Genomic DNA, 57671 nt, shown 5'->3' with positions numbered 1-57671 from the left:
GAGGAATTCATGCTGTTCTTGATTACGAATACGAACTCGGTTGGCGGCTTCGAGAAGCTGGCGCCTGAGGCGCGAATTGATGACGGCTTATTCGATGTCATTATGCTGAAACGCTGCAATCTTGTGGAGTTCGTTCGGGTAGCTAGTATGGCTCTTCGGGGAGAGCATATTAATGATCCGCTCGTCATTCACAAGCAGACGAATCGAGTTACGGTTACATCGCCGGATGCAGTTCAGCTTAATCTAGACGGCGAATTCGGCGGTTTATTGCCAGCGACGTTCAGGGTGCTGCCGTCCCATTTGCGTATTTTCGCGGATGATCCAGAGGCTTTGTAAGCTGGAGAGAAGTGCGTATGTACCGAGCTGTTATGGCAATGGAAAATAGAATGATATCGTTCCACGATCAGATGGTGGACGTTCGGCTTGACTAGCTGCTGTAGAGGGCACGGGTCAAGCCGTTTTATTGTTGTTGACGTGGTGAGGGGAACAGCGATAATTAGGGGCAGAAGGCAGAAGGCAGAAGGCAGAAGGCAGAAGGCAGAAGGCAGAAGGCAGAAGGCAGAAGGCAGAAGGCTAAATGCTAAACTGAAATGCAGATAAGATAAATGTATAATGCTAAAATGCTGTTTGATCGGATAATGGGATTCTTTGTCGTTAGGAAAAAGGTAATTAGAGCTTGTGCAGGCGTGAAGGCGCCGGGTCTTCTTGTTGGCGGGTGGATTATGGTATGATGATGCCATGCTCAACATGCGGAACAGCTGGATACCATGAGGATGACGTTTTCGAGGCTACGTATGGATGCAGAGTCGAGCGTAGTTATTTGTATATTTTCGGGCTATTATCGATTTTTGAGAAAGATATCGTGTACTGTATCTTTGGGTTTCCGGCAGAAGAGTGAGTATGAACATGAGCTAGACAAGCAATGCGAGAGCATTCAAAATAGATGGATTCGTTAACACATAAATAGGAGGGCATCAGGGTGAAAGGAAACAAGCAAAGCAAGCGGCCGGGGCGTCGAAATGGAGGACAGTCTGCATCTGCGACGCGTTCACAAGAAGCGGTAGGTGGACGCGCGGCACATGCACGCGTGCATAATGCCCCGGTACAGAAAAACGATGAGGTTGTAATGGATATTATTGGTTTGACGCATGATGGAGAAGGAGTCGGTCGTACAGACGGCTTCACGCTGTTTGTACAAGGGGCATTGCCGGGTGAGCAGGTCCGTGCGCTTGTGCTGAAGGTGAAGAAACAGTACGGATATGCAAAGGTGCTGGAGCGTCTTGTAGACAGCCCACATCGCGTGAAGTTGGAGCATCCGGTAAATGCATACGGCGGCTGTCAGTTGCAGCATATGGCGTACAGTGAGCAGCTGGTATGGAAGCGGCAGCATGTCGTGGACGTACTAGAGCGGATTGGGAAGTTCCAAGTGGAGCAAGCATATGGCGAAGCAGCTGCACCTGAAAATGCTGCGCAGGAGCAGCCGATCAAGGTATGGCCCACGATCGGAATGGAGCAGCCATGGCGCTATCGGAACAAGAGCCAAATGCCAATCGGCAAAAATGAGCGCACAGGCGAGTTAATCGGCGGTTACTTTGCGAAGGCGAGCCATCGGATCGTTGATACGGATACGAGCCTGATCCAGCACGAAGTGAATGACGACGCGATGCGTGCCGTGAAGCAGGTTGTACGGAAATACGGCATTGTGCCGTATAATGAAGAGCAGCATACAGGCCTACTTCGTCATGTGATGATGCGTGTTGGCTTCCGCACGAACGAGCTGATGATCACGTTCGTGACGAACGGGGACAAGCTGCCGCATCAGGAGAAGATCGTAGCGGAGCTTGCTGAGGCTTTGCCGCAGTTGAAGAGCGTCTGCCAGAGCATGAATACGAAGCGCACGAACGTTATTATGGGAGATAAGACCCGCGTATTGTGGGGTTCAGAATATATTACAGATTATATCGGAGATATCGCGTTCAAAATCTCCGCGCGTTCCTTCTACCAAGTAAATCCGGTGCAGACGGAAGTGCTGTATGAAAAGGCTGTAGAATATGCTGGCCTGACAGGGGAAGAGACGGTCATTGACGCGTATTGCGGCATCGGGACAATCTCGCTGTTCCTGGCACAACGCGCGAAGCGGGTACTCGGCGTCGAGATCGTCGAGGAAGCGATCGCCGATGCGCGCCGCAATGCCGAGCTGAATGGCGTGACCAATGCAGAATTCGCCGTTGGCGCAGCAGAAGACGTTATTCCTCGCTGGAAGGAGCAGGGTGTGACGCCAGACGTCATCGTCGTCGATCCGCCGCGCAAGGGTTGCGATCCTGCATTGCTCGACACGATGCTCGCCATGCAACCAGAGCGCATCGTATACGTGTCCTGCAATCCGTCGACGCTGGCTCGCGATTTGCAAGTGCTGGCGGGTGGAGGCTACCGCGTCGTTGAGGTACAGCCGGTGGACATGTTCCCGCAGACTACGCATGTGGAGTGTGTTTCACTGCTAGTTTTAGAAGAAGGTTGAGTGGATTATAACCCCTCAACCATGGAGTCTCTGTAGTCAAAGTATCGAAAGCCACTGCTTTTTTAAATTGTTCTTTGATGGAGAAAAGTTTACTCGCTGAGTAGCTTTCCTCCATCTTTTTTGAAGTTGGCTTTTTTCGAAAATGCAGCAACTTGTCTTCAATATCTGTAACCAAACAGTCATAGTCGTCCTTGGTAATAGCATCACTGACAAACTTCTGTAAAGCATTTTTCTTTATATCCATTTGCTTTTGTATTTGTTTATCAATGGCTTGTAGCTGTTTTGTTATTTTTTTTTGGTTAGCGTTTATTCTTTGTTTGACCTTGGCATCCAGATCAGGTAGGTTCAGTTTGTCGTACATCGCTTTTAAGTCGCTTAGAATGACTTCTGTGAGGTTTTGTTCCTTAACTGCGTGATTGGTACAAGCGATGTTCCCATGCCTTGCATAGGTGCCACAAATGTATCCTTTTCGGTTTGAGCGATACCCCATACCCTTTCCACAATCAGAGCAATAAGCAATATTAGTAAAAAAGGTGTTTTTGCGCTTTAGTTCCGCCATGCCCCCTTCTTGCTCTCATTGCAAGTAGGTGTTTTGCTTCCTCAAATATTTTTCTCAAAATAATTGATTCATGGGTATTTTGGACAACAACCCAATCCTCTTCTTTTAAAAACACCCTTTTTTTTATTTGTGACATTCAAAGTTGCCTCTCTACCTTGAACCAGATCACCAACATAGTGTGGGTTTTGTAAAATCTTCTTAACTGATGTACCTTGCCAATACAGACTAGCATTTGACTTGCCGATGACTTGAGAGGGGGTGGGCAGTCGCGGAAGCGTGCACTTTTTTGCACGGCTAATGTTGTGCTTTCTTTTTGCATTTTTGCTATTGACTTCGCATAGTTAGTCTTATACTGTACGATGCACTATTCAAATTGTTAGCTTTATAATCCGAGTCTGGCACCTACTTCTGCATACTCTATATCTTTTCTTTCTGCATTCCAATTACCCCCTGTTTGTCCGTCCCATATCGCTCCTGTTTCAACGAAACCGACAGACGCAAACAACTTCCGGACGGCTTCGTTTACCATCCAATATGATGTAGCAACTGCATCGGCTTTTCCTTGTGGAAACGACTTTATGTAATCAATAACTTTCATCATTGCTTGTTTGCCAAATCCTTTGCCTTGATGCTTTTTATCAATCATAAAGCGATTAAGTCCATAAGTAGATTTATCTCCATATTTTTCACATAAAAATGCACTTTCCGCCAGTTCGAAAAATCCAATATCGACATATCCTATGACTTCATCATTGTTGCATATAGCGAAGATCATAGGAGGTTTTTCGTCGTTGAGTATCTTTACATAGGCTTTAGCCAAACAATATATGCTGGAATCCACATTTCCTTTCTGCTCGTCTGTTATGCTTAACTTCAACACTGCCTCAAAATTATCGTGGGTAATTTTTCTTAATTCAATCATTTTTCTTCCCTACTTCCGAAAATATAAATTCGCTGCATCTGCCCGTAACGCCGTTCCCGTCCCCAAGGCAAGGGCGAAGCGCAGCGCCGACAGGCGGCGCGTCCTGTCCGGCTGCTGCCCGCCCGATGCCATGCGGAACGCTAGGCGATGGGGCGGCTGCCGGACAGCGTTCCCCGTCCTCCGTGCCTTAACGACACCAGTATAGTATAAAAACCCGGATATTTCCACATTATGATGATATAATCATACTGCTTGGTACAGGACTTCGTATTTCCGAGTTGTGCGGATTGACAGATGCAGATATAGATTTAGAAAACAGAATTATTGATGTAAACCATCAGTTGTTATACTGCACAGGAACTGGATACTACATTGATGAACCAAAAACAAAGAGTGGTTTCCGACGAATTAAGATGACAGAGGAAGTCTATCAAGCCTTTAGACGTATAATGGATAGGCGCAGATTTACAAAGACTGTCACCATAGATGGCTACAGCAACTTCATTTTCTGATAGATTGTCCGAAGGTAAATTTTATTTATACCATTGTGGAATATAGAGCTTTACTTTCTGTTGCCTTTCCCGCCCGTGGGGTGGTTATTTATTTCTTGCCCTGTGCTTCGCTTGGTCAAGGCTTCGCTTCGCTCAGAGGGTTCACTCCGCTCCGTTGTGCTCGCGGGGCTACATTGACTGGTGAAAGCCGAGCCAGTTTTTAACGTGTTCTCCTGTAGCCACGGTCAAAGCCGATTATGTTTTCTGAATATGTATAACCGCCGACTTCTCGGCGGCTTAAACTAATGGTATTTAACTTTTTAAAGTCCTCAACCCTCTCATAATTAAAAAATTGTAGTAAATCATGTTCGTTAATCCGATACCCGTATTTAGATGAGTGGCTTTGCTGGTGAGGAATGGCACAGATAGCTGAGAATGCAGTAGTGGAGTGGTTTTGGAGAGTATTACAGATGAGAAAATCCCTGAGTTGATTGAAGTGGTAAGTCGATTAGTCGTTGCTGTGTTCATCAAGGGAAAAACTCCCTTTACAACCACTACCAGTACGTTATAATTCAATTATCAGACAGCATGATCGACTTATCAAAAGATAGATATTGGAGGTATGGTCATGGTCAATCGCAAAAGAAAAATGATTTCCGCAGCCCTCAGCACAGCTCTAGTCGTGACTATGTTGCTTACAGCCAGCACAGTCGATGCCCAAGGTACTCAGCCGGCGAAGACAGCAGGGGAAAAAAAGGTTGAAGTTATTAAATAGTGATTGTTAATGACATACTATCTACGAAGACAGCATGGAGTCTTACAATTGTGATGCGATCCAGTAAAGGCTGTTCATTTGAATGACAAATAACCAAAAGAGAAACGGCTGTTGTCCTTGTAAAAAAGGGTTTCAGCCGTTTCTGTTACTGTCGACTCCACATGTGGAGTCGGTTGCTTTGCTACGAAGACAGTAAAGCTGGAAATCCTTGATTTCAAGTACTAGTGTGGGAACGCAAATAGAATAATGATTTAAAAAGGTGCTATTAAAAATAGTACCTTTTTAATTTTTGACGTTGAAGGAAATGAAGAGAACCGAAATCTATCTCCCCGTTATCGTTGCGCTATGCGTTCACTCAGCTATAGAGGGGGAATCGTTTCGGAACACTGTCTTGAAAGTTAAATGTCGGATATTGTTGGTTTCCTATTAGCGAAGTAAGGAGGTATTCCGAAATAAAACGAGAAAAACATCTAAGAGGCTTTTAGAAACTAAGGAGGTAATGTTATGGAGAAAGACTTGTTGGAACAGCTAAACCTCTGGCATGAAGAGGATGAATTTGAAAAAATAGTAGGCAAGATTGCAGAAATTCCCGAACAGGACAGAGATTATGATATAGTTAGCCATTTGGCGAGAGTATTAAACAATCTAGAACGTTACGATGAAGCATTACAGCAACTTTGGACGATCAAAACGCAAGGCGAGAACGACCCTCTTTGGCATTTTCGTGTAGGTTATGCCTATTACTACCTATCGCAATATGAGGAGGCAGTAACAGCATTCGAAATGGCGAATAAACTTGATCCAGAGGATGAAGATACTTTGCTGTTATTGACGTGGAGCCGTCACGAGATTGGCCTAACAGACCATCAAGAGGGGCAGCCAATTGCTTCGGTGAAGAACGATATTGAGGCGAATGAAATGCTTGAACAGGAAAAGGACTTTGGTTTTGCCCGGGTGTACGCTGTGGAGTTAAAATACAAGCAGCCGCCGAAGCTGGATCGAAACATGCTGTACGAGAAGATGGAGCTTTACACGGGTAAGGTTGATCGCGGAGAACATCATCCGGATGCCGCAGGACTTGCTGTGTGGGAAGCGAACAGTCAGGAAGATCAGAATTTGCTGCAATTTTTCCATTTGAATTATATGGTTGAATATTCTCAAGGCGAAATGCCGGCACAAACCAGCCTGATGGATACAGAAAGCCGCCCGGTTACGGACTACGATTCCGCCATACAGCAGTCCTGGCATTGGCGGGAAGCCGCTCAAGTCGTGAGTGATTGCGAGCACTCGCTGCTGTTGATCGACATGATGGCATCGGGACTTGATCCCAAATCGCGGCTGCAGCTGTTCACCGGCTCGCTGCGGGCGGTGCTGGAAACGGCTCCTTGCGACGCCATCTATTTCCGGGAAAGCGACAAGCTCGTCGAACCCAGCGCTTATCTGGCGGCGATTGAAGAAGGGGAACTGTTATATGGTGCACTGAACATTCGTTTTTATAATGTTGAAGGCACAGGTAGCGGCCGCCCTGAAGGTCTGATGGATTCATTGGGACTCGCCGCGCTTGGCATTCCGGATGTCCAGTGCCATTATTACGATCTGGAGCCTGATGAAGTAGCTGGAAATTTGCTTAATATCGCCTATTATTTATTCGACCGCGGGGACGTTATTGTCGACGGGGAAACAGTTGGTTTCACCGAAGAGATGCGCTGGCGCTGCGAGCACCAATATGGGCTGGCCGCACCGCACCGGGTTGTTATCGATATAGATCCGGGAGAACCTTATTATGCGGGCAGTCAAGGCGCAGAGCAGTCGTAAACAGCAGTTACCTATCCGCGATGGTGCCTAATCCAATTTCCAGTCTGACGACTTCTACGCACCTACACCAATCATTCAAGGGCAAGTTACGCCAAAAGCTCCTGGAAATCCCGTTACAAACGTAAATCTCAGTGAAGTGACGAAAAATGATGACTTCGTTGTTCTTAGCGACATTTACTATCAATTTACGGGTTTAGGATCAAATAGTAGTATCTCGTCTAAGCAATCTGTAAAGACGACCAAGAAGAGTGATATATACATCACATTAACACAATGGTCTCCGTCATCCATTTACAATCCTAAAGTGGAGTATGCCCTGAGAAACAAAGATACGGGAAACGAGACTGACCGAGTTCCTGTAAATGGCGCATACACAAGTGAAAACTACACTATTGGCTGGACAAAAGTGCTTCCGGGAGATTATGAAATTGTAATATACAACGTTGGAAATCATGAACTAGCTGGGAATGGCTTTGCCAACGCCTATTACAACTACAACTGATCAAATGTAGGCTAAAAAAATCCCCCTGCTTTCCAGTAGGGGGAAATTCGCTTTTTGAGGTGAGTAATAATGAAAAAGAAATTATTAATCAGCGTATCCGCTGTGGTGCTTGTCGTTATGACTGCCTTGGCGATCCAAAGTTACGCTGGCTCCCAAATTCCTACTTACGTTTTCGGGAACCACAACGCAATTTACAAACCACTGAAGCAGCATGAACAGCGCGACGATCCGAATAATCCGTACTTCTACGCACCCGTAAAGCTGACACCGGAGGAGATAGAACATAACAAGTGGCTTGCTGGACGTATTGTTACTGAGCATGGCGAGTTTGAACGTGTGCGCGAGCAAGACACGTCGATTAGCGAAGATGAGACGGTATACAATCGTGATGATATAAATGAGAATACAAAACAAGTTGTCGATCATGGCGTTTTTATTAAGACGAAGTAATGTGAGGAAGAAAAGGCATTAGGCCAAAATTGACAGAGACAATAAACACATTTATATATGACGAATTGTCAAGCTAAGTGCGACAGTTCATCCATGAAAGCTTCGTGAGCAGACATCCAGCCTAGACATTTACGAGGACGATTGTTAATGAGGCAGATAGCCTTGGCCAAATTACCATAGGTGACCAAAGCAAAGTCGCGGCTCTAGGGGAGAATACCCGAAGAAGGCCATTCCCGTTCTCATTTGAGCCCCGAAGCCTGTTTCCATTCGAATGATTGGAAACAGGCTTTTATTTGTAGATCACTGTTATTTATTTAACCGTTATATTTCCGGAAGTTGTTTGGAGACTCACATTAAATGAGCCATTCCCCGTCTGTCCCTGTGTCTTTCTGTTATTTTGTTGAGAATGATTCAAAGGAATACCCATAGCTCGTCTGCCACTACCCGATTGCAAAAGCCAGTTTATGTTGGAGTCTTTGTCTTCCAGATTTAAAAGGATGCTGCCGCTTTTGACAGAAATATTGATGTCACTATTTATTCTTAAATAGTCAAGCGATACATTTCCACTACTTCCTTGGATATCGAGTTTCTGTGTGCTCAGATTGTTTATCTTTACATTACCGGAAGAACCGTCTAACGTTACTTTTCTCTCATAATTGTTTGGAATACGAACGGATAGCTGAGGCATTTTTCCGATATTTACGATGTTTCTAATATCACTCTTAAGCTGAATTTTGATGTTGTCTTTTTCCTTATCTATAACAATTTCAGGTCCATTACTAATTGCTTCAAGTGACTCTATATCTGCTGATTCTACTATTAATGTTGTGCTGCCGTGGTCAATATGGATGTTTTCTATCCCCTTTAATGACACAGCGTGTGCAGCATTTTCTTGGTAAGAACTACATGCACTAAGAAAAAGCATCCCCACCAAAAGTAAACCAATGCAATATTTTTTCATTTTCTCACCTCATCATTATTCTTCATGATTGTGAACTGATTATATAAGATTACGTTGCGTCAACATCAAGTTAACTTGTGCAATCAAAGAATTTTCTAATGAAAACACTTGAAAGTGACGTTGCGTCATTTTGTATAATCAAGCCAATGGGTAAGCTCTTCATCACTTATGATGTTAAGTCGGCTAAGGGGAAGAGGAGATTTATTATAAAAGGGGAGAGTAGATATGAAACAAGGAGACATCATTATTTATGCATGTGTAATTATAGGAGCAGGAATTGGACTTATGATTGATCAAGCATTTCCAGGCGTATTAGTCGGTCTAGGATTAGGATATTTAATCAAACATGGTTTATATAAAGATCAAGAAAATTGATCTTATCTGAATTGTCGGAGGTGTCTGTAATTGATACATATTAAAGAAGTTGCAAAAAAAACGAATATCACGGTCAGAACACTTCGGTACTATGATCAGATCGGATTATTGGCGGCACCGTCCAAAACAGAAGGGGGACATCGTCTGTATTCAGAAGAGGAACTGAAGAAGCTTCAATACATCCAATTTCTGAAGGGAATTGGTTACAAGTTGCAAGAGATTAAAAGTATGTTATACGACTCTAAATGGAATTGGACGAACAGTTTGAAAAACCAATTAGCCTATATCCTTGAAGAGCAAGAAAGATTAAGGAGTATAGAGTCGTCACTGCGGGAATTGATAACGGGGATTGCGGTTGAAGACGGGGATGAACGACTTGCGATACAGAAACTTATTCAGTTATCGAATCAGCATAAAAAAAGATTGCCGAACATTAAGGAAAACATGTTTAACGATAAGGAAATAGAGCTTTGGACAAAGCTCCCAAAAATGAGTGGAGAAGACCCTGATTCTATGGAGTGGATTGCTTTGCTAGGTCAGATAAAACGCTATACGAAAGATGATCCTGCTTCATCACGAGTGCAAAACATAATACGGCGTATGATAGAAAAACAACTGGAAGAATTCAAAGGAGAAGACGAGTTTGTGAATAAACTATGGGATCTGAGGAAATCCCCAGAGCAATCTGAGAGTCTCGGACTGTATCCTATAGACAAGGAAGTTCTTGATTTTATGGAGCGAGCCTATGACATTCATATTTCTTCCATACAGAACTCTTCCATAGAGCAAGGAGGAGAATCGTGACTCTTGAACTCCTTTCTATGATAGGGGGATTAGCCTTATTAGACACGCTTAGCCCTGCAACATTGGGAGTAACCGTATATTTGCTGTTGACTGAAAAAGAGCGATTAGGTTCACGCTTAATGATTTATTTATTGACGGTCGCAGTCATTTATTTTTCAGTAGGCGTTGCTTTCATGTTAGGTCTGGATGCGTTTCTGGCTAGTTTCTCTTCCATTTTTCAAAATCGGATTGTAAGTTGGGCTATGCTGATTATTGGGGGAATTCTGTTTATAGCCAGCTTCTACTACCCAAAGAGTAAAAAGTCGGAATTGCCAAGGCCGAAGTCAAAAAGCAAGACATCCATGGTTGCACTCGGTTTCACGACATCTTTGATTGAGGTAGGTGCAGCATTTCCGTATTTTGCTGCGATTGGTCTTATGAATACCTCAAATTTAACTGTTTTTCAGTGGCTCCCCATTATGGTAGGTTATAATTTTATAATGGTTCTACCGCCATTAATCCTGTTTACATTGCATTTATTATTAGGGCGAGTGATGAAAAGGCCATTAGAGAGGCTTCAAATCAAGCTTTCGAAGCATTCGGGATCGGCTGTTTCGTGGGTGATGTGTATCGTGGGGGCGATTATGATTTTTTATAGTTTGGATTATCTGTAGGGAGTGTTATAAACCTATGAGGGGCGATGGCCCCTCTTTTTCATGATTACCTGATTCCATACATAAGCATGCAGTTTCCATGACCCATCCTTCTCCAGATGGTAAATAAGCCAGTTGGTTCACTTTACTCTGCAATGATAAGCTTCGTTCGTATCGACGTAAACTGCGGCGGGTAATTGGGGTCGATATTCGCATCGGTAATAATGGCGTTTACGTTATCTAGTGGTGTAATGGCAATCTTAACGTCTTTTCCGAATTTGGTGCTGTCTGCCACGATATACACCTCTTTAGACAGTTCGATCATCTTCTTGCGTGTAATTGCTTCCTCCATATTGTAATCTGAGATCCCTCGTTCCATCGTAATGCCGCTGCAGCAGATAAACGCTTTTCGAATATTTAATTCATGAAAATTGAAAATATAATCGTACGCGACTACGGAATGTTCCTCTTTGCGGATTTTTCCTCCGATAATAATCAATTCAACATCGGTATTCATGAGCTCACTGATCACGGGAATGGAGTTGGTGACCACCGTGAGATTGTTCTTGCCTTTAATAAACTTGGCTATGTGATAGGTGGTGGAGCCACTGTCAATATAGATGCAATCCCCATCGTCGATCATCTCGCTGCATATTTTACCGATGTTTTCTTTTGCCTCAAATAAGGTAACCATTCGCTCATCCATGGAGGATTCTCCATACTTCGACTCCACGATTTTAATACCACCATATATCTTTTCGATCTTCCCTTGCTTGGTCAATAGATTCAGATCTCGTCGTAGTGTATCCACGGAGACCGCTAATTCGGTTGCCAGCTCAGGCAGTTTAAGCACCTTTTTGATGGTAAGCAATTCTATAATCTTCTGTTGTCTTTCAAGTGGCAGCATAAGTTCACCTATTATCGAATGATATTGTTACCTATAGTGTAACGACTGCACCGTTCACATTCAATTAAATTTGACTATATATTTCAACTGAACATGAAATATGGCGCACAATATATGCAAAATATATGAAGTATATATGCATGATTTACTCAACATTTACATAAAAGTGCATTTGATTTGATCATTGATTTATATAATGGGGGTGTGACTAAGGGAGGTGAGCCGTTTGCTTAAGCTGCAACATATCAGCAAACAATTTGACGGCAAAATGGTGCTCCAAGATATCAGCTTAGAGATAGATTCTGGCGAGATTGTATCGCTTCTCGGCCCTAGCGGGAGCGGGAAAACGACACTGCTTAATATTATTCTTGGCCTAACGAAGCTGGATCATGGCAGCATTATGTATAACGGCTTGGACATGACACATGTATCCATGAAAAAGCGCGGCTTTAATATCGTATTTCAGGATTATGCGTTATTTCCGAATCTGAATGCTTACGAGAATATCATCTATGGGTTGCGCAATAAGAAAGGAAGCGTGAGTGAGCGGGAGGTTCAAGACTATATTGAGTTTTTGGAACTGAAGCCGCATCTGAACAAGCGAATCAGTGAATTATCAGGCGGGCAGAAGCAGAGAGTGGCTTTAGCTAGAACTTTGGTTACGAAGCCGAAGATTCTGCTGCTAGACGAACCGCTCAGCGCATTGGATGGAGTCATTAAAGAATCGATCAAGCAACGGATCCAATCGATTGCCAGGGAGTTCAAGCTCACGACAATCATTGTTACTCATGACCCGGAGGAAGCATTAACCCTCTCCGATAAAATTTTGATTATCAATCAAGGCACAATCTCGCAATATGGTACGCCGAGCGAGATTATCGGGCAGCCGAACAATGAGTTTGTAAAACAGTTTATTATCAAGCAGTTGCAGATTAAGCGGCAGAATATATTCAATCTGTTTGGTGAGCGATATGCATAAAGTAAAGCCAGAAATGCGGGTTCTGCTCATCGCCATACTCCTTTTGTTAACCGTTATTTTGTTCTTGCCGCTGCTTGTCCTATTTATTCGATCATTCGAGACAGAGCAAGGCTTTTCATTGGCCAATTACAGCTCGATTTGGATGAATGATGAGATGATGATAGCTGCCTGGAACAGTATGAAGGTATCGACGGTGACCGCAATTCTAACAACGATATTGGCATTCATCCCGGCGTATACGATTCACTGTACGCGTGCTCATCGGATCTTCAAAAGCATACTGAAGACGACAATCGTTCTTCCCATGCTGCTTCCGACAATTACGTATGGATTTGCCATGATGTATTCCCTTGGCAATCAGGGATTGCTGACCAAGCTTGCAGGACAAAATTTGTTCGATATCTATGGCTTTAATGGATTGCTGATCGGTTACGTCATTTATACACTTCCGCCAGCCTTTTTATTGATTCATAACGCATTTAAATACATCGATAAAAAGTTTATTATCGTGTCTCACCTGATGGGCGACAGACCATTAAGAAGTTTTGCGAATACGATTGTTCGACCGTTGGCAGGGGCATTGGGTGGGGCATTTTTGCTGTCCTTTATCTTAAGCTTCACGGACTTTGGGATACCGGCATCGGTGGGAGGAACCTATTCCGTGGTGGCTAGCCAGCTGTATCAAGTCATGCTAGGCTCGATTCCTGATCTGAATCAGGGGGCTGTCATCGCGGTGCTCATGCTTGTGCCGGCGATATTCGCAATATGGCTGTTGCGGTCTCTAGAGAAGCTTAACTTTCACTATGATCAACTTGGAGAAATCGAGCTGCCCGCACATCGGGGGCGCGATATTAGCTTCGTGACCGTGTCTTCTGTCATCGTCTTTATGATGCTGTCGATATTCGCCATTATGTTTATTGCACCGTGGTTGAACCGATATCCTTATGACCTTTCGTTTACATGTAAACATGTCCTAAGCGTACTTCAATCGAGTGATTTAACGAAGGTATATCGGAACTCGATTTGGATTGCTGTGTTAACTTCTGTATTTGGTACGTTGATTGCTTATTGTGCTGCGCTTCTTAATGTACGGACTTCATTGAGGGCAAGATCACTCACCGATACGGCTTCCATGATTACAAATACGGTGCCTGGCATGGTTCTTGGTATCTCTTACTTGCTCTTGTTTAATGGAAGCAGCTTGAAAGGGACCGTGACGATCATCGTGCTGTGTAATATCGTGCATTTCTTTACAACACCGTATTTGATGGCGAAGAATTCGCTCTCCAAGATGAATCCTTCCTGGGAAACGACGGGAGAACTGCTCGGAGATAGCTGGTTCAAGACGGTCTATCGGGTAGTCCTGCCTAATTCGGCTGCGACGGTGATCGAGATGCTGGGATATTATTTTCTCAATGCGATGGTTACGATCAGTGGCATCATATTTCTCGTGTCCACTCATACCGCTGTCGTTGCTAGTAAAATCAAGGAGCTTCAGCATTTTGCCAAATTCAATGACATTTTCGTATTGTCGATGCTGATCTTCTTCACCAATCTGCTTGTGAAACTGCTATGTGATTATGGACAAAAGAGATTTTCGATTCATCGTTAAACAGGCTTAATGCTTATCTATGATAGGCCTAAATAATAGTAAAGCGAGGGATTACGATGGTTGGAATGTCAAAAAGGTTCAGGATGGTGCTCTTGTCATTACTGGCAATAAGCATGTTGGTGGTATTGGCAGGCTGTGGTGCTGGTAGTGCAAAGGAATCGAAGCAAGTGATTATCTACACTAACGCAGATGAAGAAGCAGTAACAGCGATGGAGTCTTCACTGAAATCCGCAGGCTATGAAGGGCAGTATCAATTCCAATCGATGGGGACGTCAGAACTAGGCGGCAAGCTGATGGCTGAAGGAGATAAGATTGAGGCTGATCTTGTGACCATGAGCTCGTATTTCCTAGACAGTTCACAGAGTCAATACAAGATGTATAAAGATTTAGCATTTGAGACAGGAGCTATGGATTCGTATCCGTCCTACTACACGCCGATCTTGGCAAATACAGGATCTATATTTGTGAATACAGAAGTATTGAAGCAAAAAGGGCTGCAGGCTCCCCAATCGATCAAAGATTTGACGAAGCCTGAATATAAGAATTTGGTGTCGATTCCAAATGTATTAGATTCCTCTACAGCTTGGCTGCTTATACAGGCTATCATCAGTGCTTATGGACCTGAGGAAGGGAAGATTGTACTCCATGATCTCATTGCCAATGCAGGCCAGCATATAGAAAAATCCGGTTCCGGACCGATTAAGAAAGTGGAAGCGGGAGAAGTAGCTGCTGGATTTGGACTTCGTCATCAGGCGGTACGTGCACATGAAAAAGGAGCTCCGATTGATTATATTGATCCCATCGAAGGGAATTATTCGTTGACAGAGTCCATTGCAGTAATCAATAAGAACAACGAAGTGACGGATCTTGCGATGAAAATGGCTGAGACGATTAGTAAGGATGCGAGAAAAAATTTGATTACGAACTATCCTGTTGCCTTGTACAAAGGGGAATCCACAGATGCGGTCAATAAGCCAGCGAAACCGATGAAGTTCGATCAGCCATTAACCGTGGAGTTATTGAAGGAACATCAGCAGTTTTTTAAAGATGCTAAATAATTCATAACAACGGGGAGTGAGATCATGATGAATAACTACAAATTATTGACCCCAGGGCCGTTGACAACGACCCGATCCGTTAAGCATGAAATGTTGCTAGATCGCTGCACGTGGGATGATGACTATAAATCGATTACGCAGAAAATAAGATCTCAGTTATTGACGATTGCAGGAGTGGATTCGGAACAGTATACAGTTGTATTGATGCAGGGCAGCGGAACCTTTGCCGTAGAATCGGTGATGACATCCGTGATTGCTCCAGAACATAAGGTTCTGATCATCTCCAACGGCGCTTATGGGGAACGCATGATACAGATGGCACAAGTGATAGGGCTGTCGTATGTCGAGCATAAGGTAGACTATGATAAGTATCCGGATATGGCGGAACTGGGGGTCATGCTTGAAGCTGATCCAGAAATTACTCATATTGCAATGGTTCACTGCGAGACAACGACAGGGATACTGAATCCGATTGATAGGGTCTCGAAGCTGGCCAAAGCTTATGGGAAATCGTTCATTGTGGATGCGATGAGCAGCTTTGGCGGTATTGAGATCGATGTTGCTGGTCTTCATATTGATTATGTAATCAGCAGTGCGAACAAATGCATTCAAGGTGTTCCTGGCTTTGGGTTTGTTATTGCTAAGCTTGATCAATTGCAGCAATGTCAAGGGATTGCGCGCAGCTTGGCTCTTGATCTCTATGATCAATGGAAGTGTATGGACAAGGACGGGAAATGGCGTTTTACCTCACCAACTCATGTAGTTGCTGCATTCTCCAAGGCGTTGGATGAACTGCAAGAAGAAGGTGGAGTCGCAGCAAGACAAGCTCGCTATCAGCACAATAACCTGCTGCTCAGGGAGAGACTTGCGAAGGTTGGCATGGCAGCTTACATTAGAGCGGACTACCAGTCGCCAATTATTACGACCTTTCTGTTTCCGAACGAACAATTTCAATTCGCCGAATTCTATCAATATGTGAAAGAAAGAGGCTATGTTATTTATCCAGGGAAGTTGACGAATTTGGATACGTTCCGTATTGGGAACATTGGGGAAATCTATGAGGAAGACATTGATCAACTATGCCATATTATTGAGCAATATATGAAGGAGCATTGCAACCATGAATAAAGTAGAAGGAATCATATTGGATTGGGCGGGGACGGCCATCGATTTCGGATGTTTTGCACCTGTGAATGTATTCATCGATATCTTCAAGCAGGCAGGTATCGAGGTGACAATGGATGAGGCTAGAGCACCTATGGGGATGCTGAAAATCGATCATATTCGGGCGATGCTGTCGATGCCCAGAGTTTCGGCATTATGGGAAGACCAATATGGCAAGCCATTTACAGAACAGGATGTGGAGCAGCTCTATGCGGCATTTGAGCCTGCGTTAATGTCCTCGTTAGCTGAATACACAGATCCGATTCCAGGTGTAGTGGATACGATCGAAACCTTGCGAGCGCAAGGATTGAAGTTCGGCTCTACAACGGGCTATACCCGCACGATGATGGAAGTGATCGTACCTATCGCGAAGGAAAAGGGGTACAGTCCCGATCATCTGGTCACACCTAGTGAAACGGATTCTTATGGTAGGCCATACCCTTACATGATCTATCGCAATATGGAGGAGCTTAAGCTCTCCGCATGCTGGAAAGTGGTCAAAGTGGGTGATACGGCATCGGATGTGAAAGAGGGAGTCCATGCTGGAGTGTGGTCAGTTGGTGTTGCTGTCGGCAGCTCCGAAATGGGACTCAGCCAAGAGCAATTCGAAAGCCTATCCGAGGCAGAACAAGCCGAGATGATCTCGAAGACAAAGCAAAACTTTATGCAATATGGCGCAGATTTTGCGATTGATACGATGCGTGAGCTTCCGCAATTAATCGAAGCGATCAATAAATTGATCTCGGATGGAAAAAGACCGGGGTGTTTGAAATAAAGGAATATGGAATGGGTTGAGTACGGGTTGGAATAGAACGAGCTGCCTCTCCAATAAGGGAGGCGGCTTTTTGTTGTCCAGCCTGTTCGGACATTTGCAATATATACGTACTAAAAATCGAATAAAGATGTGATAATATTAGATGTTGTTCAAAAAGTCCGCTTTTGATCACGAAGTAAATCATGAAGTGGACTCGGCATCGAATCTTGAATTCAGCCGGGCCTTCCGGTGCTCATGTACCCAAAACGTACGCTCCGCTCCTCAGGCCCTAGCTTCATCCAACTTTCTCGGTGCTGAAAACCGGCCTTTTTGAACTCGCACTATTAGGGAAGGAATTCTAGTAGAAAATAGGGGGATTACATGTCCTGGAGCAAATTGAAGCAACAACTGGAGAGCTTTCTCTGTCCTGCGTTACATGGAAGGGTTGAATACCGGGCAACGAGCTATCGCTATTTACCTGATAAAGCAGGTATCTGTTATATTTCGGTAGATAAAAAGAATGTATTCAATATGAGTGATAAAACGAGCTTAATCAAATGGTACCAGACGGAGCAGGAAATTAAGAATGATTCAGAAATCCAAATTCCGATCAGCAATGAAGAAATTGAAGCGGTTAGAAAGGATGCCAAGGGCGCTCCTGAGGATCGTCTAATCGTAATTGCTAGAAGTAGAAAAATGTCTGGATATGCAAAAGAGCTTTTGTCAGCACAGGCATCATTAAGTAAATCGAATTTTAACGTTGTGGCGAATAACTTTTTAACTATTTCTATAGAGGAAAGCATAGAGAGCAATGATATCTTATTGAATATTCTGGCTTTGGTGGACAGACGAGTTGGGAAAAAGCGAATTTTAAATATGGTCGAGAAGATGAAGCTGAAGCATCCCATTGTGCAGTATTTTTATGAACTACGGCGTAGTACGTTGTGACAATAAATAGGTCAGGAAGTTTCTTTACTCTTCTCAAATTGGTTTCTTTGTAATTATTAAACGGAAGACCCTAATCGATTCAGGTGGTTGGCTCTTCATTTGATGGGGTACATCGTGTCAGGGTTGTTTTGGCTGAACACTCGACACATGTGGAGTGCGTAACGGTGATGATAGGAGGGAATTTCAACAAGGTATTTAAAAGAACACAGATATGGGGAATATGGGGACAAATAATATTTAATTCTAAACCTACATTTTTCTGAAGTGAAGACTCAAGTGGTAATTTGCTTGGGTCTTTTAATGTTTAATTTACTGTGGAGTGAATTAAAAGGATATTATTACCTGGTGTATGAGGTATAATTAAATTACGATATACATCGACATAATAAGATAGGAATACATGTTTTAGGAGGAATAACAAATGCCTAAAGTCCCATTTAATGTTCATGCGTATACAGCCCGATTAATTGGTAGGGAAAATGTATCGAGGCTAGAAGGTGCAGTACTTGAACTAGTAAAAAATACTTATGATGCTGATGCTTCTGATTGCTTTATTTATTATGAAGAATCAACTGGAACATTGTATATTGGTGATAACGGTCATGGAATGACTGAAGAAATCATTCGGCGTCATTGGATGACCATAGGCTATTCATCTAAAGTGGATAATTATACAACTAAAAAAGGTAGAATCCAAACAGGAGCAAAAGGGATAGGGCGATTTGCATTAGATAGGATATCTGATAGATGTAAAATGATTACTATTTCAGAGAAAGAAAGGTTAGAATGGAATGTAAACTGGAGTGACTTTAGTTCAGGTAATACAATTACAGATATATATGCAGATCTAAATTCAATTAAATACTCAATTGAAGATTTTATGCAAGATATACAGAATGAGTCGCTTAAAAAGCTAGTCTCTCAAAAGTTTAAGAATACAGGAACAATATTTAAATTAAGTATTCTGAGAGATGAATGGTCTTCATCTTTAATTGAAGGTATTAGAAATAATTTAGCGACGTTGATTCCACCTGAAATTGAAAATGTATTTCGTGTATACTTTTTTTGTGAGAACACTGATATAACTAAGGCAGCGGTTACTTTAAACGATGGAAATTTTTCATATGATTATAAAATTAAATTCAAAGCTAATACTATGGGACGGGTAATAGTTGAGATTTATCGAGAAGAATTTGATTTTCAAGATCAATTTGATAGGGTTTTTCATGAGGCTGGTTTTCCTTTGGATGAAAGAGAACACTTTAAAGGAAAACCTATAGTACACGTGACTACTATTTCAAATTTGGTACCTAAAAAAACTAAAATTAAAAATACATTAGGTAAGTTTTCAGGAGTACTATACTTTTCAAAATTATCGGCTTCTAAAGAAGAAAAAGAAAAGTATTATTACAAAGATTTTTCTGGTAGAAAAGACTTTAGAGATACATTTGGGGGTATAAAACTCTATCGTGACAATTTTAGAGTCCGACCATATGGTGAGCCTAGAACCTCAAATTATGATTGGCTTTTATTATCAAACAGAAAAACTAAATCTCCAGCAGCAATATCTCATCCTAACGGGAAGTGGAGGGTAACAGCTGATCAGATACTTGGTTCTGTATATATTTCTAGAACGAACCTAACTTTACCGGATCAGGCAAATAGAGAGGGGATTGTAGAAACAAAGGAGTTTGGGAATTTTAGAGAGGTAATAAAAGGGGTTATTAGCTTATTCGAAGAGGATAGACAAAAAATAGGTAGAATCTTAAGTAAATATTATGATGAGATTCACTTTACTGAGCAATATGAAGAAGAAATCTTGAAAAAAGCTGAGAAGGAAGAAAAGGATAAGAGTAAAAATAATTCTAATAAGTCTCCTGCTGCATCAACTCAATTTATAGAGGTATCTAAAGCAAAGACTGTGATTGAGAATAAAGAGAATATAATAAGAGACTTGGAAGATGAAAATAGATTATTAAGAGCACTTGCTACGACTGGGATAGTTACTAATACATATATACATGAAATTAAAGATTCGACTCATAAATTGAGTATGAAGATCGTTATGGCAAAAGAAGCACTAGAAATTGATAACGATAAAGAAGAAGCAATAGAATATATTAATGCTGCAAATGAGATAAAGAATTCATTTAATTCATGGTTTAAGGTTACAATTGAATCAGTTAGAAGAGATAAAAGAACTATGAAAAATGTAGATTTGAAGCAATTATTGCAAACATTAGTTAATTCATGGAATGAAGTTGCTTGGAATAAGGATATTCGTATTAATCTGCAGATTACTGACATATTTTTCACGTGTTTCTCATATGAAATTGAAAGTGTTTTTAACAATTTAATTACTAATAGCATTACGTCTTTTGAAAGTGCAAAAGTAGAAGTTAAAGAAATTAATATCAACGTCGTCTCAAGCGATAGTGGAATCGTTATAGATTATGAGGATTCAGGAGTAGGATTAAGTCCAGCTTATAAGAACACGCCCCGACGGATTTTAGAGCCTTCAGAAACAGATAAAAGGAATGAGTTCGGAGAAACAATTGGAACAGGTATGGGAATGTGGGTAATTGCAAAGACTGTTAGCGAATATAATGGAGAGATTGATCTTTCCAAGAATACTAACAGTACGTCCGGATTTCACATTAGAATAACTTTAAATGAAAGTCGGATTAGGAATAAGGGAGGGGCTTGAGTTGTATAAGGTTGGTTATGTGGACGATGATATCAATGCTTACAAAGATTATAAAATCAGATTAAAGCGCCAGGGGATTGATCTACAATTTGTAGAGAATTGCATCTCATTGGATGAAATACTGAATTGGGTTTTGATGAATTCCATTGAGTGTCTTATTGTAGATCACAAATTAACTGCGAAATATGCCTTTCAGGGTACGAAAGTTGTAGCATACATAAACAACCAACTTCCAGATCTCCCCTGCATTATTCTCACGAACTATCCTGAGGATTCAACAGGAGAAAATTTAGTTGTTAAAAATTTGATTTTTGATCGAAATATCATGTCTGGAGATGATATTACTGAAATATGTGACACAATAAAGCAAGCAGCACAAGTGTTTCGGAATAGGTTATCAATCCATCTTAGAGAGTATTCAGAATTACATCAAAAAAGAAGCTTGAATTCAATCTCAGCGGATGAAGAAGAGCGTTTCTTAGCTCTTTATAGAGTTTTGAGATCTTATGGCGAAGTCGACGATATTCCGACAGAGTTACTTAAACCTGGTACAAATAAGAAAATCGATGATTTGATGGAGAAATTAGATAAGTTCATTAATTCTAAGAAGGAGTAGCTTTAATTACTGGGGGAGAATATGAGGAGAATTCATGGGGATTTGAAGATAGTCAGAAGGACAGATCAACCTGCTGAAAATGATTATGCTAAATACAGAGATGCTTTAATGGAAGATTTCTGGAGTATCTGTGGATATTGTGGTAAGCATATTAGGGTATCAAGAAGAGGCTTTGAAATAGATCATTTCGTTCCAATATCTACAGATGAAACTAGAAAAAATGATTATTCTAATCTAGTGATGTCCTGTTTTACCTGCAATAGAAAGAAAGGTAAAAAATGGCCAACAAAGAATAAAGAGATTTGTCATGATGGAAAACATGGGTTTGTAGATCCTACAAGTGAAGAATATGACTCGCATTTAGGGAGGAGTTCAAGTGGATCTATTGAGCATTATACTAAAGTAGGTAAGTATATGTACGGTGTTTTTAAATTTCACTTAAGACCAACCGAATTGGTGTGGAAATCAATGGAGCTTGCGAAACGTAAACAAGAATTATATAAAATAAAAAATAGCTCTAAACTTGAAAAAATTGAATTAGAACTTTTCTTTGAAATCCAAGAAGAGTTAGATCAACTTTTGGATCATTTGCTAGGCAAAGGGGAATAGACGTGAACGATAAGCAGACAGGCTCATTCTACACCCCAAAGAGATTGGTTAAATATATGTCTGAGTATGCAATGAATCGATGCAACGCTTCTGCAGTACTTGAACCGTCGGTCGGGGATGGAAGATTTATAGATATGCTTAAACAATATAATTGCCGTATTGATGCTGTAGAATTAGATGGAAGTAAGATTGAAAAACTGTGTAGGAAAAAAGAGGATAGGGTTAGATTAATTAATGATAATTTTATTAATTATGCACTAGACTCTACTGAAAAGTATGATCTTATAATTGGGAATCCGCCCTATATTACTAAAAAAATGCTATCTGAAGAAGATAGAATTTTATCTTTAGAGTTGATAAAATATTGGTCCCTGCCTGAATCAATATTTCAGAATCTCTGGGTCTCCTTTGTATTAGGCGCGGTAAAATTATTAGATGATAATACAGGTGCAATTTTTTTTGTTCTTCCATTTGAATTTTTACAAGTTCACTATGCCGAAAAATTAAGGAGATTTCTTGAAGATAGATTTAATAGTATCGAGATTATTACATTTAAAGAAAGCGTTTTTTCAGATATAGAGCAGGATGTTTGTTTAGTTTATTTAACAAACTGTTCAGGGCAAGAGCCAATTGTTAGATATACAACTGTAAAAAGTGTACGTAATTTTAGACCTATAGAATATAGCGAAATAAAAAGAAATAAGCCTTTATCAAAGTGGTCTAACTCAATATTAAGTGATGATGAAATCGAATTGTTAAAAAATTTATCAAGTAAGTATACAAAAGTATCCTCCTTAGGGAGTATATCCCCTGGAATTGTGACGGGGGCTAATAATTTCTTTATATTGAAGAAATCGGATGTTGACAAGATGGGTTGCCAAGAATCGGTGATTCCAATAATCCAAAAAAGCTCTATTGTAGGAAACATGCTCGTGTGTACAGAAGATGATCAGGAAAAACTTCTGAATTCTGATAAAAATGCTCTCATGCTCAATTTAAATGGCGTTAACTCATCATCCTTTTCAGCTGAATTAGAAGCATACATTCTAAACGGAGAAAAGGACAATCTCAATACTCGCTATAAGTGTAGGCAAAGGAAGCGATGGTACGATGTACCTATAATATCTTCAGGAAATCTTATGTTTTTCAAGAGGTATAATAAACTACCTAGAATTATAGTCAATGAACCAGGTATTTTCACTACTGATATAGCTTATAATATTAGGTTATCGGATGACTTTGAGGCAAAATCAGTAGCATTTTGTTTCTATAACTCTCTCACAATAGCTCTATGTGAATATAACGGTAGGTTTTATGGCGGGGGCGTAGGAGAACTAGTACCTAGTGAATTTAAATCACTAAGTATTCCATATAAGAAAATTGATGAAGAAAAAATTCAAATTTTAGACTATATGTTGAGAGAAAATGCTTCGATTGATGAAATACTTCGATATGTGGATAATATTGTACTTGATTATCTAGATTCGCATGAGCTAGATAAATTAAAAAAAATACGTGAGAAGTATTTAATTCGCCGATTAAAAGTAAACGGTCAGAAATAATACAAAAAAAGTGATCTATTATAATGCGAAAGAAGAATGACTTTTTATTTGCTTACCATTTAGTTTAGAATAGAGACTGTTGGCTGAGAGGAATGTTATTTTAGAATCCTTTCTCTCAAGTAACTGTTGTCAATGTTTATTTCTTACTAGTACTTATACTCCATGATAAAGAAAGAGAGGCTCAACGCCCCTCTTTCATCTATCTACATTTAGCTCTCTTCCATCGCTCTAATCGACTTGGCAACCTTCGCTATCAAGGAGCATTCAATCCGTTTGCGAAAGACGTCACAACTAAACTCGGAGGTTCAGTTTATGGAGCCTGTCTTCATGCAAGGCATTAGCGGGACATCCGCCGTTGCAGTAGAGTTTACCCCAGCAATCCTGGCACTCCGGTTTCGTGTAGCATTTGCTCTCTTGGAATTGGCACTGCAGTTCAGGCCGCGTGATGCCATCCCAGAAGTTTCCCATGCTATAGGCTTCATCCCCGACAAACGGGTGGCAAGGGAACAGCTCCTCCATAGCGTGACAGCGAGGTATTCTGTGCCGATTCACAGCCCGTGATTCGCTTCTGGATGCAATGGCCTTCTGAGAGATCCAACATGTAATGATAGAAAGCAATTCCGGGAGATCCTTCTCGGTAAGGGCATAGGGTTCCCGTAGAATACAGATGACAGGATACATCTAGATTTTGTAAAAACCAAGATCTGCGATATGGAAGTTGTCATCTGTAAAATCGACATTGTTCCGCGTATATGTTACCCGTACATAATATTCCTGGTCTCCGCGCTTTTGGACGAATTTCTGAAACTTCGATACGATAGATTATAATTTCCTTTTCCGGTAACGGTTGTGCGGAGCTTGTCATGAACCTCTTCCCTACCATTCATTTTCCTTGCTGTATAAGGGTGGGGAGCGATTAACAAATATATATGTTGAATACAAGAAAATAGTTTGCGAAAAATTTTATGTAGTATCACATAAATCGAGGAACTAAGAGAACGTCCCTTCAACTTAGAGTGCACCCCTTATAGTGGACATTGGAAAAACATGGATCGACTACACTTAGTTGAACAGAAAAAATAAGGGCTAGTAGAATAAGAGAAATATGACAAGGAGCGGATCTACTATGGCAAGACAAAGACGTTCATTTACTCATGAATTTAAAAGACAAATGGTTCAATTATTCGAGAATGGAAAGTCAAGAGCAGCTATTAGATGAGTAAGAACTAAGTGCATCAGCCTTAGATCGTTGGATCAAGCAATATCAACAATCAAGATCATTCTCAGAGAAAGACAATCGCACTGCTGAAGAGAATGAACTTATGGCATTACGTAAAGAAAATGAACGCCTTAAAATGGAGGTAGACATTTTAAAGTAAGCAGCGCTGATCATGGACGAAAGTAAGTGTCATTTAGCGTAATCGTGACAAATACTCGGTTTCAGCAATGTGCGACGTCCTGCAACTCGCTAGAAGTACCATCTATTATGAAGCAAAGCCAAAGCAGCAGGAAGACGACATCACAGACCCCATCATTGAAATCTTCGAGAAAAATAGGAAAGCTTATGGTACAAGAAAGCTTAAAGCTAAGCTTCATGAACGTGGACTTATCGTATCCAGGAGACGAATTGGTCGCATCATGAAGTCACAAGGCCTTGTATCCTCCTACACAGTTGCCCAATACAAACCTCACAAGGCTACATGACGAGTCACAGCAATCCAATGAATTGAATCATCAATTTCACAATCTGAAGCTAAACGTGTTGTAGTAAGTGATTTAACCTATGTCAGAGTCAAAAGCAGATGGCACTATATCTGTGTATTAGTCGATCTCTTTAATCGAGAAATTATCGGTTCCAGTGTGGGATCTAACAAAGATGCTACACTAGTAGCACGGGCATTTGCTTACGTAAAAGGTGATCTACGTCAGATCCAATTATTCCATACCGATCGTGGTAGTGAGTTTAAGAACAAGTTGATCGGTGAAATGTTGACTGTGTTCCAAATCGGTCGTTCTCTAAGCATGAAAGGTTGTCCTTACGACAACGCCGTTGCTGAAGCCACATTTAAAATCATGAAAACGGAGTTCATTAACCAAATGACCTTTCATAGCCTAACCTTCAGCATTTGAAATTGGAGATACATGATTATGTGAACTGGTACAATAAACACCGAATTCACGGAACACTAGGTTATATGAGCCCAGTTGATTACAGAAAAATGGCTCTTGAAAAGTTGTCTAGTTTGGTATTGACAGTCAAAAACACTATTTACGATGAGAGGGAGCATGAATATAGTAAATCATAATATTAAAACTTCAAAAAAGGACATTGTGGATTATTGGTTTTCGATTGTAGATGAGTGTGAATTAAGTGTAGATGCATCCGAAGCGCATGAAAGATGTTGGAGATGTGGGTACGAAAATTCATTAGAACGTTGTCATATTGTTCCTGAAGCTTTGGGTGGTAAAGATGAGGCTTCAAATCTTATACTGCTATGTCACAGATGTCATTTAGAGAATCCGAATATTGCAGATAAGGATATCATGTGGGATTGGCTTCGAGCATATAGTACGTCATTTTATGATACATTTTGGTTGAAACAAGGGATGAAGGAATATGAATTCATATATGGAAAATCCGTAGAACAGGAATTGGAAGATAGAAGCATAATCGATGTTAGTAAGTTTAATCGAATCGTAGGAGAGCAGCTTCTAAATACAACATATCATTTTGGACAGCCGTATCTAAATTCTGCAACATTGGCGGGTGTATTTAGAATTTCGTTGAAAAAGTATGAAGAAACTTAATTAAATTGTTTGCGGACTGAGACATAACACGCGCTTGAAGTAAAGAATTTGTTTGCTGGAGCAGATCGGGTAATAAATAGGGCGGGGGAATTGAAGGGAGGTAATTAGGTGATTCTGTTTGAGACTGGTTACCAAGGCGCATATAATTATATAGTTCACCATTTTTTAAAGGTGGAAGTATTTAATGAAGAAACGGATATTGGGGATATAATTGAAGAAATTCTCCCAAAGTATTTATACAGAGAACAATATCATAAATGTGTAAAAACACTTGAAGAATTATACTACTGGACAGGAGACACATTTTATCATCAAATGAATGCGATTCATGAATTTGTTTTGTATAAATTCATTGATTATATGGCAGATTTGCAAAAGGAATTGCCGGAGTTTAATCAAATTTATTTTGATGAAAGATGTCATTTATTAATTCAAGAAGCTAGTCAAGCAGAATTTGAAGAATGTTCTGAGTTTTCCTTAGAAGAACATGAGAGTCACTTTTACAATATCCTTTATTATCCAGATTATTTGTTTACAGATACAGACTTTTTGTTTATTGATTCTGTATATAATAATCGTAGTCTTGGAAAGACAATCATAGAAGAAAGATTGGGGATTAACATAGACTACTATTTTGAATTACTCCCCCTTGATATTCAAGAGCAATATAAAACAAAGCATATTACACTTACCGGTGAAGTTTCTTCAATGTTGGAATATATCACAGAAAGAATACAATACGGAAATTTATATAAATTATTTTGGGAGAACGATGTTCCAGTAAAAGAAGAACGTATACAGCTAATTTTAGAAAATATAATGGATGCTTACTTTTATAATCAAGAAGTAGAAATTACTAGAGAGGCTGCACTGGGAAATGGGAAAGTTGATTTTAAGTTATATAAAAATATTAACGAAGATGAAAAGGTTCTAGTAGAAATAAAGAGAGCAAGCAGTTCTTATTTAAAAAAAGGATATGAAAAGCAATTAACGGATTATATGCGATCTACCAAATATAAGAATGCTTTTTATTTAATTGCTTGTTTCACAGATGATGAGTACGATAAAAGTATGCGATTCATTAGAGAACATGTTTATACTGATACAATTCAATTGTACATAAATATATCCCTATTAGATTTTAGAAAACGTAAGCCTGCTTCAATTCTATGATGACCCGAAAATGAGATGTGTTATGAGAATAACAATATCTCTTCTCACTAAATTTTCAAGTTGTTAAGCCAAGTTGAGTTGGATAACGAAGATTGTTTCATGAAGAATCGCAGGTGAAGAATACTGACATGCAATCAAGGTGTGACGTCAAATCGTTCTGCTGTGTTATAATTTAATTTCAACGTCGATACTGATGATGGGAAGGTGAAGCCCATGGATAAATTTAATGATTTAGAGAAGCTTATTAAGCTCACCGGAGATCGTGCCAAGCTGGACGCAAAAGCAAATGATACTTACATTGTATACAAAACTGTAGAAGGTCAAATTGTGAAGGAATACAACAATGGGGATATTGTTCCTGTTGTCAATTCGGATGCTTCTCATGCATGAACCAACGCCAATTATGTATATATTTGCTGGTAATAATGGCAGCGGTAAAAGTACGATTCGAAACCTGATCGTTGATCGACTAGGAATCAGTGTGAACATTGATCCGGATGCTTTGGCACGAGGGATAGATTCTTTTGCATCTTTGAAATTACGATGTTTTATGTAGGTTTGGGTGATTATCATTTAAATATAGAACGAGTTGCAGTGCGAGTTAGAAATGGCGGACATCATATTCCAACTGAGGACATTATCAGAAGGCATGACACTTCAATTCAGAATTTACTTAACAACATGCACCTTATCGATCATCTAATTGTCATTGATAACAGTAGCGATAAAGGTGATATGGTGCTTCAGATTAGCCATGGCTCAATTACACATCGCTTAGATTCAATTCCAGGTTGGGTAAAACAAGTTGAAAAGAGATATTTGAAGTGATTGAGGTCGTACGATATACAGGAGTGAATCATGTTCCTATTCCCAAGACGACACATGTGGAGTGTTGTTCAGTGAGACTTGAAGGAAAAGATACAGTTCAATAAACTGTACCTAGTCTGAGGGGAGAGGGGGAAGATTATAATAATTAATCTTTCTACCCTCGAACACTTCAATTTTTAAATAAACCTTAAAGACTTGAAACTTTTCGTTCAGGTCTTTTCTTGCTTCTAAAGCTTTTGCAGTTCAATAGAATTGTGAGGTGTAATGTCAGATCATGGAGATATCCAACAAGTTAACTAGGATTAGAGCTCCAATAAAATCAAATACGAAAAGAATCGCTTTCTCAATCGTATTTGCTTTCATTTTAGGAGCCGTTTTGGGGTTAGTAGCGAAACTTGTGGATGATCCCGGCGCAAACCCTATACTTGACCACATTGGATCGCGGCTTGGCATGTGGATATTTGTAGCAACGCTTTTATCGGTCTTTAGTGATTCGCCCAAGCAAGCGGCTGTGAAAGTATTTACATTCTTTGTGGCACTACTTACCGTTTATTATGTATATACAGTGTTCATACTGCATTTTTTCCCGCAAAAAGTCATTATTTTTTGGAGCATATGCGCGGTGATCTCACCTATTTGTGCATATATGATGTGGTACTCGGGTGGGAACGGATTATTCTCCAATACGGTGTTATCCCTCCCAGCGGCGGTGTTGCTTGCAGAAGGGTATAATTTACGTAATGCGTACTTACCTATACATACACATTATTATTTAATTCCATGGATGCAGGGAATTTATTTACTCATGATAATCATTTTGTTTCTCTCTATCGCAAAAAAAGGCAAACATTTGTTTTTGACACTTTTGATAACGATTGGATTATCTCTTCTTTTCATATATTTTAATGTTCTCGGTAGGATATTTGGTGGAATGAATGGCTTTTTATAGTTTCTTCAACGCTGTGCGCAGTATTGATGTCAAAGGTAGCTAAATATAAGGCTGAAAATGCCTATAAACAAAGGGTTTCCAGACATAGAGTTTCTCGGCTGTTAGGCGGGAGGTACTGATGTCGGGAAACCCTTTTATTGTTTGCGGTAACCTATCAACTGCCTTGAGGATTCAAGAATTGTAGTATCCTATCTGTTTGGTTGACAATGAGGTGGCCTGTATCAGGCAGCAGCTCGATCTTAGCATGTTGTGCAGCTTGTTTCAGTCGATTCATACTCTTGCTAGCAGGTATTAATTGATCAGAATCGCCAAAAAGCATGAAAATTGGCATCTTTAATTGTGAAAGGGACTGATTACTAAATAGCGGCATTTTTGCAGTTCGCGGTTTGAAATTTTTGAATATTAGTGATACGAATGTTAGATCTACTTCTAATCCGGATAACGATGATGGAGAAATATTACCGGCACCCACTAATTTGAGTATTTGTAGCTGACCCCATTTACCAAGTAGGGAGAAAAAGATTGCTTTCCATAGGAAACTGGCTTTTTCACGTGCAAGCCCTCCGGGACAAAGCAAAACCAAATTGTCAACCTTCTCCGGATAAGTGGTAGCGAAGCTCAATGCCATCCAGCCGCCTAATGACATAGCTACAATGGAACAGGATCTTAATCGAAGTGCATGTATGGTTTCATTCAACCATAGCGCATATGCACCACTCTGGTAACTTGGTCGGCTTGCTGCTGATAATCCTGCTTCTCCAATAATGTCGATTGCATAAACATTGTGAGTTTGTGAAAGAGAAGCTACATCGCCATACCAAGCGAAAGAATTCGCTACGCTTCCATGCAGGAGGATCAGTGGGGGATTGTCCTTTGATCCTGACTCAATGACAAAAGTCGATCCAAAGCTTGTCTCAACTTCGTATTGGTGGTTTTCCACTGGCCAGTTAGCAAGTATTTTTCGGTACTGTCCTAACACTTCTCGTTTGCCTACTTCTGATTTATATATATTCTCCATGATATCTCTCCTTTTTTTCTCTTTCGAATCCTCAAAATCTTGTTTGGTTCATCACCTGTTGAGGACTTCCCACTCAGTAAGCCTAATATTGCAAATTGGATTGACATAACTGCATTAAGTTATTAGTAACATAGGTTAAAAGTAACCTATATGATTATGGTTGTCAATAATTAACTTAGATCGACATTCTGGTAGTTGGCATATTCCCTCGAATTTCATCAATCAAGCAATGATGAACGGTCAAAATCCACAAAGGATGTTATGTATATCAAAAATATTAAGTCCCTATATGTTTTTCATATTTTTAATGAAGATAGCCACATGCTAACATATACAAATGCAGATAGAGGGGGACTGGTATTCGGTTCCGACTCGTAATTTTTATCAATTCGATATAGGTGGTCATAAATGTTAACGAAGTCAGCGTTTCCATTACTGCTGTTGAACATGTTTCTCGCCAATCTAAGTATGGGGCTTGTCATTCCGATCGTGCCGGAGCTTCTTGAGGAGTTTTCGGCAAGCGGACAGGCGGCAGGATATTTGGTCTCCTGCTTCGGCCTGACCCAGTTTCTATTCTCACCCATTGCAGGCAATTTGTCAGATCGATACGGCCGTAAACCAATGATTATGATAGGTTTGGTGTTGTTCGCACTCTCCAACCTGCTTGCAGCATTTGCAAGTGATCTAACTTTATTATTCGCATCGCGATTGATTGGTGGAATAGGCTCAGCAGCCTTAATCCCGTCCATTATTGCGTATATTGCTGACATTACAGCAGATGATCAGCGCAGCAAGTCGATGTCCTGGTTGGGTGCGTCAATGACATCTGGGTTTATTATCGGACCGGGTGTCGGCGGATTGCTTGCGGAATGGGGCATCAAGATGCCATTCTATGTATCCGCATGTGTAGGAGTGGTGGCAATGGTTTGCAGCTTCTGGGGATTGCCTGAATCGGTGTCGGTGAACATTCGCCAGATGCATGGTCAAATGAAGGAAAAGAGGGACAATGTGTTCCGGCAAATCGTGCTTTCGGTTCGGTCTCGCTATTTCGTCATGCTGCTCATTGTTTTCACGATGACCTTCGGTCTGACGCATTTTGAAGCAATTTTTCCGCTCTTTGTCGTACAGGTGTACGGATTCACGACGGGTCAAATCGCTATTCTACTAACGGTATGTTCGCTCATCGGCACGTTGAACCAACTGTTGCTGACCGACCGGATTACACGACGCTTCGGGGAAAAACAGATTATTGTGTCCATGTTGCTGTTATCGGCGGTGTCCCTTGTATTCCTATTATTCTCTGGCCATTTCTTCTATGTCATGGTATTCACGATGTTATTCTTTACGTTTAATAACATTTTGCGCCCCACGATCAATACGCTTCTGTCCCGAGTGGCCGGGAATGAACAAGGGTTTGTGGCAGGAATGAATAATGCCTACACGAGTCTCGGTACGATATTTGGGCCGATGCTGGCAGGTATTTTGTTTGAAATCCATTTCGACTTGCCTTATCTGTTTGGTGGATTGGTACTGCTCTTGAGCAGTATTTTCACAGGAATTCGATTGAAAAATCTAAATTCTCCACAACGCGTCTGATGTGCTCTCCGTACGAGTTGCTTCAAAGACGTGAAATCATTCGTTTGAAGATGACCCAAAAGATCTCGGATCGTTATGATCCGAGGGTCTTTTTTTAATTTCCACATGCCACAAAAAATTGGACTCCACAATAGGGCTTGAATCAGTCCATTCAATCAATCCGTTTCTTTATGCGCATGATGCTGAAGATACCTTCCTTCTTTTTTGAACAAATCGATAAAATTCCGGGCCGTGTTGGATAAACGGTGATTTTTGAGCCATATTAGCCCCAGCGGAGAGGACATCCCAACGGTAGAAGAAATTTTGTACGCATGAATCGAAAACCCTTTATGCCGATGAAGCAATGTTTCCGGAACGATCGATGAACAAAAGTCAGTGGATACCAACTCCATCAACAGCGATATGTCGGAACATTCGCCGACAACAGGGGGATGCATATCAAGCCTTGAGTATGCCTCCAAGATTAAATAGTGTACACCTAATCCCTGCGTGCTTGGCAATAAGAGCCGCTCGTTAGCCATGTCCGCAAGCGTTACTTCATGTTCAAACCGTTTCTGTTTCTGGGATGTAATCAAATAAAACGGTTCGGTATACAGGTGAAGAACTGAGAAATCGTCCAATTCAAGCGGTAATCGTATGAATGCTAATTCGACAGCCCGATCCCGGACTAGCTGACACAGATGAGCGGACTCATTTTGTTGGATTTTGTACGTTACCTTTGGATAGTGCTGTTGAAATTGATGGAGGATTTCAGGCAAATCAGGAACCGAAAACGTATTTACACCCATCGTCAATTTGCCGTTTACCCCATTTCCGACCTCATTCACTTCCATTTTTGCCTCTTGCATTAATTGATCCATTTGCAAGGCATAGGAATATAAGGTCTTTCCTGCATCCGTTACTTCCATGTGTTTACCGTTTCTCTCCAACAATATTGCGCCAAGTTCCTCTTCCATTGCTCTCAATTGTTGGCTTAAAGGCGGTTGAGAAATATGAAGTCTTCTCGCTGCGGCTGATATGCTTCTTTCCTCCACAATCGCAATAAAATAGCGAAGCTGTCTGATATCCATCATTGCATAGACTCCTTTCTCGTATATGAAAAACATATAGATGACTTATTTATTATATATTTTTCGTTTGATCGCCTTCATGTTAGCATATTTGTAAAGCACGATAAAGGAGGCCGAGAAGATGTCTCGTCTCTTGCTGCTTGTAATGGTTGTCTTACTGGCTGGTTTGGGAAAACAGTTGCAGTGAAGGAGGAGACTGAAGTGGCAGACAATGCTTACTGGTTAATGAATGTTCGGTTGGAAACCGGCTATCAATATGAGAATGGCATCGTTACGGGGACAGAAACCATGCTTTTTCATGTTCAGATTGAAGATGGGGAAATCAGTGAGATCGTTCCCGCAGATCAACCCTTAGAAACGAATATGCCTACACGGGATGCAAATGGATATCTGATGCTTCCCTCTTTCCGCGATATGCATATTCATCTTGATAAGACATATTACAGCGGCCCATGGAAAGCGCCAACGATTCCACGCAAAGGACTTTTGACAAGGCTGGAGGAAGAAGAGGAATTACTCCCGCGCTTGTTGCCTGTCGCGAAGGAAAGGGCGGAGAACTTGCTGGGATTGCTGACCCATGCCGGTTCGACCCGTATTCGTACCCATTGTAATGTCGATCCGTTCGTGGGACTACGGAATTTGGAAGCCACGCTTCAGGCCGTAGAAACTTACAAAGGAAAAGCTTCGGTTGAAATTGTGGCGTTTCCCCAGCATGGATTATTACGCAGTGAATCTGTTTCTCTCGTAAGAGAAGCATTAAGAAGCGGTGCTGCTCTCGTTGGTGGCGTTGACCCTGCAACCATCGACGGCAATATCGAGAAGTCGCTGAACACGGTGATGGAGCTTGCGGTGGAAGCGGATGCGGGTGTTGATCTTCATATCCATGATCCAGGCCATCTTGGCATTTTTACCTTCCAACGATTGGCCGCGTTAACAGAGGAAGCCGGGTGGCAAGGAAGAGTCAACATCAGCCATGCTCTGGCATTGGCTGACATTTCTCTGGAAGAGGCAAGTCAAGTGGCAGACCTGTTAGCTGAGCAGCGGATTACGATTACATCCTCGGTTTCGCTTGGAAAGACAATTCCGATTCCGCTCTTAAGCAAAAAGGGTGTGCAAATCTCCCTCGGTGATGACAGCATCACGGATCACTGGTCTCCTTTTGGCAAAGGAGATAGTCTTGAAAAAGCAGGTACATTAGCGGAACGATTCGGCCTGAAGGACGAACGTTCCCTTGGACAAACACTGGGGTATATTACAGGCGGTGTAACACCTTTAAATACAGATGGACAACGCATCTGGCCTAATGTCGGAGACGCTGCCGACCTCGTTCTCGTTGATGCAAGTTGTTCAGCCGAAGCGGTTGGACGAAGAGCAAGAAGGGTCGCGGTTATCTTTCAGGGGAATCTGGCGGCCGGAGAACTTTAGAACTTTTATCATAGAACGTAGAAAGGATGAGCTTCTTTGAATACTGCTTATTGGTTAACCAATGTCCTGTTGGAAACGGGATTTCAGGAAGATAACGGTGAGATTACGGGTACCGAAACCGAATGCTATCATCTCTTGATCCAGGAGGGGAAATTGGCGAAGATCGTCCCAGCGGTTGAGCTCGTTCAGGATGAACTCCCTAAGAAAGATGCGAAACGGCGCCTGGTGCTGCCTTCATTCATCGAAAAACATTGTCATTTGGATAAAACATTACTTGGTGATCGGTGGCGTGCGGTAACACCTGCAAGCCATATTTTTGAACGGTTTGACATCGAGAAGCAAGCACTTCCTTCTTTGGAAACAACGACGCAAGAACGCGCGGAACAGCTGCTAGATATTTATGTGAAGTCTGGTGTAAGGCATGTGCGCACGCATGTCGATGTTTATCCTGAGGTTGGATTGGGGAATTTGGAACAAGTGAAGCGAGCATTGCAAACATTTGAAGGGAAGCTGACCTACGAAATCGTTGCTTTTCCACAGCATGGTTTATTGCGTTCCAAGTCGAAACAGTTGGTTCGGGAAGCCCTTCGCCAAGGAGCAAGCTTCGTGGGCGGGGTCGATCCAGCCACGGTGGATGGTGATCTCGAAGCTTCTTTGCAGGAAATGGTGGAGCTAGCCGTAGAAGGAAATGCGGGCATTGACCTGCACTTGCATGACGCCGATCATCTTGGTGTGTTTACGATAAAACGATTGGCCGAGCTAACAAAAGAAGCAGGATTGCAAGGCAAGGTTGCCGTCAGCCATGCCTTTGGGTTGGGGGATATCCCTCAAGCTCAAGCGGAAGTCATGGGAGAGCTTCTGGCGGATGCAGGGATCTCCATCATTACCAGCGTACCGATAAACCGCAAGTTTCCGCCAGTTGGTTTATTACATCGGAAAGGTGTTACGGTTGCCGTCGGATGCGATAATATTTTTGACGTGTGGTCGCCTTTTGGAGATGGGGATATTTTGAAACGCGCTGGTCGTTTGGCGGAAATGTACGGATGGTCCGATGAGCGGGCATTAGCCCGGACGCTGCAATTTATTACCGATGGCAAGACACCATTAAATGATAATGGTGAAAGAGTGTGGCCCAAAGTCGGAGACGATGCAAATATGGTGCTAGTTGAAGCTTCTTGTTCGGCTGAAGCTATCGCAAGAAGTTCGAAACGTGTCGCTACGATGTTCCGGGGCAATATCGTATCCGGTTCAGTGTAATGTGAATTGCCACTAATCCCTTATAAAAGTTCAGGCGCCGGGCTTCCCAGACCGACGCTTGAGCTTATTTTCTTCTATAGAACTTTTCCCAATCCTTTATCACTTCTACCTGAGTCAATTGTCGTTCCCTCAGATATCGGGATGTTTCCCATTCATGAATCGCCTGACAGCGGTTTCCTAAACAAATTGCACTTTTTACGGAATATAGGCATATGCTCAGGATATAATCAGAAACCCAAAGGAGAACCGCATGTATGTTCCGTGATATGAACAATCCGTGTAATCAATGGGTCAAGAAAAATATCTTGAAACAGCAGTATAACGAATTTTGTATTGTAAGCTATAGTTTTGAGGATACAGATAGATGTCTACTTACGAGTTCTACGAGTGAAGGGCCCTTTTATCTGAAGAATTCCATGATTCGAAAAGATGTTCGAGAAGACCAATATGGGGTTGACCTCTTACTTCGATTAAGAGTGGTTGATGTTAAGGGATGCAGACCCATCTGTGGGTTGGCCGTTGATATTTGGAATAGTAACGCCTGTGGTGTTTATTCAGGATTTTCAGGGTATGAAAATAGTAGCTTCGCTCCAGGACAAACTGCCACACCGACAGACCATAAAACATTTCTACGTGGGCGCCAGTTTACAGACGTGAATGGCATGGTTGAGTTTTTGACTATAATCCCAGCGTGGTATCATCTTAGAACGCCTCATATTCACATCAAAATAATTGATGGTTTAAAAGAAATATTAACAACGCAATTATTTTTCCCTCAAGAGCTTACCTATGAAATTGAATCCTTGCCACCATACAATTCAAGACAACTCAGTCCCTACATCAATGAAAATGATTTTGTTCTTACGCTATCTCATGGGGTTCAAGGAGGGTGGCCTAAGTATACGAAATGGGGAGAGAGATATTATATGGGGACGTTAACCATCGGAGTAGACTACGGTAACACGTTGATGCCATCGCCAAAATCCAATTAAGAACGAGAGCCTGCCTTTTGGCGGGCTTTTGACGTTTTTAAACACAGCTCACCCCTATTCTTTTGGTAGGATTTAACTCGATAAATGTCGAAGTATGTTGAGGAGATGGACAGGACGGTATCACCCGAAATGTAAATAGAGAAGGGAGATCACAATGGGAGATTTCAAAATGCTTAAAGAACGAAAAGAGTGTATGCTTTGTCAAACGAGCGAAAAGGATAGTCGTAATGGATGGATCGGAGGGAATGCACCGGCTTATTTTGATGAACTAGAAGACATGGTAAATAAGGATATGGAGAGGTATTTTTATTTGTCTATCGTTAACCCATTTGATGATAATGAGATGCTCTCCATATTCGCTCCTAAACAGTTTGAAGATCGTATTTCGAAAAATAGATATCCAGATTGTTCATTATTCACAATGAAACATCCTAAAACAGAAGAAAGTAAACTTGATACTTTTACCAATCCTGATTTAGTAAAGCACTTTATTTCAGAAGCCAACATTGTAAGTGATAAAGCGTCATTTGAAGAACGTTTTCTTATTAAATTTGGGGGAACTCCAAGGCATATCCAGGGAGAAAAGTATTACTATAAGGAGTTGCATGAAAACGGTTTTGATTTCATATTCCAGGTCGATGAGGATGGGTATCCAGATACACTCATAAAGCCGAGAAAAAGTTATCCCTTTGCGTTCGGTGCTATCTATTTATATGCACAAATGTTAGAAGGTTCGATTGAGAACCCCATACAAAGTTATTGGCAATATTCTTAATGTGAAGGGGTGGAAGAATGCGCACGAATAAATATTGGAAGTATTTTGATCGAGCGATGAAAGAGTACAAAAAACGAGTAATCTCAGACGAAGAAGTGAAGGAATTACGAGATAATAGAATGAACGAAATGAAGGACTTAATTGAAAAAAACGAAAGAAATCGTTTAGCGGATCGCTTAAAAATGGGAATAGGTGTTCACCTTGAAATGAATGCAAAACATAGAATACTAAACGGGGAACCATCAGCATGGATTTTATTAGAGCAGCAACTTTTTTGGTTGATACAAATGATCAAAAGCAATCCGAGTAGAGGAAGTGTATCGGACAGACAAATAGGTGGGCTTATCGGGCTTTCCTTATTGTGGGGTTATGAAGATATTACAGAGCTAGCCTACAAATATGCAACGAATATGTTCACGAAAGATCGAGATTTTTATGAGGAGAATAAGACGCATCATGTTTTTATGACTTGCCTATATCACAAATGGAAAACGGGAGACATGCCTGAATTGTTTGATATTTTACCGGAAGATCATGTCTATCAAAAATTAATGCGCAGTTGGAACGATACAAATCATTTTGGAGAGTACCTATATGAACTATGTGATTTTCACATCTATAGTTTAAGCGACACACCATATAAATTAAGTGAAATTTTATCGTTCGACTGTATTCCTTACGATTATTATTGCATTCGACTAATTAGAGAAAAAGAGGGACTAGCTACCCCTAATATAGATCATCCGTTGCTTCAAACACCTCTGGCCGAAATTCCAAAGGATAAACCAGGGTATAACATTGATGAGGATGAGATATTGCAATTCGTAATTCAAAATGAAAAAGTACCTGATTCGCAACGCATCATACGTTAAAGACACTTGATTGTGAAGTTTTAAAAAGAATATGAGGTACCTTCAACTGTAGTTGGAAAAGGAGTGAGTGTATGAATGCAATGCTGTTACTTGTGCAAAGGCTTTCATATGATGTGGAAGAAGTAATTTATTCAGAAGTTTCATTAGCTATAGAAAAGCCAGAAGCCTATTTCGAGAAATTCAAAGATCGATTAGATGAAAGAGGGATCGATAGCCCGATTGATCAATTGGCATGGATTTCGTTGGTTGACGCACTTCTTGATCATGATTTGGCATTTGAAATCGATTGGAAAGAATCAGGTTTATACCTATGTGATGTTGTAGATGAATTGCTGGATAGAAAGAAAATGGCGTGCATAAGCTGGGAAGAGTTTGAGGATGGAGAATTTGATGAGCTGCCGACATCTCAGTATTTAAATGAAATTTCCAAAAGGCTAAGTGAAAAGGGAATCTCGTTGGCATGTTTGGATATCGAAAGTGACTGTTACGTTCTAATCACGATTCCATCAACTGACATTAATGAAATTAAGGAGTTGGCACAAAAAGCAGGCTACAGAATTCAAGATTCTTTTTAAGTAGAGGATGGATTTGAATGAACGAAGACATTAAAAAAATGATTGATTGCCTAAAAGAAGGTTTAAAAGAAGATCCCTCAACGATTATTTTTGGAAATTTAAATGATGGGTTCACGGGGATTCATGAAGAAGCTGATTCGTTAAAGCTAGGGAAATATTACGACTTATTAAAAGTAACAAATGGAGCACGTTGCGGTGACATTGATTTCTGGAGTTACAGCGAATTAGAGAGCAATCAATATGTTCTCTCAGATATTCAAGATGACAAAGAATCATGGTTAGCAATAGGCCAGATTCTTTATGAACCATTACTCATGAACAGATTTGACGGGAATGTTTATCAATTGGATGAAGACGGAACTACGATGAATGGCTTTGGAGAATTAGATTTCTTTATGCAAAATGTTGTGTTCGGATCTGGATATTGCAAGGTGATCCTGGATTCTGAACAGGATGATTGGTTTCTGTTTCTGAAAGAGAAAAGAATCATTTCTGAGTAGGAGGAGCGCTGCATGGATTTTTCAATCGTCTCAGATACTGCAGGTGCGAGAGTTGGTGAATTAGCTAGTGAATTAAGTAGCGCATTGGAATCTAACATAAACTCAAAATATGGCCATGTTGATGTCTCGATCGGGATAGCTTTTAGATGTTTGCCTGAATCCTATGGAAGAAGGTCATTTATTAGATACACGAAAAAAGATAACTATCTGACAATCGATCTTGCAGTCAAGGTAGAAGAATATGAAAAAATGTATAAAGTAGAGCAACGGTATCATTTGGGGAATCTATTTTTAGAGTTCCTAAACACTGCGCTAAATAAACACATCTTTGAAGGACTTGATAAAGAGATGTTCATAGATGACATTAAAATGTGGGCAAGAGAAATCCCTTTGAAAATGGATAATGGTTCAACTAAATTGAACAATTGGTTCAAGGAAGAGATTGATTGGTCTGTAGATCTTGATAAATAAAGATAGTTTGATGTTGGCTTAATAGAGAAGAAATGAGGAGTTTACGATGAGTAAAGGATTTGAATCAAGTCCAGTGTTTAAAGCAATGATAAAAAGATCAGCTAGAGATCGATATATTTATTCCGTAAAACGTATTGCAGACTGGGAAGAGGCGTGGTCTTTGAAATTAAATGATGGGTATGTTACAACCTCAGATAAAGAGGGAAATCTGTCTATGCCGATTTGGCCATTTAAAGAGTATGCTATGAAATGCATAGAAGATGAATGGGAGAACTGTCAAACACAAAAAATACGTTTAGATAAACTCTTAGATGAGATATTGCCTAACCTATCAGAAGAAGGAACGCATGTAGTTGTATTCAAAGTTCCGGAAGATCCAGACGTTGTGAGAGTATCCGCGGATGACTTTAAAAACAATTTGTTGTATGAATGTTCTCAATATGAATAGCGCTCATGCTAATTCAGCATAAAGCTTATTCTTTACGATTTGCCTGAATACGAACATACTGACAGACTGTGTTCATGCAACACGATTGTCATTGAGAAGGATGTGAGAGAACAAGATGAACTGGGATCGATATTTGCTGGACGAGAAATCTCCTGTTTCCTATTATGCTCATTTGGGCGTTATTGAGGGGACGCGGAGAGCGGAGAACTTTGATCTTGTTACATTGGAAGAAGATACTCGGATTGTTGACTTATTTACGCCTCTGAAAAAATATAAGAAGAAATATTTGAATTATGAATCGCTGGTCGGTAATCAAATGATAGAAGGGATTTACCTTACTGATCTAGATGAAGAACGACTACGAATATTTTCTACATTGCCGAATTTAAAGTACTTGCAGATTTCCTCTGGAAAAATGGAGGATCTCCCCAATTTGTCATGTTTACATAGCTTAGAAGTGTTGATTTTGGCGAATTTGCCCCAAGTAAAAGATTTGAACTTTCTGATAGGGTTACAGAACCTGCAAACCTTATATATCTATGGTATGAATCACTTGTACGATTTAACGGCGCTTGCCACTTTATCGAATATAAAGGAATTAAGTCTTAATCATGGACGAATGAGTGGGACGGGAAATCCAGTTAAAAGCTTTGAGCCTGTTGGAGAATTAATGCGATTGGAGTATTTATCTTTGATGCTGACATTAGAGAATATGAGCCGAGATATTACGCCTATTCTAAAATTGAAAAATATAAGGAAACTTCATCTATTGCCGCGACACACCAAGGGAATGAAGGAAACAATTACAGCCAGTTTTCCACATTTACTGAACAAACAAGACTTTGAATAGGAACAACCCATGCAACACCAGGGGATAGTCAGATTATTGCTAAAAGCTTTACGGAACTGCTAGAGCATTTATACGCTAGTAAAGGTGAAAATTGGTTTTGGCTGTCCGAAAATTTCGAGTCGTATGGAGATGCTTATGATGGCAGGTAACTGTAAAAAACATCAACAATAAAGTCTGCACAAAAACGAGCCTTTAGAATCGCTTCTAAGGCTCGTTTCGCGTTTCGGCTTCCATTTTACGGTAGGGATGGATTCCGTTCATATAAAGCAAAAATAAAATGGAGGAATAATTTAATTTTATACATAAAATAAGTGGAAATATCCTTCCTCGAATGTGAGTTGTCTGTTATGATCAAGAGGAATACCCCATAACGATCGTTGGAGGTGATGCTTGTAGAAAACTCGGCATAAAAATAGATTTATAGATGAGATTAGTTGTACATAAGATGGAGTGCTTGGGAAGCTGTTTTTTCATGAACCCATGGGGAGGTTTGAAAATGAGATTAAAGAATACGCTGTCTTTCATCTTATGTTTTGCTCTCATTTTTTCAGGGACGACATTGACTGTGTTGGCCGATGAAGCCATCACAGCAAAAGATGCAGATGGCAACACCATCACAGCGAAAGCTGCAAACGGTAACACCATCAGCATTACAGCAGTGAATCGAGCCATCGGAGCTTCAGATGAAATGATCCTGTTTACCCGAGAAAATAGTAGTAAGCTCACAGATTCGAACCCTTATGCGGCTGCTGCAGTCGTGGACTACCATGAAGGCACTTACAGCGTTACAGACGTCACTTATCGTGAAGGTGCTGTACAAATACCGACGAATGGTTTTGTACTGTTTGGTCACGGATCGAGTGAACAGTGGATTAAAGACAATATGAGTCCGGGAGACCCGGTTGAGATTGTTGGCTACACGCTGCCTGCACCGGTAGTCGGAGGTCCACAGCTCATCACAGAGCAGGGCACTATACCAATCGACGTTGTTGATCAGGACCAACTGGCGAACACCATCGCCGTCTATACACGTCATTTTGGTGAAATGACAAGACCATTCTCTGAAGATACCGTTCAATATATCATCACCAATGATGTGTCGGTCGTGGAAAGCACATATGGTGTTCATGGTCAGAGTGGAACCTACATTCCCGCGAACGGTTATGTCATTTCGGCTTCTGGCAACGCTGCGTCATCTTTGAATTTGGAGGTGGGGCAGTCCGTACAAGCGATTAACGTAGATATTCCTATTCTGCCTAGCAAGTATTTGAAAGTGAATGGTATTGCGGTAGGCATTGATAAAATAAATGGGCCGCGTGGAGCGGGAGAAGTGGTGTTGTACCAGCCTACTTATGGCGCAACCACCAATCAGAATGCTTGGGGAATGGAACTTACAGTCGTTGGCAATAAGGTAACCAAGGTCGTGTCGATTGCATACGATCCCAACACAGGGGCTTATCTTGATAACAACTCCTCCATTCCAGCGGATGGATATGTACTGTCGATTCAATCGACAAGTCCATTCTATAACCAATTAGCGGGTCAAGTGAGTATCGGCGCAGAGGTTGAGCTCGTGACGGATAGTTTAATATACCAAGCGGCTAGAACTTCGTTTGATGCATTTAATCCGAAAGTAAAAGAAGATAATCCCGGAGGCTGGGACAATGTTGGCAATGTGCCTTATCCAGGATTTCGTGGATCGAATCAGTTGATCGTCTATGATCGTAATTATGGCGCGGAGACTGGCACGAACCCATGGGGCAATGAAGTGATTGTTAATGCGGACGGATATGTGACGAACAACGGCGGGAACAACAGTAAAATTCCTGAAGGCGGCTACGTATTATCCGGTCATGGGGTTAAAAACACTTGGTTAAAGAACAACGCACTGGTCGGAGCCAAATTGAGTCTGGATTTTGCTAAAAAAGAAGTGTTGGTTATTTTTACGCCAGAATCTTACTTAGATAAAGCCTCGATAAGTATCGATAGCGCAGAGAAGGCGCTCCAGTTATCTAAGAATCAATTTATGGATGTTCCTTATGCCGATATTGAACAGAAGATTGTAGAAGCGAAGGGCGTTTATGAGTTGGTCAAACAGCGCTTAAATGAAAGCGGTACCAACGGCTTGATGGATCTACTGAATGACTTAGATCAGAAAGTTACGGAAGCAAGTTACATGAATTTTGAATCTCCGAAAGTACAGACTCGAGGTCTCTGGATGAGGCCGAAGGAAAAGAACGTGGAGCAGGTTCGAGATCATGTGAAGAAAATCAAAGAGACCGGTATCAATGCCATCTATCTAGAAACGTGGTGGAATGGATATACCACTTGGCCAACGTCTTTGCCAGATACCGAATTAAATCCTTTGTATGAAGGCTTTGATGTACTTGGAGCATTTATTGAGGAAGGCAAAAAACAGGGGATTGAAATTCATGCCTGGGTGGAGAACTTCTTTGTCGGCGGGCCGGTTGTGGTGAATCATCCTGATTGGCTTATGAAAAGCAGAAAAGGTATTGATTATGAAGAAGGCAGTCACAATGCTAAGTGGCATTGGCTTAATCCAGCGCTCTCGCAAGCTAGAGATTTCGTTGCTTCTGTATACGATGAACTCGTCACAAAATATGACATAGCTTCACTGCATTTGGATTATGCGAGGTATCCAGGATCCGGAGATTACACGAATGATTTTGGTTACGACACGTATACCCGCAATTTGTTCAGCGAGAAATATGGCGTTGATCCGCTTGACCTTCATCCAGGAGATCGTTACTGGGATGAGTGGCTGCAATTTCGTGCGGACATGATCAATACCTGGGTCGTTCGGGTAGTTAACGAGGCGCATCAAATCAAACCAAACCTACAAATTACAACTGCGGTATGGCCGAATTATGAGGAAGCGCCAAAATCGCACGCACAAGAAGCGAAATACTGGTTGGATCATAATTTGATCGATCACTTGTTCCATATGTCTTATGCACCGGGTTCCGAATTAACGGTAACGGACTTGAGAAACTCGATGGCATTAGCGGGGGACAATGCATTCGTCTCATCGGGTCTGGACACGTTCCAAGGCAATCCTACATCGGCTGTTGTGGATCAAATCACCGAAGCGACCAAGAATGATGGAGCTGGAGCCGCATTATTTGAATACGAAGGACTATTTAATTATAAGTATGACAAGGTGCTGAAGATTGGGTTGTATCGTAATAAGGCAATTTTACCTCAATATGATACGACTAAGCCTCTAGCGACCGTGATGGAAGAAATTATCCGTAAAATCAATGAGATATACGTTCCTTTCCAAGGGATGAGCCGTAAGGACGGCGCAAAACTAATACAGAAACTTGAATCTGCTGTAAAGGATCTACATGCGAATCCCAATATGACAGATGAGACTGCAAGTGACGTGAAACAGAGGATCGACAGCATAAGCAAACTTCTTGCGAGCAACTCGATCAATACAGAAGTGAAGAATCGAATGAAACATGATTTGGACTATGGCAGCAAAATGATAGACATTTATTTCTCAAAAACAGCGAAAACGCAATTAAGTAAATTGACGGTGAGCTCGGGGAAGAAGGTAATGAAGTTAACGCCTTCCTTCTCACCATCGACGTATGATTACAAGGTAAAGGTCGGGCATTCGGTTACGGAGCTAAATATTACGGCGAGTGCAAGTAATCAGCATTCAGTTATTTCCGTAGGTGGCAAGAATGTTGAGAATGATTCGGTCATTCCCGTACCACTTCAAGTGGGCTCGAATCTGGTTACGTTGCAAGTGATGTCAGAAGATGGACGAATGAAAAACTACACGGTGACGATTCAGCGCGCTGGTAATGATAAAGGGAACTACGAAGAATAACGACAAAGTTGAAACTGCAATATGTAGGCTTCATCAATTTCTAATGAATTCACGGGGTGTCGCAGATCGATTTTGGCACCCCGAATTCTCTAGTTTTTGTAAATACGATTGCTATATCAGTATGTGAAGAATATAATCTCCAAATATTTTAAAAATAGTGGAGAAATTGTTTAATGCGTGCTACAATGAACATGCAAGAAGGGAAAAGGTGGCAGGAACGACTCTTATTCCGAAATCATTCATGGATTGGAGCAATTACAGATATAGCGTAGAATAATAAGGCTTTTTTGTAAGCGCTACCGTTTTCGGACTTATAGTCATTTCTTCTCCTAGCTTTGAGAGAGAGTTTGAGAGAGCTTATAAAGAAGAGAGGGTGTTGTGGCATGAGTTTCAAAGGTAGAAAGTTGATTTCATTACTATTGGCATCAATGATGATGGTGGGGTTATTGGCGGCTTGTGGTTCGGATTCATCGAGCAACAAGGGGGCTGCTTCAAGTGGAAACAACGATGGCGAGAAGCCCGCGGAACAAGTCACGGTAGAATTCTGGACAATCTCATTGCAGCCGACCTTCAATGATTACTTCAACAAATTGATTGCGGATTATGAAGCGAAGAATCCGAATGTCAAGATAGATTGGAAGGACTACCCTTACGATGCTGTACTGAACAAGCTCATGACGAATATCGCTGGCGGTAATGCGCCAGACGTGGTGAACCTTAATACGGAGCTGGCCAATCAGATGGGAACCAAGGATGCATTGGTTGACTTCAACCAAGAGCTGACAGCGGATCAGAAGGCAGCTTATTTCCAAGGAATCTACTCCTCAACAGAAATGAACGGCAAAGCGTTCGCACTCCCTTGGTACACTGGATTGCCTGTCCTATTCATGAATAAGGATCTGGTGGTGAAAGCTGGACTGAATCCGGACAATCCGCCGAAGACGAAACAGGAATTGAACGAATGGGGCCGCCAGATCAAAGAGAAAACCGGTGCCTACGGCTACATATTCACGATGGAAGCACGGACTCTGTTAGAAGAGAACCTGCCGTTCCTGACTGAGGATTATAAGAAGGCAGCTTTTAATACACCGGAAGTAGAAGCGTATGTCAATGAGAATGTACAACTGTTAAAAGACGGCGTCATTCCAAAAGACATTATCAACTACGATAAACAAGTGCAATACTTCGCGAGTGAGCAAGTAGCCATGTCTTTATCCAGCTCGCCGTTTATTAACAAGATCAAGACAGCCGCGCCGGATGTATACAACAAAATGCTTGCCGTTCCAAGTCCGGTTGGCAAAGCGGGCATCCGCTATTCCAACACGATGAACATCGTCGTGCCTTCGGCAACATCTCATAAGAAAGAAGCGGTTGACTTCGCTGTATTCGTCACGAATGCGGCCAATCAGGTGGAATTCTCCAAGATCGCTAATACATTGCCTTCCACGGTAGAGAGCGCCAAAGATCCATTCTTCTCGGAGAATGACGGAACTCTAGAAGGGGTCGCTAAGACCGTATCTGCAGTCAGCCTTGATAAAGCCGAGGATTTCTACATTGGCGTTGAGAGTGCTAAAGACGTTAATCAGACGATCACCAAAGCATTGCAGGATATTTATTTGAACGGTACTGACGTGAAGAAGACATTGACTACGGCCGAGAGCGATGTTAACAAAATCTTGGGCAACTAAATACTTCAAATTGGGCAGGCTTGTCCTGCCCGATTCTTATAATGGATGTTCAAAAGTGGACTTTTTGAACTACTTAATTAATGGTGGTGGAGGATTACTATCATGAGAAAATTCTTTACTAGATTCGGCAAATCTGAAGCGGCAGTGGCTTGGCTCTTCATGACACCGGGTTTGATTCTACTGGCCCTATTTGTCTTCTGGCCGATTATTTATAGCGTACCGCTGGCGCTGACGAATTACTCCGTCATAGGCAAGACCGAGTTTGTTGGCTTGGATAACTTCGTTAAGGCGTTGCAGGATAAGAGCTTCATCACGTCACTGCTCAACTCATTGCTATACGTCATTGTTGTACCATTTATTCAGATTATATCTATACTTATGGCGATTCTAGTCAACAGCAATGTCAAAGGCATTAAATTATTTCGTACGGCTTATTACATCCCCGTAGTTACTTCTATGGTCGCGGTAGCGCTTATTTGGGGCTGGCTGCTCAACCAGAATGGGGTCATAAACTATGTGCTGTCCAATGTAGGGTTAATGAAAGAGAAAATTACCTGGCTGTCCGACAAAGATACAGCACTGTGGACACTGATGTTCATTACGATGTGGAAGGGCCTTGGCTACTATATGATGATTTATTTGGCCGGATTGCAATCCGTTCCGAAGGATCTGACAGAGGCTGCGATGATTGATGGCGCGAGTCGGGCGCAGACGATTCGTAAAATTACAATTCCGCTGTTGAGACCGTATGTCTTTTTCTGCACGCTTATTTCACTAATGGCGGCAATCCGTGTGTTCGATGAAGTGTTCATCCTGACGATGGGTGGACCGGGGGATGCTACCTTAACATCGAGCTTGTATATTTATCAGCAGGGTTTCCAGCAATTTAATTTCGGCTACTCTTCGGCACTTGGCTTAATTGTCAGCGTCATGATTGGTGCGCTTAGTATCGTCATCTTCAGATTCAACCGGAAGGGTGGTGTCAATCCATATTAATGGATGCATGATATGAGAAAAAAACCACTTCGATTAGTGAAATTATTATTGTTGTATGGAGCATTGATTCTGTTTGCCATTTTTATGATGGGACCATTTCTATGGATAGTAAGTGTGTCGCTCATGCCCGGCAAGAATGTGTTCAGCTCTCCGCCGGCGATTTTTCCGACGTTTATTGACTTTGCTAATTATGTCCAAGTGTGGAATTACATGGACTTTCCAAGATACTTAATGAATACCGTTATCATTGCGCTGATGGGCGTTGTAATGAACATCTTCTTTTCTTGTCTTACAGCCTATCCGCTTGCCGTATTCCGTTTCAAAGGCCGGGATCTAATCTTTACACTACTGGTAGCGACGATGATTATTCCCGCTGCAGCCGGCATGGTAGTTAACTATTTGACGGTAAAAGCACTAGGCTTGATGGGCGGGTTTCTTGCAGTCGTGCTTCCTTCAGCGGTTACCGTGTTCAACGTATTCCTAATGAGACAGGCGTTTATGGGCATGCCGCATGAGCTGCGCGATTCCGGCAAAGTGGACGGTGCCAGCGAATTTCGTATTTGGCTGCAATTGGCGCTGCCGATTGTGAAGCCGGCGATCGCCGTTATTGGTCTATTGGAGTTCATGGGGATGTGGAATAGCTTCCTCTGGCCGATGATTGTGCTTAATGATACGAAGCAGTATCCAATCGCGTCCGCGCTCAGCTTTTTAAATGGCCAATTTTCCTATAATTTTGGCTGGATTGCCGCCGGGACCGTCATTTCGGTTATACCGATTATCATCGTGTTCCTGTGCACCCAGAAATATTACATGGAAGGTGTATCCGGAGCAGTTAAAGGATAGGAGGACACGACTCACATGAGAAAAATTATATATATTCCGCTGGACGAACGTCCGTGCAATTACGAATTTCCGGCACTGCTTGCCGCGGGAACGGATTATCATGTCGTTCGTCCGGATTTGAGCATGATGGGGCTGAAGAAGCGCCCTGGAGACATCGAACAGCTATGGGCCTGGCTATTCGAGCAGGCGCGCGATGCAGACGGAGCGATTGTGGCCTTGGACACATTGCTATACGGGGGAATAATCCCCTCGCGGCTGCATGAGATGACGGAGGAACAATGCGGGAAGCAATTAGAGAAGCTCCGTCAATTGAAGCGGATCAACCCGGCTTTGCATGTATTTGCTTATCAGCTCATTATGCGTTGCCCGCGCTATTCCAGCAGTGATGAAGAACCGGATTATTACGAGAATTGGGGCAGGGAGATTTTCCGGCGCGGATATATCCGCCACCGGTTGGAGCTGGGTATCGCGACAGAAGAAGAGCAACATGAATTGCAGCAGATCGATGGCGTGTTACCTGAATCTATGTGGCAGGACTACACGGAGCGCCGTGCTGTTAATTTAACAGCGAATAAGAGAGCAATCGAACTGGTGCAGGACGGGGCCGTCGATTTCATGATCATTCCACAGGATGACTCGGCTCCTTATGGACTGACTGCGGTGGATCAGCAGCAAGTTCGCGAGCATGTCAAGAAGTGTCAGCAGCAGCTGTCCGTCTATATGTATCCAGGGGCCGACGAAGTGGGATGTACGCTTCTTGCCCGCATGATCAATCATTTTGAGCGTCGCAAGCCACGGGTGCATGTTCATTTTGCCAGTATGCAAGGGCCGTTCGTGATGCCTCTCTATGAAGATCGCGTACTATATGAATCGGTCAAATATCAGATTATGGCGGCAGGAGGACTTATGTCGCCTTCCCTGGCAGAAGCCGATATGGCCCTATGCATCAATTCACCCGGCGAGAGCATGATGGAGTCGAATGATCAAGGGCAGTCTTCTTTAGGGTATCAGGTGTACCGGAATCTAGTTGAACTGGTAGAGATGGCTGATGATATTGTTCACCGTCTCGGCAAGCCTTGTGTTATCGCTGATGTAGCCTATGCCAACGGAGCAGATCTTGAACTGCTGCAGCTGCTTCGCGATAAGAAGCTATTGTTCGAATTGGCCGGTTATGCAGGCTGGAATACAAGTGGCAACACGCTTGGAACTTGCATTGCACAAGGCATGATCTATGCCGTGAATGGCAATACGCCGCAGCATCGCGATTTCCTGTCACTACGCTATGTCGAGGATGGGGGCTATTGTGCCTTCGTACGCAGGAATGTAAGTGATCGGGTGCTGCCTGGTACGGAATACAATTATTTCTCGATCGACGGACAGCGGGGACAAATCGCCGAGCAGGTCAGAGCTGAATTGACTCGGTTCATCGAGCAGCATTTGCATGATCCAGAGAATAATTATGAGATCGTGATCGACGATTGCTATATGCCTTGGAGTCGGATGTTTGAGGTCGGATTGAAGACCCATGTCCGTGATACGAAGCAAGGACAATAAAGTACGACGAGGGTTCGAGCTTCGCTAATGCTGCGAGGGTCTACAAATTTTGCAAATAACAGAGAAGGTGCATGAACAGCTCAGGTGGATGCTGGAAGCGCCAGAGAAGGAGCCAGCGAGAGATGCATAACGAGCGAATGACAGACGTCGCCGTCCTAGGCGGCGGGTTGGGCGGATGTATGGCCGCATTGGCTGCAGCCAAAATGGGCGTGCGTGTAATCATGACAGAGGAGACGGATTGGCTCGGCGGTCAGCTGACAAGTCAGGCGGTTCCGCCGGATGAACATCGGTGGATCGAGGAATTCGGCTGCACAGAGACGTATCGCGAGTTTCGAGACCGGGTGCGTGCTTATTATCGAGAGAACTATCCGATGTCAGAGGAAGCGAAGAATAATGAACTGCTTAATCCCGGCAACGGTTGGGTAAGCCGCTTATGCCATGAGCCGAAGGTGGCGCTGCGCGTCATCGAGGATATGTTGGCCCCATATGTGAACAGCGGCCGTATCACGGTATTGTATCATTTCAGACCGACTGCAGCCTCAGTGAATGAAGATCAGATAGAGAGTGTAACCGTTACACATATAAGCTCAGGTGAAGAAGTTGTACTAAGGGGAGCGTACTTCCTCGATGCTACGGAATGTGGAGACGTACTGCCGTTAGCGGGGGTTGAATATGTAATAGGCGCGGAGTCCAGGCATGAGACAGGGGAGCCGCATGCGCTGGAAGAGGCAAATCCGCTCGATGTGCAGTCGATCACCCATGTGTTTGCCCTCGATTATGTAGAGGGTGGCGATTTCACGATTGAGAAGCCTGAGCAATATGATTTCTGGCGCCAGTTCGTACCGAAGCATACGAATATTCCGCTGTTAAGCTGGTATGCGAACGATACGGATGACGTAGAGAAAATGAAGGAGTTCGCCCTATTTCCAGGTGAACGCAAGGACGCTTCTGGACGGGAGCTGCTGTCGCTGTGGACGTATCGTCGTGTCATCGACCCGGCTTTATTTGAGCCTGGGCTATATGAGAGTGACATCACCTTGGTCAATTGGCCGCAGAACGATTATTTTCTAGGTTCAATTATTGACGTTCCTGAAGCAGAACGGGAGGAGCATCTGGCGAGTGCTAGACAGTTAAGCCTCTCACTGATCTACTGGCTCCAGACCGAGACGCCTCGTCCGGACGGAGGGCGGGGGTATCCAGGCATCCGGCTGCGTACGGATGTACTGGGTACAGAGGACGGACTGGCGAAGTACCCGTATATTCGCGAGTCGCGCCGGATTCAAGCGATGTATACCATTACGGAGCAGGATGTTAGTAAGGAAATCCGCGGGGAACAAGGAATTCGCCGTTACGACGATAGCGTCGGTGTAGGCAGCTATCATCTGGATGTTCACTTGACGACCGTCACGAACCGGACGTTCTATATTCCGAACTATCCGTATGAGATTCCGCTTGGTGCGTTACTGCCGATCCGGGTCAAGAATTTGCTTCCCGCATGTAAAAATATCGGCACCACTCAGATCACGAACGGATGCTACCGCCTCCACCCGACAGAATGGAACATTGGGGAATCGGTCGGTTATTTAGCGGCCTATGCGCTGCAGAATCAAGTGACGCCGCATGAGGTTCACGCCAATTCGGAGCATCTTCAGGCCTATCAAGCGCTGATTCAAAGGCAAGGGGTTCAAATCCACTGGCCGGACGATCTGGTTCTATAACAACGATAGAGTAGAAAAACTCAGCAGACAGCCACTCTATTGATAATAAGGGGTGGCTGTTACTGATTCTAAGGAAATGAAAGAGTACATATTATGAGCTACCTATTACTCAATGAACAGTTTATTTACGGAGGTGTGCACGATGGTAGATTCAATGATTCAAACTTTAAAAGGCGGACTTATTGTTTCCTGTCAAGCTCTTGAGGAAGAACCATTCTACGGAAGTGATTATATGGCCCGCTTTGCTCTAGCGGCTGAAATGGGCAAGGCGGTAGGGATCAGGGCGAATACGCCTCAAGATATTAGAGCGATAAAAAAGGTGACGAATTTGCCGATTATCGGCTTATGGAAGAAGGAGTATACCGGTTCTGACGTTTACATAACTCCTACCTTAACAGAGGTTGAAGGTATAATCGCTGCTGGAGCCGATATTGTCGCTATGGATGCTACAATGCGCAATAGGCCGGGTAATGTTTGTCTTGCGGATTTGGTTAAAGAAATAAGGGAGAAGCACCAAGTACTATTAATGGCAGATGTATCTTCTGTAGCAGAAGGAGTAGAGGCAGATAGACTGGGTTTTGATCTTATTTCTACTACGCTATCTGGTTATACAGCCTACAGCCCGCAGAGCGAGGAACCAGATATTCAATTAGTTGCTGATTTAAGTCAAATGGTTAGCGTTCCCGTATTAGCTGAGGGGAGAATTCATAGTCCTGAACAGACTGTTGCGTGTCTTCGGGCCGGAGCTTACGCCGTTGTAATTGGCGGAGCCATTACCAGGCCGCAATTGATTACTAAGAAATATACGGATGCTATACTTCAATATCATAACGTTCCTGAAATGTAGTCTCTATTATTTTAGTTGCAGCAGCCTTTAAGCGAGGAGGTTCTATGGATGGGACATACTGGGGAAGTAGCTATAGGTCTGGATATCGGTGGAACAAACATAAAGTCGGGGATTGTAAATGCGGAGGGAGTAGTCATTCACCATTTGAATTGTCCGACGAAGGCAAATGAAGGCGGGGAAGCACTGTTATATCGAATTTCCGAAATTACGAAGGAATTAGAAAGGTATTCAAGCAGTCAAGGATGGAAGGTAAAAGGTGTCGGCATAGGGACTGCTGGTCAAGTGAATAGTCGGACAGGCGTTGTAATGGGGGCCACAGCTAATTTGCCGGGATGGGCCGGAATGGAGCTTGGAAATCGGCTGCATTCCATGACAGGTTTGTCTGTATTGATCGATAACGATGCGAATGCCATGGCATTCGGTGAGGCGTGGGTAGGGTCTGGCAGACAATGGAGCGACTTCATCTGTGTTACCTTGGGAACGGGAGTGGGCGGTTGCCTGATCATTAATCATAGGCCGTATCAAGGACGGGATGGGTTTACGGGAGAAATAGGCCATCATGTTATTGAGTACAGTGGTTATCCATGCAATTGCGGAAGAATAGGCTGTTGGGAACAGTATGCTTCTGTTACAGGATTGATGAGAATGGTAGAAGAAGCTGGGACAGAGCTAGAAGGGATTAGTACCGCGGAAAGTCTATTCGCATCTGCGCAGGAAGGAAACGAAGCATCTATTCACGTGCTGAGAAGATATACTCAGTATATTGCTGCTGGTCTGGCTAATATGGTCCATACATGTAATCCAGAGGGGATTGTCATTGGAGGGGCCATTACTCGGCAAGGCGATTTTTTACTTAATCCGGTTCGTGAAAGTCTGTCGCGCCAGCTGCTTCCTGTTTATAGAGAGAGGATTCGGGAAATTGAGGTAGTCTCGGCTTCTTTAGGAGATAATGGAGGTGTAGTAGGGGCTGTAGCGGGTTATTTTATTTAAAATAAAATTCACAGTATAATGTAATTTGTTATAGCATACTAGTTTCCTCTTAAAGGAATTTGTGTATATCCTAAATAGTAGGTTAGTCTACAGTTCACTATTTGTTAGGCAACCTGAAAGGAGAATGGATTTGTCTAACGAGCAGGGAATGGGAAAGACGTTGTTATCCATAAGAAGTCATTTCAATGGATTAACCAAAACAGAACAAAAAGTTGCAAATTTTATTCTGGAAAACGCTCAGGATATCATTTATCACTCGGTGACTGAACTTGCAGAGAGAGCGGACGTCGGTGAGACGACGGTGATTCGCCTCTGCCGGAAACTGAAATTCCAGGGCTTTCAGGATTTTAAATTATCCCTGGCACAAGATATGGTTAAGCCTTCCGATCGCTTGTATAATGAAGTTACGGAAGAGGATGATGCAGCGACTTTAAACCGCAAGGTGATATCTATGCATATTGAGACGCTGGAACAAACTTCGGAACTTATTAGTTCAGATCAGCTGGAGAAGACCATCGATCTATTAACTGCAGCTAATCATATTCACTTTTTTGGAGTTGGATCTTCAGGATTGACGGCGTTACAGGCCGCGCATAGCTTCACCCGGATTGGCAAGCAGAGCTTCGCTAAGACAGATACACACTTTCAGGCCATGACAGCTGCATTAATGCATCCAGGAGATGTAGCTGTTGGGATATCCATTTCGGGAAGTACCAAAGATACGCTGGAGAACTTAAGCCTAGCCAAGAAAGCGGGCGCCAAGATAGTCGTTATTACGAGTAATGCGCGTTCCCCTATAACCAAACTGGCGGATATCGAACTGTTAATGGTGGCTAGAGAAAATCCATTACAAGGCAGCTCACTTGCTGCAAAGATATCCCAGCTAGCTGTTATTGATATTTTGAATGTCGGGGTTTCTTTGAAAATAAAGGATGAAGCTATGAAATACCGCGAGATAACGGCAAAATCAATCTCAGAGAAACTGTATTAATGATTACATCATTAATTTCAATTATAATTACTAAAATGAGGAAGCTTTCCATCGTCTGGAGAGCTTTTTGTCATTCTATGGCCAGATACTCACAAAAAAGGGGTGCTGATATGCTAAAAAGATTTGTTTGGAAGAAAAATGATATTCATTCCATCCAATTAAAAGAAAATGTATACATCATTGCTCAATTATTAGAAAGTCCATACGTTGCATTTTTTAATATAACGAGTGAACGTAATCATTTTGATGAGAAGCCGCTTGACTTAAATACGTTTAAACCTTTTGGGGTATGTATGGTGTTAAAGGGGTTTTTTAAACAGTGTTCCGTAGGGAAACTAAAAAATGTACAACCTAATTTGAATATCCCTATACCAGAGATTTTTATTAGTAGTGACAGGGGACAGTGGGGAAATCGGTCTGAATTTAGTGATATTGAACTCATATACAATTTGGTGAGAATCGATCCCACAGTCGGTGATAAGGGTCTTATGGGGAATGAAATTATCCAATACAATATTGATAGAAATGACCCGAACATGTTAAACAACTACGAAATTGTTGGGTATAACACGGGTTACGAATTCGTACGTCGCTTAATTCTATCGATTGAGAATGGCCGATGGATCGATCCATTAAAAGAGCAGCGATTGCTTGGTATCGATAACTATCCGTTACAAACAGTCGAAGAGATGTGGCAAGCCGGGGTTCCGAAATATGGAGTAGAGGATAAAGACGGGAATCGACAAAATGAGAACGAAGCAGCCCAAATCAGTTATCTAATTGAGATGTATAATGACCCTTTCTACCCAGAATTTTTAGTGGATAAAGTAAAGGAATGCATTTTGCGCGTTGTTCCATTTATAGAAAAAGGGAATCGTGATGTAAATAAGATTCAAAGTAAACTTGATGAAATGACAATAGCCATTAATGATTTGGCAGATGAGTTTGGGCAAAATAATAGTGAACTAGAGACTGTTGCAAGAGAATCAATTGCTGCTACAGTAGAATCGGTCTTACAATATCATAAAATCGATATTGTTATTGAGGATGCCCTTAGAGAAAGAGAATGGTAGTAGATAATTGTACACAAAGACCAAAAGGGGGTTGTCCAGAAAGTCATTGAAAGCTGACTTTTGGACAGCCCCTTTTGTCGTTTTAAAACATGACCAACTCCCTTTCTGGTAGGATTTAACTCGATTAATGTCGAAGTATGGTGAGAAGCAGCGCTGCAGACAATGAATCCGGCCAAGAGATCGAGAGAATCTTATCATTAAAGGAGGATGTATGAAGATGAATAGAGAGCCCATATTACCAATTAGACAAATAGGGGAAGACAATTGGGTTGAAAACCTGACATGCTTTCTTGAGGATCAGGATGTAGAAGTGATTTCATTAGAAACTGAAAATTTTCAAAAGACAGAGAAATATCTAGATTGGATAATTCCCTCACAAACGAAAGATTATTTCTTACATTTCGGAGGTATAGAAAGCTCTGATTTCATGTACAACCTTAAGAAAATGGATGAGTGGGAACCATTGACAAATTCTATATGGGAATTTGTATCATTGTATTTTCAACAAGAAGAAACAGATAAATATATTGTTTTTGCTGAAAGTCCGGGCAATGATCCTATTTGCTTTAAAAGGGATACTGGGGAGATTTATTTATTTTCTCATGATCCGATTAAAAGGGTTAAAGTATATAAAAATTTCAATGACTATTTATTAAATGAGATAATTGAAATTCAAAAATTGTACGCAGAAGTTACTTTTGATAGTTCTAAGGAAGAAATAGAGTATAAAAGAAACTTGTTGGATGGCGAGGGTATTGATTTTGATTTCCGCTATTTAAAACTTTAAGCATGACAAAGAATACAAACCATAGGGTTCTATTAGCAGCCCTATGGACGGTTGGCCATGATCTTTGATTATATACAGGCTTAGGACGTGAGAGGGTGATTACATGAAAATAATAGAGAACAAAGCGATAGAAAAAGAATACGATTTGCTGCTCAGAATTTTTGAAAAATATTATGACTCATATGAAGAAATGCTAAACAGAGCTAAAAATGTAGAACAAGATACCGTTATTTGGAGTGATTCATTTTTAGAATTTTTTCCATATCAAAATGCACTAAATCAATTAAAGAAGCCCCAAATCTATAAAACTGAGCCTGAATCTAATGAAGGAGTTATCGTAAATAAGTTAAAAGATGGTGAACTGTACTATTCTTATGATAAAGAAAATAAGGGATGGGGCAGTGTTTTTGTAATAAAAGAAGAGGGGATGAAACTTTATCTTAGGTTTCTAAATAACGATAATGATGAAATTGTTTTGGAGCAAGTATATTGTGTAGTTTTGAAAGAGACTGTGATAGAAAAAGTATTATTCTATTTAAAAGACGTCGACTTGGACGGAGATGAGGAATTGAACGAAGAAACATTTTTGGTGGATGAGTATTTGTATAATAGCAATCAAGCAGTTGATACAATTATTAGAAATGGTTTCTATCATGAAAATAAAAATAGTATACCAACTACAACATTTCGATTTGAGTATGTTGATGAAGGTATATTGATATACTCAAAACAAATGAAACAAAATCAGTGGATTGTCAACACTAAATCAGACAGCTTTTTTAAGGGATAATCTTCTGTAATCTACTGGACTCATATAGCCTAAGGTTCCATGGATGCGATGTTTGTTGAACCAATTTACGTAGTCATATAGCTCCAATTCTAGGTGATGTAAACTGTGGAAGTTCATCTGATTAATGAATTCCGTCTTCATAATTTTAAACGTAGCTTCTGCAACTGCGTTATCATAAGGACACCCTTTCATGCTTAAGGAACGA

Annotated in this window: 57 protein-coding genes and 3 pseudogenes (1 of these 60 running past the window's edge); 48 read left to right on the top strand and 12 right to left on the bottom strand. The window is 41.8% G+C overall.

Annotated features, from left to right (window positions below; genetic code table 11):
* Together BP95_RS0112380 and rlmD are read left to right on the top strand one after the other, a co-directional pair.
* Window positions 1-336, top strand: the end of a protein-coding gene (locus BP95_RS0112380; protein WP_021254970.1) for a diacylglycerol kinase. Its footprint begins 567 nt before the window's first position; the window shows 336 of its 903 coding nt (coding positions 568-903); the start codon falls outside the window, past its left edge; the stop codon is at window positions 334-336.
* A 643-nt stretch (window positions 337-979) separates the two neighbouring features.
* Entirely contained in the window at window positions 980-2518 is a 1539-nt protein-coding gene (rlmD, locus tag BP95_RS0112365) for a 23S rRNA (uracil(1939)-C(5))-methyltransferase RlmD (protein WP_028532335.1), read from the top strand.
* On the opposite strand, the gene BP95_RS31915 is transcribed toward rlmD, so the two are convergent.
* From BP95_RS31915 to BP95_RS33060, 5 genes are all read right to left on the bottom strand, one after another.
* The gene (locus tag BP95_RS31915; RefSeq protein ID WP_081819875.1) at window positions 2472-3077 is read right to left on the bottom strand and encodes a recombinase zinc ribbon domain-containing protein; all 606 of its coding nucleotides are present in this window, start codon (window positions 3075-3077) and stop codon (window positions 2472-2474) included. The genes rlmD and BP95_RS31915 overlap by 47 nt on opposite strands.
* Complete coding sequence (locus BP95_RS33065; RefSeq protein WP_155987253.1) at window positions 3040-3213, bottom strand: hypothetical protein; 174 nt, start codon at window positions 3211-3213, stop codon at window positions 3040-3042. The genes BP95_RS31915 and BP95_RS33065 overlap by 38 nt, the downstream gene beginning before the upstream one ends.
* Window positions 3146-3301: a recombinase family protein gene (locus tag BP95_RS34550; protein WP_414813101.1), complete on the bottom strand. Its 156-nt coding sequence runs from the start codon at window positions 3299-3301 to the stop codon at window positions 3146-3148. The genes BP95_RS33065 and BP95_RS34550 overlap by 68 nt, the downstream gene beginning before the upstream one ends.
* Window positions 3302-3459: 158 nt before the next feature.
* Window positions 3460-3999, bottom strand: a complete 540-nt coding sequence (locus BP95_RS0112350; protein ID WP_021254967.1) for a GNAT family N-acetyltransferase — start codon at window positions 3997-3999, stop codon at window positions 3460-3462.
* A 9-nt stretch (window positions 4000-4008) separates the two neighbouring features.
* Window positions 4009-4227: a hypothetical protein gene (locus BP95_RS33060; protein WP_139170698.1), complete on the bottom strand. Its 219-nt coding sequence runs from the start codon at window positions 4225-4227 to the stop codon at window positions 4009-4011.
* On the opposite strand from BP95_RS33060, the gene BP95_RS32455 reads away from it, so the two are divergent.
* From BP95_RS32455 to BP95_RS0112335, 4 genes are all read left to right on the top strand, one after another.
* On the top strand, window positions 4206-4511 hold the full coding sequence (locus BP95_RS32455; protein WP_081676994.1) for a site-specific integrase: 306 nt from the start codon (window positions 4206-4208) through the stop codon (window positions 4509-4511). The two genes, BP95_RS33060 and BP95_RS32455, sit on opposite strands and share 22 nt — an antisense overlap.
* Before the next feature lie 607 nt (window positions 4512-5118).
* The gene (locus tag BP95_RS33560; RefSeq protein ID WP_172619370.1) at window positions 5119-5265 is read left to right on the top strand and encodes a hypothetical protein; all 147 of its coding nucleotides are present in this window, start codon (window positions 5119-5121) and stop codon (window positions 5263-5265) included.
* Window positions 5266-5769: 504 nt separating this feature from the next.
* Window positions 5770-7080 carry a DUF4261 domain-containing protein gene (locus BP95_RS0112340; RefSeq protein ID WP_021254966.1) on the top strand — a complete coding sequence of 437 codons (1311 nt, stop codon included), beginning with the start codon at window positions 5770-5772 and terminating at the stop codon, window positions 7078-7080.
* 571 nt (window positions 7081-7651) lie between these two features.
* Complete coding sequence (locus BP95_RS0112335; protein ID WP_028532332.1) at window positions 7652-8032, top strand: hypothetical protein; 381 nt, start codon at window positions 7652-7654, stop codon at window positions 8030-8032.
* Between the two features lie 68 nt (window positions 8033-8100).
* Here the strand turns inward: BP95_RS0112335 and BP95_RS34545 are convergent.
* Together BP95_RS34545 and BP95_RS0112330 are read right to left on the bottom strand one after the other, a co-directional pair.
* A pseudogene (locus BP95_RS34545) lies at window positions 8101-8285 on the bottom strand (IS30 family transposase); the annotation flags it as partial.
* A gap of 57 nt (window positions 8286-8342) precedes the next feature.
* Window positions 8343-8993: a DUF4097 family beta strand repeat-containing protein gene (locus tag BP95_RS0112330; RefSeq protein WP_028532331.1), complete on the bottom strand. Its 651-nt coding sequence runs from the start codon at window positions 8991-8993 to the stop codon at window positions 8343-8345.
* A 225-nt stretch (window positions 8994-9218) separates the two neighbouring features.
* Here BP95_RS0112330 and BP95_RS33550 point away from each other — a divergent pair, with 225 nt between their 5' ends.
* The 3 genes from BP95_RS33550 to BP95_RS0112315 are packed head-to-tail and all read left to right on the top strand — an operon-like array spanning window position 9219 to window position 10825.
* Window positions 9219-9368 (top strand): hypothetical protein, encoded by a 150-nt coding sequence (locus BP95_RS33550; RefSeq protein WP_021254963.1) that lies wholly within the window; start codon window positions 9219-9221, stop codon window positions 9366-9368.
* A 30-nt stretch (window positions 9369-9398) separates the two neighbouring features.
* Window positions 9399-10172, top strand: coding sequence for a MerR family transcriptional regulator (locus tag BP95_RS0112320; RefSeq protein WP_028532330.1), 774 nt, complete (start codon window positions 9399-9401; stop codon window positions 10170-10172).
* Window positions 10166-10825: a GAP family protein gene (locus tag BP95_RS0112315; RefSeq protein WP_028532329.1), complete on the top strand. Its 660-nt coding sequence runs from the start codon at window positions 10166-10168 to the stop codon at window positions 10823-10825. The genes BP95_RS0112320 and BP95_RS0112315 overlap by 7 nt, the downstream gene beginning before the upstream one ends.
* Window positions 10826-10949: 124 nt before the next feature.
* Here BP95_RS0112315 and BP95_RS0112310 read toward each other — a convergent pair whose 3' ends face one another.
* Window positions 10950-11711: a DeoR/GlpR family DNA-binding transcription regulator gene (locus tag BP95_RS0112310; protein WP_028532328.1), complete on the bottom strand. Its 762-nt coding sequence runs from the start codon at window positions 11709-11711 to the stop codon at window positions 10950-10952.
* Between the two features lie 226 nt (window positions 11712-11937).
* Here BP95_RS0112310 and BP95_RS0112305 point away from each other — a divergent pair, with 226 nt between their 5' ends.
* From BP95_RS0112305 to BP95_RS0112260, 10 genes are all read left to right on the top strand, one after another.
* Complete coding sequence (locus tag BP95_RS0112305; protein ID WP_028532327.1) at window positions 11938-12690, top strand: ABC transporter ATP-binding protein; 753 nt, start codon at window positions 11938-11940, stop codon at window positions 12688-12690.
* Window positions 12683-14302 (top strand): ABC transporter permease subunit, encoded by a 1620-nt coding sequence (locus BP95_RS0112300; protein ID WP_028532326.1) that lies wholly within the window; start codon window positions 12683-12685, stop codon window positions 14300-14302. The genes BP95_RS0112305 and BP95_RS0112300 overlap by 8 nt, the downstream gene beginning before the upstream one ends.
* A gap of 65 nt (window positions 14303-14367) precedes the next feature.
* Window positions 14368-15360 carry an extracellular solute-binding protein gene (locus BP95_RS0112295; protein WP_028532325.1) on the top strand — a complete coding sequence of 331 codons (993 nt, stop codon included), beginning with the start codon at window positions 14368-14370 and terminating at the stop codon, window positions 15358-15360.
* A 27-nt stretch (window positions 15361-15387) separates the two neighbouring features.
* Entirely contained in the window at window positions 15388-16488 is a 1101-nt protein-coding gene (gene phnW / locus BP95_RS0112290) for a 2-aminoethylphosphonate--pyruvate transaminase (protein WP_028532324.1), read from the top strand.
* On the top strand, window positions 16481-17299 hold the full coding sequence (gene phnX, locus BP95_RS0112285; RefSeq protein WP_028532323.1) for a phosphonoacetaldehyde hydrolase: 819 nt from the start codon (window positions 16481-16483) through the stop codon (window positions 17297-17299). Before phnW ends, phnX begins: the two co-directional genes overlap by 8 nt.
* Before the next feature lie 360 nt (window positions 17300-17659).
* A complete protein-coding gene (locus tag BP95_RS0112280; protein ID WP_028532322.1) occupies window positions 17660-18226 on the top strand; it encodes an SF0329 family protein in 567 nt (188 codons plus the stop codon).
* 421 nt (window positions 18227-18647) lie between these two features.
* Window positions 18648-20933: an ATP-binding protein gene (locus BP95_RS0112275; protein ID WP_028532321.1), complete on the top strand. Its 2286-nt coding sequence runs from the start codon at window positions 18648-18650 to the stop codon at window positions 20931-20933.
* Between the two features lies 1 nt (window position 20934).
* Window positions 20935-21549 carry a DNA-binding transcriptional response regulator gene (locus tag BP95_RS0112270; RefSeq protein WP_028532320.1) on the top strand — a complete coding sequence of 205 codons (615 nt, stop codon included), beginning with the start codon at window positions 20935-20937 and terminating at the stop codon, window positions 21547-21549.
* Between the two features lie 42 nt (window positions 21550-21591).
* Window positions 21592-22158: an HNH endonuclease signature motif containing protein gene (locus BP95_RS0112265; RefSeq protein ID WP_197035288.1), complete on the top strand. Its 567-nt coding sequence runs from the start codon at window positions 21592-21594 to the stop codon at window positions 22156-22158.
* A 2-nt stretch (window positions 22159-22160) separates the two neighbouring features.
* Complete coding sequence (locus BP95_RS0112260) at window positions 22161-23720, top strand: Eco57I restriction-modification methylase domain-containing protein (protein ID WP_028532318.1); 1560 nt, start codon at window positions 22161-22163, stop codon at window positions 23718-23720.
* 209 nt (window positions 23721-23929) lie between these two features.
* Here BP95_RS0112260 and BP95_RS32445 read toward each other — a convergent pair.
* Window positions 23930-24607 (bottom strand): annotated as a pseudogene (locus tag BP95_RS32445) (SPASM domain-containing protein); the annotation flags it as partial.
* 218 nt (window positions 24608-24825) lie between these two features.
* Between BP95_RS32445 and BP95_RS30230 the strand changes: the two are divergent.
* The 6 genes and pseudogenes from BP95_RS30230 to BP95_RS0112220 all read left to right on the top strand — a co-directional run bounded on the left by BP95_RS30230 (window position 24826) and on the right by BP95_RS0112220 (window position 29478).
* Window positions 24826-26026: pseudogene (locus BP95_RS30230) on the top strand (IS3 family transposase).
* Window positions 26007-26528: an HNH endonuclease gene (locus tag BP95_RS0112240; RefSeq protein WP_036667013.1), complete on the top strand. Its 522-nt coding sequence runs from the start codon at window positions 26007-26009 to the stop codon at window positions 26526-26528. Before BP95_RS30230 ends, BP95_RS0112240 begins: the two are co-directional and overlap by 20 nt.
* Before the next feature lie 108 nt (window positions 26529-26636).
* Entirely contained in the window at window positions 26637-27701 is a 1065-nt protein-coding gene (locus tag BP95_RS0112235; protein WP_028532314.1) for a hypothetical protein, read from the top strand.
* Window positions 27702-27914: 213 nt separating this feature from the next.
* Complete coding sequence (locus tag BP95_RS33545; protein ID WP_197035287.1) at window positions 27915-28091, top strand: hypothetical protein; 177 nt, start codon at window positions 27915-27917, stop codon at window positions 28089-28091.
* Window positions 28045-28257 carry a zeta toxin family protein gene (locus tag BP95_RS34540; protein ID WP_442952328.1) on the top strand — a complete coding sequence of 71 codons (213 nt, stop codon included), beginning with the start codon at window positions 28045-28047 and terminating at the stop codon, window positions 28255-28257. Before BP95_RS33545 ends, BP95_RS34540 begins: the two co-directional genes overlap by 47 nt.
* A 546-nt stretch (window positions 28258-28803) precedes the next feature.
* Entirely contained in the window at window positions 28804-29478 is a 675-nt protein-coding gene (locus tag BP95_RS0112220; protein WP_028532313.1) for a DUF6518 family protein, read from the top strand.
* Between the two features lie 154 nt (window positions 29479-29632).
* On the opposite strand, the gene BP95_RS0112215 is transcribed toward BP95_RS0112220, so the two are convergent.
* Window positions 29633-30496: an alpha/beta fold hydrolase gene (locus BP95_RS0112215; RefSeq protein ID WP_028532312.1), complete on the bottom strand. Its 864-nt coding sequence runs from the start codon at window positions 30494-30496 to the stop codon at window positions 29633-29635.
* A gap of 408 nt (window positions 30497-30904) precedes the next feature.
* Between BP95_RS0112215 and BP95_RS0112210 the strand changes: the two genes are divergently transcribed.
* Window positions 30905-32092 (top strand): MFS transporter, encoded by a 1188-nt coding sequence (locus tag BP95_RS0112210; RefSeq protein WP_028532311.1) that lies wholly within the window; start codon window positions 30905-30907, stop codon window positions 32090-32092.
* 155 nt (window positions 32093-32247) lie between these two features.
* On the opposite strand, the gene BP95_RS0112205 is transcribed toward BP95_RS0112210, so the two are convergent.
* Window positions 32248-33162 (bottom strand): LysR family transcriptional regulator, encoded by a 915-nt coding sequence (locus BP95_RS0112205; protein ID WP_028532310.1) that lies wholly within the window; start codon window positions 33160-33162, stop codon window positions 32248-32250.
* Between the two features lie 201 nt (window positions 33163-33363).
* On the opposite strand from BP95_RS0112205, the gene BP95_RS0112200 reads away from it, so the two are divergent.
* The 22 genes from BP95_RS0112200 to BP95_RS0112090 all read left to right on the top strand — a co-directional run bounded on the left by BP95_RS0112200 (window position 33364) and on the right by BP95_RS0112090 (window position 57466).
* A complete protein-coding gene (locus BP95_RS0112200) occupies window positions 33364-34587 on the top strand; it encodes an amidohydrolase (protein WP_028532309.1) in 1224 nt (407 codons plus the stop codon).
* 36 nt (window positions 34588-34623) lie between these two features.
* On the top strand, window positions 34624-35844 hold the full coding sequence (locus tag BP95_RS0112195; protein ID WP_028532308.1) for an amidohydrolase: 1221 nt from the start codon (window positions 34624-34626) through the stop codon (window positions 35842-35844).
* A gap of 254 nt (window positions 35845-36098) precedes the next feature.
* A complete protein-coding gene (locus BP95_RS31905) occupies window positions 36099-36836 on the top strand; it encodes a dioxygenase family protein (protein ID WP_051614068.1) in 738 nt (245 codons plus the stop codon).
* 169 nt (window positions 36837-37005) lie between these two features.
* A complete protein-coding gene (locus BP95_RS0112185) occupies window positions 37006-37611 on the top strand; it encodes a hypothetical protein (protein WP_231515104.1) in 606 nt (201 codons plus the stop codon).
* 17 nt (window positions 37612-37628) lie between these two features.
* Window positions 37629-38483 (top strand): hypothetical protein, encoded by an 855-nt coding sequence (locus tag BP95_RS0112180; RefSeq protein ID WP_028532306.1) that lies wholly within the window; start codon window positions 37629-37631, stop codon window positions 38481-38483.
* Window positions 38484-38554: 71 nt separating this feature from the next.
* Complete coding sequence (locus BP95_RS0112175) at window positions 38555-39058, top strand: DUF6630 family protein (protein WP_028532305.1); 504 nt, start codon at window positions 38555-38557, stop codon at window positions 39056-39058.
* A 17-nt stretch (window positions 39059-39075) separates the two neighbouring features.
* A complete protein-coding gene (locus BP95_RS0112170) occupies window positions 39076-39558 on the top strand; it encodes a hypothetical protein (RefSeq protein ID WP_028532304.1) in 483 nt (160 codons plus the stop codon).
* 12 nt (window positions 39559-39570) lie between these two features.
* On the top strand, window positions 39571-40029 hold the full coding sequence (locus BP95_RS0112165) for a hypothetical protein (protein ID WP_028532303.1): 459 nt from the start codon (window positions 39571-39573) through the stop codon (window positions 40027-40029).
* Window positions 40030-40075: 46 nt separating this feature from the next.
* Window positions 40076-40477 carry a DUF2750 domain-containing protein gene (locus BP95_RS0112160; protein WP_028532302.1) on the top strand — a complete coding sequence of 134 codons (402 nt, stop codon included), beginning with the start codon at window positions 40076-40078 and terminating at the stop codon, window positions 40475-40477.
* Between the two features lie 115 nt (window positions 40478-40592).
* Window positions 40593-41327, top strand: coding sequence for a leucine-rich repeat domain-containing protein (locus BP95_RS0112155; RefSeq protein WP_028532301.1), 735 nt, complete (start codon window positions 40593-40595; stop codon window positions 41325-41327).
* Window positions 41328-41823: 496 nt separating this feature from the next.
* A complete protein-coding gene (locus tag BP95_RS30215; protein WP_051614067.1) occupies window positions 41824-45189 on the top strand; it encodes a family 10 glycosylhydrolase in 3366 nt (1121 codons plus the stop codon).
* 383 nt (window positions 45190-45572) lie between these two features.
* Window positions 45573-46877, top strand: a complete 1305-nt coding sequence (locus tag BP95_RS0112140; protein WP_021252879.1) for an ABC transporter substrate-binding protein — start codon at window positions 45573-45575, stop codon at window positions 46875-46877.
* A gap of 102 nt (window positions 46878-46979) precedes the next feature.
* Window positions 46980-47873, top strand: a complete 894-nt coding sequence (locus BP95_RS0112135; protein ID WP_021252878.1) for a carbohydrate ABC transporter permease — start codon at window positions 46980-46982, stop codon at window positions 47871-47873.
* 12 nt (window positions 47874-47885) lie between these two features.
* Entirely contained in the window at window positions 47886-48716 is an 831-nt protein-coding gene (locus BP95_RS0112130) for a carbohydrate ABC transporter permease (protein ID WP_028532299.1), read from the top strand.
* A gap of 15 nt (window positions 48717-48731) precedes the next feature.
* Window positions 48732-50270 (top strand): DUF4127 family protein, encoded by a 1539-nt coding sequence (locus BP95_RS0112125; protein ID WP_028532298.1) that lies wholly within the window; start codon window positions 48732-48734, stop codon window positions 50268-50270.
* Between the two features lie 122 nt (window positions 50271-50392).
* On the top strand, window positions 50393-51988 hold the full coding sequence (locus BP95_RS0112120; RefSeq protein ID WP_028532297.1) for an FAD-dependent oxidoreductase: 1596 nt from the start codon (window positions 50393-50395) through the stop codon (window positions 51986-51988).
* Window positions 51989-52130: 142 nt separating this feature from the next.
* Window positions 52131-52835 carry an N-acetylmannosamine-6-phosphate 2-epimerase gene (locus BP95_RS0112115; protein ID WP_028532296.1) on the top strand — a complete coding sequence of 235 codons (705 nt, stop codon included), beginning with the start codon at window positions 52131-52133 and terminating at the stop codon, window positions 52833-52835.
* Between the two features lie 48 nt (window positions 52836-52883).
* Complete coding sequence (locus BP95_RS0112110; protein WP_028532295.1) at window positions 52884-53825, top strand: ROK family protein; 942 nt, start codon at window positions 52884-52886, stop codon at window positions 53823-53825.
* Window positions 53826-53955: 130 nt separating this feature from the next.
* A complete protein-coding gene (locus tag BP95_RS0112105; RefSeq protein WP_028532294.1) occupies window positions 53956-54816 on the top strand; it encodes a MurR/RpiR family transcriptional regulator in 861 nt (286 codons plus the stop codon).
* Between the two features lie 110 nt (window positions 54817-54926).
* On the top strand, window positions 54927-55889 hold the full coding sequence (locus BP95_RS34535) for a DUF5713 family protein (RefSeq protein ID WP_442952327.1): 963 nt from the start codon (window positions 54927-54929) through the stop codon (window positions 55887-55889).
* A gap of 217 nt (window positions 55890-56106) precedes the next feature.
* Window positions 56107-56676, top strand: coding sequence for an SMI1/KNR4 family protein (locus tag BP95_RS0112095; RefSeq protein ID WP_028532292.1), 570 nt, complete (start codon window positions 56107-56109; stop codon window positions 56674-56676).
* 103 nt (window positions 56677-56779) lie between these two features.
* Entirely contained in the window at window positions 56780-57466 is a 687-nt protein-coding gene (locus BP95_RS0112090) for a hypothetical protein (protein ID WP_028532291.1), read from the top strand.
* Here the strand turns inward: BP95_RS0112090 and BP95_RS0112085 are convergent.
* Window positions 57443-57671: IS3 family transposase (locus BP95_RS0112085; protein ID WP_028531620.1), on the bottom strand; the 229-nt coding region annotated here is incomplete at its 5' end. The two genes, BP95_RS0112090 and BP95_RS0112085, sit on opposite strands and share 24 nt — an antisense overlap.

Origin of the sequence: Paenibacillus sp. UNC217MF (assembly GCF_000686865.1) — a bacterium.
Taxonomy (GTDB): Bacteria; Bacillota; Bacilli; order Paenibacillales; family Paenibacillaceae; genus Paenibacillus_B; species Paenibacillus_B suaedae.
Note: the sequence above shows the minus strand (reverse complement) of the source record. Positions and strands in the feature narration are given on the sequence as shown.

What these genes read in the sequence shown, in the direction of transcription:
- BP95_RS0112120 (WP_028532297.1), top strand. Translation starts at nt 50,393, where the DNA reads ATGCATAACGAGCGAATGACAGACGTCGCCGTCCTAGGCGGCGGGTTG.
- BP95_RS0112135 (WP_021252878.1), top strand. Translation starts at nt 46,980, where the DNA reads ATGAGAAAATTCTTTACTAGATTCGGCAAATCTGAAGCGGCAGTGGCT.
- BP95_RS0112180 (WP_028532306.1), top strand. Translation starts at nt 37,629, where the DNA reads ATGCGCACGAATAAATATTGGAAGTATTTTGATCGAGCGATGAAAGAG.
- BP95_RS0112205 (WP_028532310.1), bottom strand. Translation starts at nt 33,162, where the DNA reads ATGGATATCAGACAGCTTCGCTATTTTATTGCGATTGTGGAGGAAAGA.
- BP95_RS34535 (WP_442952327.1), top strand. Translation starts at nt 54,927, where the DNA reads ATGCTAAAAAGATTTGTTTGGAAGAAAAATGATATTCATTCCATCCAA.
- BP95_RS0112155 (WP_028532301.1), top strand. Translation starts at nt 40,593, where the DNA reads ATGAACTGGGATCGATATTTGCTGGACGAGAAATCTCCTGTTTCCTAT.
- BP95_RS33065 (WP_155987253.1), bottom strand. Translation starts at nt 3,213, where the DNA reads ATGTCACAAATAAAAAAAAGGGTGTTTTTAAAAGAAGAGGATTGGGTT.
- BP95_RS0112125 (WP_028532298.1), top strand. Translation starts at nt 48,732, where the DNA reads ATGAGAAAAATTATATATATTCCGCTGGACGAACGTCCGTGCAATTAC.
- BP95_RS33545 (WP_197035287.1), top strand. Translation starts at nt 27,915, where the DNA reads ATGGATAAATTTAATGATTTAGAGAAGCTTATTAAGCTCACCGGAGAT.
- BP95_RS0112220 (WP_028532313.1), top strand. Translation starts at nt 28,804, where the DNA reads ATGGAGATATCCAACAAGTTAACTAGGATTAGAGCTCCAATAAAATCA.
- BP95_RS0112300 (WP_028532326.1), top strand. Translation starts at nt 12,683, where the DNA reads ATGCATAAAGTAAAGCCAGAAATGCGGGTTCTGCTCATCGCCATACTC.
- BP95_RS0112140 (WP_021252879.1), top strand. Translation starts at nt 45,573, where the DNA reads ATGAGTTTCAAAGGTAGAAAGTTGATTTCATTACTATTGGCATCAATG.
- BP95_RS33550 (WP_021254963.1), top strand. Translation starts at nt 9,219, where the DNA reads ATGAAACAAGGAGACATCATTATTTATGCATGTGTAATTATAGGAGCA.
- BP95_RS0112275 (WP_028532321.1), top strand. Translation starts at nt 18,648, where the DNA reads ATGCCTAAAGTCCCATTTAATGTTCATGCGTATACAGCCCGATTAATT.
- BP95_RS0112185 (WP_231515104.1), top strand. Translation starts at nt 37,006, where the DNA reads ATGCTTAAAGAACGAAAAGAGTGTATGCTTTGTCAAACGAGCGAAAAG.
- phnW (WP_028532324.1), top strand. Translation starts at nt 15,388, where the DNA reads ATGAATAACTACAAATTATTGACCCCAGGGCCGTTGACAACGACCCGA.
- BP95_RS0112095 (WP_028532292.1), top strand. Translation starts at nt 56,107, where the DNA reads ATGAATAGAGAGCCCATATTACCAATTAGACAAATAGGGGAAGACAAT.
- BP95_RS0112130 (WP_028532299.1), top strand. Translation starts at nt 47,886, where the DNA reads ATGAGAAAAAAACCACTTCGATTAGTGAAATTATTATTGTTGTATGGA.
- BP95_RS0112110 (WP_028532295.1), top strand. Translation starts at nt 52,884, where the DNA reads ATGGGACATACTGGGGAAGTAGCTATAGGTCTGGATATCGGTGGAACA.
- BP95_RS34540 (WP_442952328.1), top strand. Translation starts at nt 28,045, where the DNA reads ATGGGGATATTGTTCCTGTTGTCAATTCGGATGCTTCTCATGCATGAA.
- BP95_RS0112215 (WP_028532312.1), bottom strand. Translation starts at nt 30,496, where the DNA reads ATGGAGAATATATATAAATCAGAAGTAGGCAAACGAGAAGTGTTAGGA.
- BP95_RS0112335 (WP_028532332.1), top strand. Translation starts at nt 7,652, where the DNA reads ATGAAAAAGAAATTATTAATCAGCGTATCCGCTGTGGTGCTTGTCGTT.
- BP95_RS0112210 (WP_028532311.1), top strand. Translation starts at nt 30,905, where the DNA reads ATGTTAACGAAGTCAGCGTTTCCATTACTGCTGTTGAACATGTTTCTC.
- BP95_RS0112175 (WP_028532305.1), top strand. Translation starts at nt 38,555, where the DNA reads ATGAATGCAATGCTGTTACTTGTGCAAAGGCTTTCATATGATGTGGAA.
- BP95_RS0112160 (WP_028532302.1), top strand. Translation starts at nt 40,076, where the DNA reads ATGAGTAAAGGATTTGAATCAAGTCCAGTGTTTAAAGCAATGATAAAA.
- BP95_RS0112295 (WP_028532325.1), top strand. Translation starts at nt 14,368, where the DNA reads ATGTCAAAAAGGTTCAGGATGGTGCTCTTGTCATTACTGGCAATAAGC.
- BP95_RS0112115 (WP_028532296.1), top strand. Translation starts at nt 52,131, where the DNA reads ATGGTAGATTCAATGATTCAAACTTTAAAAGGCGGACTTATTGTTTCC.
- BP95_RS0112330 (WP_028532331.1), bottom strand. Translation starts at nt 8,993, where the DNA reads ATGAAAAAATATTGCATTGGTTTACTTTTGGTGGGGATGCTTTTTCTT.
- BP95_RS0112170 (WP_028532304.1), top strand. Translation starts at nt 39,076, where the DNA reads ATGAACGAAGACATTAAAAAAATGATTGATTGCCTAAAAGAAGGTTTA.
- BP95_RS33560 (WP_172619370.1), top strand. Translation starts at nt 5,119, where the DNA reads ATGGTCAATCGCAAAAGAAAAATGATTTCCGCAGCCCTCAGCACAGCT.
- BP95_RS31905 (WP_051614068.1), top strand. Translation starts at nt 36,099, where the DNA reads ATGTTCCGTGATATGAACAATCCGTGTAATCAATGGGTCAAGAAAAAT.
- BP95_RS0112280 (WP_028532322.1), top strand. Translation starts at nt 17,660, where the DNA reads ATGTCCTGGAGCAAATTGAAGCAACAACTGGAGAGCTTTCTCTGTCCT.
- BP95_RS30215 (WP_051614067.1), top strand. Translation starts at nt 41,824, where the DNA reads ATGAGATTAAAGAATACGCTGTCTTTCATCTTATGTTTTGCTCTCATT.
- BP95_RS0112090 (WP_028532291.1), top strand. Translation starts at nt 56,780, where the DNA reads ATGAAAATAATAGAGAACAAAGCGATAGAAAAAGAATACGATTTGCTG.
- BP95_RS31915 (WP_081819875.1), bottom strand. Translation starts at nt 3,077, where the DNA reads ATGGCGGAACTAAAGCGCAAAAACACCTTTTTTACTAATATTGCTTAT.
- BP95_RS0112165 (WP_028532303.1), top strand. Translation starts at nt 39,571, where the DNA reads ATGGATTTTTCAATCGTCTCAGATACTGCAGGTGCGAGAGTTGGTGAA.
- BP95_RS0112340 (WP_021254966.1), top strand. Translation starts at nt 5,770, where the DNA reads ATGGAGAAAGACTTGTTGGAACAGCTAAACCTCTGGCATGAAGAGGAT.
- BP95_RS0112350 (WP_021254967.1), bottom strand. Translation starts at nt 3,999, where the DNA reads ATGATTGAATTAAGAAAAATTACCCACGATAATTTTGAGGCAGTGTTG.
- BP95_RS0112240 (WP_036667013.1), top strand. Translation starts at nt 26,007, where the DNA reads ATGAATATAGTAAATCATAATATTAAAACTTCAAAAAAGGACATTGTG.
- phnX (WP_028532323.1), top strand. Translation starts at nt 16,481, where the DNA reads ATGAATAAAGTAGAAGGAATCATATTGGATTGGGCGGGGACGGCCATC.
- BP95_RS0112310 (WP_028532328.1), bottom strand. Translation starts at nt 11,711, where the DNA reads ATGCTGCCACTTGAAAGACAACAGAAGATTATAGAATTGCTTACCATC.